Annotated in this window: 59 protein-coding genes and 1 riboswitch (1 of these 60 running past the window's edge); of the genes, 10 read left to right on the forward strand and 49 right to left on the reverse strand. The window is 40.5% G+C overall.

Annotated elements, in window-relative coordinates:
• Nucleotides 1-145: 145 nt before the first annotated feature.
• The 5 genes from rlmN to sda all read right to left on the reverse strand — a co-directional run bounded on the left by rlmN (nt 146) and on the right by sda (nt 4,624).
• Nucleotides 146-1,240: a dual-specificity RNA methyltransferase RlmN gene (gene rlmN / locus BMW59_RS00005; RefSeq protein WP_093046966.1), complete on the reverse strand. Its 1,095-nt coding sequence runs from the start codon at nt 1,238-1,240 to the stop codon at nt 146-148.
• Nucleotides 1,241-1,380: 140 nt separating this feature from the next.
• Nucleotides 1,381-2,622, reverse strand: coding sequence for an arginine deiminase (locus tag BMW59_RS00010; RefSeq protein WP_093046967.1), 1,242 nt, complete (start codon nt 2,620-2,622; stop codon nt 1,381-1,383).
• 278 nt (nt 2,623-2,900) lie between these two features.
• Nucleotides 2,901-3,074: a YozQ family protein gene (locus BMW59_RS00015; protein WP_093046968.1), complete on the reverse strand. Its 174-nt coding sequence runs from the start codon at nt 3,072-3,074 to the stop codon at nt 2,901-2,903.
• Nucleotides 3,075-3,166: 92 nt separating this feature from the next.
• Nucleotides 3,167-4,318 carry a thiolase family protein gene (locus BMW59_RS00020; RefSeq protein WP_093046969.1) on the reverse strand — a complete coding sequence of 384 codons (1,152 nt, stop codon included), beginning with the start codon at nt 4,316-4,318 and terminating at the stop codon, nt 3,167-3,169.
• 147 nt (nt 4,319-4,465) lie between these two features.
• Nucleotides 4,466-4,624 (reverse strand): sporulation histidine kinase inhibitor Sda, encoded by a 159-nt coding sequence (gene sda, locus BMW59_RS00025; RefSeq protein WP_093046970.1) that lies wholly within the window; start codon nt 4,622-4,624, stop codon nt 4,466-4,468.
• 17 nt (nt 4,625-4,641) lie between these two features.
• A riboswitch (cyclic di-GMP riboswitch) is annotated at nt 4,642-4,725 on the reverse strand.
• Between the two features lie 297 nt (nt 4,726-5,022).
• On the opposite strand from sda, the gene BMW59_RS00030 reads away from it, so the two are divergent.
• Together BMW59_RS00030 and rnz are read left to right on the forward strand one after the other, a co-directional pair.
• Entirely contained in the window at nt 5,023-5,649 is a 627-nt protein-coding gene (locus BMW59_RS00030) for a 3'-5' exonuclease (RefSeq protein ID WP_093046971.1), read from the forward strand.
• Nucleotides 5,650-5,758: 109 nt separating this feature from the next.
• Nucleotides 5,759-6,679: a ribonuclease Z gene (rnz, locus tag BMW59_RS00035; RefSeq protein WP_093046972.1), complete on the forward strand. Its 921-nt coding sequence runs from the start codon at nt 5,759-5,761 to the stop codon at nt 6,677-6,679.
• A 90-nt stretch (nt 6,680-6,769) separates the two neighbouring features.
• Here rnz and BMW59_RS00040 read toward each other — a convergent pair whose 3' ends face one another.
• From BMW59_RS00040 to BMW59_RS00125, 19 genes are all read right to left on the reverse strand, one after another.
• Nucleotides 6,770-7,675 carry a DMT family transporter gene (locus BMW59_RS00040; protein WP_093046973.1) on the reverse strand — a complete coding sequence of 302 codons (906 nt, stop codon included), beginning with the start codon at nt 7,673-7,675 and terminating at the stop codon, nt 6,770-6,772.
• Between the two features lie 522 nt (nt 7,676-8,197).
• A complete protein-coding gene (locus BMW59_RS00045; protein WP_093046974.1) occupies nt 8,198-8,590 on the reverse strand; it encodes a rhodanese-like domain-containing protein in 393 nt (130 codons plus the stop codon).
• A 244-nt stretch (nt 8,591-8,834) separates the two neighbouring features.
• Nucleotides 8,835-9,509, reverse strand: a complete 675-nt coding sequence (locus BMW59_RS00050; protein WP_093046975.1) for an HAD family hydrolase — start codon at nt 9,507-9,509, stop codon at nt 8,835-8,837.
• A 109-nt stretch (nt 9,510-9,618) separates the two neighbouring features.
• Nucleotides 9,619-11,205, reverse strand: a complete 1,587-nt coding sequence (locus BMW59_RS00055; protein WP_093046976.1) for a Na/Pi cotransporter family protein — start codon at nt 11,203-11,205, stop codon at nt 9,619-9,621.
• 508 nt (nt 11,206-11,713) lie between these two features.
• Complete coding sequence (locus BMW59_RS00060) at nt 11,714-12,796, reverse strand: hypothetical protein (RefSeq protein WP_093046977.1); 1,083 nt, start codon at nt 12,794-12,796, stop codon at nt 11,714-11,716.
• Nucleotides 12,797-13,148: 352 nt separating this feature from the next.
• A complete protein-coding gene (locus tag BMW59_RS00065) occupies nt 13,149-13,529 on the reverse strand; it encodes a hypothetical protein (RefSeq protein ID WP_093046978.1) in 381 nt (126 codons plus the stop codon).
• 393 nt (nt 13,530-13,922) lie between these two features.
• Entirely contained in the window at nt 13,923-15,371 is a 1,449-nt protein-coding gene (gene aldA / locus BMW59_RS00070) for an aldehyde dehydrogenase (RefSeq protein WP_093046979.1), read from the reverse strand.
• A 138-nt stretch (nt 15,372-15,509) separates the two neighbouring features.
• Complete coding sequence (locus BMW59_RS22335) at nt 15,510-16,256, reverse strand: MFS transporter (protein ID WP_425441241.1); 747 nt, start codon at nt 16,254-16,256, stop codon at nt 15,510-15,512.
• Between the two features lie 138 nt (nt 16,257-16,394).
• Nucleotides 16,395-16,928 (reverse strand): MFS transporter, encoded by a 534-nt coding sequence (locus BMW59_RS22340; RefSeq protein WP_342739367.1) that lies wholly within the window; start codon nt 16,926-16,928, stop codon nt 16,395-16,397.
• A gap of 206 nt (nt 16,929-17,134) precedes the next feature.
• On the reverse strand, nt 17,135-18,022 hold the full coding sequence (gene nikC / locus BMW59_RS00080; RefSeq protein WP_093047321.1) for a nickel transporter permease: 888 nt from the start codon (nt 18,020-18,022) through the stop codon (nt 17,135-17,137).
• Between the two features lie 52 nt (nt 18,023-18,074).
• The gene (locus BMW59_RS00085) at nt 18,075-19,076 is read right to left on the reverse strand and encodes an ABC transporter permease (RefSeq protein ID WP_093046980.1); all 1,002 of its coding nucleotides are present in this window, start codon (nt 19,074-19,076) and stop codon (nt 18,075-18,077) included.
• A gap of 201 nt (nt 19,077-19,277) precedes the next feature.
• Complete coding sequence (locus tag BMW59_RS00090) at nt 19,278-20,993, reverse strand: ABC transporter substrate-binding protein (RefSeq protein WP_093046981.1); 1,716 nt, start codon at nt 20,991-20,993, stop codon at nt 19,278-19,280.
• A gap of 49 nt (nt 20,994-21,042) precedes the next feature.
• Nucleotides 21,043-22,017 (reverse strand): ABC transporter ATP-binding protein, encoded by a 975-nt coding sequence (locus BMW59_RS00095; RefSeq protein ID WP_093046982.1) that lies wholly within the window; start codon nt 22,015-22,017, stop codon nt 21,043-21,045.
• Nucleotides 21,992-23,026, reverse strand: a complete 1,035-nt coding sequence (locus tag BMW59_RS00100) for an ABC transporter ATP-binding protein (RefSeq protein ID WP_093046983.1) — start codon at nt 23,024-23,026, stop codon at nt 21,992-21,994. The genes BMW59_RS00095 and BMW59_RS00100 overlap by 26 nt, the downstream gene beginning before the upstream one ends.
• 399 nt (nt 23,027-23,425) lie before the next feature.
• The gene (locus tag BMW59_RS00105) at nt 23,426-24,679 is read right to left on the reverse strand and encodes an ABC transporter permease (protein WP_093046984.1); all 1,254 of its coding nucleotides are present in this window, start codon (nt 24,677-24,679) and stop codon (nt 23,426-23,428) included.
• A complete protein-coding gene (locus tag BMW59_RS00110; protein ID WP_093046985.1) occupies nt 24,676-25,575 on the reverse strand; it encodes an ABC transporter ATP-binding protein in 900 nt (299 codons plus the stop codon). The genes BMW59_RS00105 and BMW59_RS00110 overlap by 4 nt, the downstream gene beginning before the upstream one ends.
• A 160-nt stretch (nt 25,576-25,735) precedes the next feature.
• Entirely contained in the window at nt 25,736-26,578 is an 843-nt protein-coding gene (gene proC, locus BMW59_RS00115) for a pyrroline-5-carboxylate reductase (RefSeq protein ID WP_093046986.1), read from the reverse strand.
• A gap of 246 nt (nt 26,579-26,824) precedes the next feature.
• Nucleotides 26,825-27,373, reverse strand: coding sequence for a GNAT family N-acetyltransferase (locus BMW59_RS00120; RefSeq protein ID WP_093046987.1), 549 nt, complete (start codon nt 27,371-27,373; stop codon nt 26,825-26,827).
• Between the two features lie 203 nt (nt 27,374-27,576).
• Entirely contained in the window at nt 27,577-28,674 is a 1,098-nt protein-coding gene (locus BMW59_RS00125) for an MGDG synthase family glycosyltransferase (protein WP_177174124.1), read from the reverse strand.
• Nucleotides 28,675-28,847: 173 nt separating this feature from the next.
• Between BMW59_RS00125 and BMW59_RS00130 the strand changes: the two genes are divergently transcribed.
• Both BMW59_RS00130 and BMW59_RS22130 read left to right on the forward strand, forming a co-directional pair.
• Nucleotides 28,848-30,338 carry an alkaline phosphatase family protein gene (locus BMW59_RS00130; RefSeq protein ID WP_093046989.1) on the forward strand — a complete coding sequence of 497 codons (1,491 nt, stop codon included), beginning with the start codon at nt 28,848-28,850 and terminating at the stop codon, nt 30,336-30,338.
• Nucleotides 30,339-30,362: 24 nt separating this feature from the next.
• Nucleotides 30,363-30,494, forward strand: coding sequence for a hypothetical protein (locus tag BMW59_RS22130; RefSeq protein ID WP_281244182.1), 132 nt, complete (start codon nt 30,363-30,365; stop codon nt 30,492-30,494).
• 38 nt (nt 30,495-30,532) lie between these two features.
• Here the strand turns inward: BMW59_RS22130 and BMW59_RS00135 are convergent, their stop codons facing one another.
• Nucleotides 30,533-31,411, reverse strand: coding sequence for a diacylglycerol/lipid kinase family protein (locus BMW59_RS00135; protein ID WP_093046990.1), 879 nt, complete (start codon nt 31,409-31,411; stop codon nt 30,533-30,535).
• Between the two features lie 54 nt (nt 31,412-31,465).
• A complete protein-coding gene (locus BMW59_RS00140) occupies nt 31,466-32,101 on the reverse strand; it encodes a lysophospholipid acyltransferase family protein (protein WP_093046991.1) in 636 nt (211 codons plus the stop codon).
• A gap of 124 nt (nt 32,102-32,225) precedes the next feature.
• Here BMW59_RS00140 and BMW59_RS00145 point away from each other — a divergent pair, with 124 nt between their 5' ends.
• The gene (locus BMW59_RS00145; protein WP_093046992.1) at nt 32,226-33,317 is read left to right on the forward strand and encodes a class II aldolase/adducin family protein; all 1,092 of its coding nucleotides are present in this window, start codon (nt 32,226-32,228) and stop codon (nt 33,315-33,317) included.
• 170 nt (nt 33,318-33,487) lie between these two features.
• Here the strand turns inward: BMW59_RS00145 and BMW59_RS00150 are convergent, their stop codons facing one another.
• Entirely contained in the window at nt 33,488-34,339 is an 852-nt protein-coding gene (locus BMW59_RS00150) for an STAS domain-containing protein (protein ID WP_093046993.1), read from the reverse strand.
• A gap of 330 nt (nt 34,340-34,669) precedes the next feature.
• Between BMW59_RS00150 and BMW59_RS00155 the strand changes: the two genes are divergently transcribed.
• From BMW59_RS00155 to BMW59_RS00165, 3 genes are all read left to right on the forward strand, one after another.
• On the forward strand, nt 34,670-35,623 hold the full coding sequence (locus tag BMW59_RS00155) for an NAD(P)H-dependent flavin oxidoreductase (protein WP_093046994.1): 954 nt from the start codon (nt 34,670-34,672) through the stop codon (nt 35,621-35,623).
• Between the two features lie 271 nt (nt 35,624-35,894).
• Nucleotides 35,895-36,092, forward strand: coding sequence for a cold-shock protein (locus BMW59_RS00160; RefSeq protein WP_093046995.1), 198 nt, complete (start codon nt 35,895-35,897; stop codon nt 36,090-36,092).
• A gap of 164 nt (nt 36,093-36,256) precedes the next feature.
• Entirely contained in the window at nt 36,257-37,447 is a 1,191-nt protein-coding gene (locus BMW59_RS00165; RefSeq protein ID WP_093046996.1) for a M14 family metallopeptidase, read from the forward strand.
• Nucleotides 37,448-37,735: 288 nt separating this feature from the next.
• On the opposite strand, the gene BMW59_RS00170 is transcribed toward BMW59_RS00165, so the two are convergent.
• From BMW59_RS00170 to BMW59_RS00245, 16 genes are all read right to left on the reverse strand, one after another.
• A complete protein-coding gene (locus tag BMW59_RS00170; protein ID WP_245732881.1) occupies nt 37,736-38,521 on the reverse strand; it encodes an ABC transporter permease in 786 nt (261 codons plus the stop codon).
• Nucleotides 38,518-39,462 (reverse strand): ABC transporter ATP-binding protein, encoded by a 945-nt coding sequence (locus tag BMW59_RS00175; protein WP_093046997.1) that lies wholly within the window; start codon nt 39,460-39,462, stop codon nt 38,518-38,520. The genes BMW59_RS00170 and BMW59_RS00175 overlap by 4 nt, the downstream gene beginning before the upstream one ends.
• A 496-nt stretch (nt 39,463-39,958) precedes the next feature.
• Entirely contained in the window at nt 39,959-40,144 is a 186-nt protein-coding gene (locus BMW59_RS00180) for a hypothetical protein (protein ID WP_093046998.1), read from the reverse strand.
• Between the two features lie 44 nt (nt 40,145-40,188).
• Complete coding sequence (locus tag BMW59_RS00185) at nt 40,189-40,515, reverse strand: gas vesicle protein (protein ID WP_093046999.1); 327 nt, start codon at nt 40,513-40,515, stop codon at nt 40,189-40,191.
• Nucleotides 40,516-40,568: 53 nt separating this feature from the next.
• Complete coding sequence (locus BMW59_RS00190) at nt 40,569-40,886, reverse strand: gas vesicle protein K (RefSeq protein ID WP_093047000.1); 318 nt, start codon at nt 40,884-40,886, stop codon at nt 40,569-40,571.
• Complete coding sequence (locus BMW59_RS00195; protein WP_093047001.1) at nt 40,887-41,126, reverse strand: gas vesicle protein; 240 nt, start codon at nt 41,124-41,126, stop codon at nt 40,887-40,889.
• 32 nt (nt 41,127-41,158) lie between these two features.
• Entirely contained in the window at nt 41,159-42,010 is an 852-nt protein-coding gene (locus BMW59_RS00200; protein WP_093047002.1) for a GvpL/GvpF family gas vesicle protein, read from the reverse strand.
• Between the two features lie 35 nt (nt 42,011-42,045).
• Complete coding sequence (locus BMW59_RS00205) at nt 42,046-42,303, reverse strand: gas vesicle protein GvpG (protein WP_093047003.1); 258 nt, start codon at nt 42,301-42,303, stop codon at nt 42,046-42,048.
• Nucleotides 42,300-43,061 (reverse strand): GvpL/GvpF family gas vesicle protein, encoded by a 762-nt coding sequence (locus BMW59_RS00210; RefSeq protein WP_093047004.1) that lies wholly within the window; start codon nt 43,059-43,061, stop codon nt 42,300-42,302. Before BMW59_RS00210 ends, BMW59_RS00205 begins: the two co-directional genes overlap by 4 nt.
• A gap of 26 nt (nt 43,062-43,087) precedes the next feature.
• Nucleotides 43,088-44,197, reverse strand: coding sequence for a gas vesicle protein GvpN (gene gvpN / locus BMW59_RS00215; protein WP_245732882.1), 1,110 nt, complete (start codon nt 44,195-44,197; stop codon nt 43,088-43,090).
• 5 nt (nt 44,198-44,202) lie between these two features.
• Nucleotides 44,203-44,478 carry a gas vesicle protein GvpO gene (gene gvpO, locus BMW59_RS00220; protein ID WP_093047005.1) on the reverse strand — a complete coding sequence of 92 codons (276 nt, stop codon included), beginning with the start codon at nt 44,476-44,478 and terminating at the stop codon, nt 44,203-44,205.
• Nucleotides 44,479-44,558: 80 nt separating this feature from the next.
• Nucleotides 44,559-44,828 (reverse strand): gas vesicle structural protein GvpA, encoded by a 270-nt coding sequence (gvpA, locus tag BMW59_RS00225; protein ID WP_093047006.1) that lies wholly within the window; start codon nt 44,826-44,828, stop codon nt 44,559-44,561.
• Nucleotides 44,829-44,843: 15 nt separating this feature from the next.
• Nucleotides 44,844-45,422 carry a YtxH domain-containing protein gene (locus tag BMW59_RS00230; protein WP_093047007.1) on the reverse strand — a complete coding sequence of 193 codons (579 nt, stop codon included), beginning with the start codon at nt 45,420-45,422 and terminating at the stop codon, nt 44,844-44,846.
• A 159-nt stretch (nt 45,423-45,581) separates the two neighbouring features.
• On the reverse strand, nt 45,582-45,974 hold the full coding sequence (gvpU, locus tag BMW59_RS00235; RefSeq protein ID WP_093047008.1) for a gas vesicle accessory protein GvpU: 393 nt from the start codon (nt 45,972-45,974) through the stop codon (nt 45,582-45,584).
• Between the two features lie 48 nt (nt 45,975-46,022).
• Nucleotides 46,023-47,087, reverse strand: a complete 1,065-nt coding sequence (gene gvpT, locus BMW59_RS00240; RefSeq protein WP_093047009.1) for a YtxH domain-containing protein — start codon at nt 47,085-47,087, stop codon at nt 46,023-46,025.
• 49 nt (nt 47,088-47,136) lie between these two features.
• Complete coding sequence (locus BMW59_RS00245; RefSeq protein WP_093047010.1) at nt 47,137-47,727, reverse strand: YtxH domain-containing protein; 591 nt, start codon at nt 47,725-47,727, stop codon at nt 47,137-47,139.
• Between the two features lie 793 nt (nt 47,728-48,520).
• Between BMW59_RS00245 and BMW59_RS00250 the strand changes: the two genes are divergently transcribed.
• Complete coding sequence (locus BMW59_RS00250) at nt 48,521-50,560, forward strand: bifunctional 2',3'-cyclic-nucleotide 2'-phosphodiesterase/3'-nucleotidase (protein WP_093047011.1); 2,040 nt, start codon at nt 48,521-48,523, stop codon at nt 50,558-50,560.
• A 62-nt stretch (nt 50,561-50,622) separates the two neighbouring features.
• Here BMW59_RS00250 and BMW59_RS00255 read toward each other — a convergent pair whose 3' ends face one another.
• The 5 genes from BMW59_RS00255 to BMW59_RS00270 form a co-directional block, all read right to left on the reverse strand.
• Nucleotides 50,623-51,762 carry a YibE/F family protein gene (locus BMW59_RS00255; protein ID WP_093047012.1) on the reverse strand — a complete coding sequence of 380 codons (1,140 nt, stop codon included), beginning with the start codon at nt 51,760-51,762 and terminating at the stop codon, nt 50,623-50,625.
• Nucleotides 51,763-52,019: 257 nt separating this feature from the next.
• Entirely contained in the window at nt 52,020-52,154 is a 135-nt protein-coding gene (locus BMW59_RS22135) for a hypothetical protein (protein ID WP_281244183.1), read from the reverse strand.
• A gap of 74 nt (nt 52,155-52,228) precedes the next feature.
• Entirely contained in the window at nt 52,229-53,452 is a 1,224-nt protein-coding gene (locus BMW59_RS00260) for a DUF418 domain-containing protein (protein ID WP_093047013.1), read from the reverse strand.
• A gap of 59 nt (nt 53,453-53,511) precedes the next feature.
• On the reverse strand, nt 53,512-54,246 hold the full coding sequence (locus BMW59_RS00265; RefSeq protein ID WP_093047014.1) for an HAD family hydrolase: 735 nt from the start codon (nt 54,244-54,246) through the stop codon (nt 53,512-53,514).
• Nucleotides 54,224-54,763: a GNAT family N-acetyltransferase gene (locus tag BMW59_RS00270; protein WP_245732883.1), complete on the reverse strand. Its 540-nt coding sequence runs from the start codon at nt 54,761-54,763 to the stop codon at nt 54,224-54,226. Before BMW59_RS00270 ends, BMW59_RS00265 begins: the two co-directional genes overlap by 23 nt.
• A gap of 226 nt (nt 54,764-54,989) precedes the next feature.
• On the opposite strand from BMW59_RS00270, the gene BMW59_RS00275 reads away from it, so the two are divergent.
• Entirely contained in the window at nt 54,990-55,793 is an 804-nt protein-coding gene (locus BMW59_RS00275; protein ID WP_093047015.1) for a LysM peptidoglycan-binding domain-containing protein, read from the forward strand.
• Between the two features lie 138 nt (nt 55,794-55,931).
• Here the strand turns inward: BMW59_RS00275 and BMW59_RS00280 are convergent, their stop codons facing one another.
• Nucleotides 55,932-57,383, reverse strand: the 3' portion of a protein-coding gene (locus BMW59_RS00280) for a phytoene desaturase family protein (protein WP_177174125.1). The gene runs 33 nt beyond the window's last position; only the last 1,452 of its 1,485 coding nucleotides appear in the window; its start codon lies off the right edge, out of view; it ends in the stop codon at nt 55,932-55,934.

The following is a 57,383-nucleotide window of genomic DNA, read 5'->3' on the forward strand; positions in this document are numbered from 1 at the left end:
TCGCCCCGGACACCCTTGCCATTCGCTAACGGTTCCCATTGCCAAGCCCGTAGTGGACTTCCACCACCTAGCTGTCAGACATGCCGGGCACACTATAAAAAAGCACCCGGAAAAAGTTCCGGGTGCAGTTTGTCTTGGATAGAGGTTAAGCTTTAGTTTTTGATTTCTTTTTCGCTTTCTCTTTATCTTTTTTCATTTGCTTACTTCGCAGCTGGCCGCAGGCGGCATCGATATCCGAACCTTGCTCATGCCTCACGCCGCATTGGATGCCGTTTTTCATCAGAATATCGTAAAAAGTGAGGATAGATCCTTTTTCACTCTGTTTGTACTGAATATATTCATCCACTGGATTGTAAGGAATCAGGTTGACGTAAGACAGTTTTTTCTTGTCTTTGATAAGCTCAACAAGTTCTCTTGCATGTTCCGGCTTATCGTTTACCCCATCAAGCAGAATATACTCAAATGTCAGCCTCCGGTTCTTTTTCTCCAGATAGTAATCTACGGCTTCCATCAACTTTTCAATAGGCTGGGCTTTATTTACTTTCATTATTTTTGTCCGCAGCTCATTGTTTGGAGCATGAAGGGAAACAGCCAGATTAACTTGGAGGTCTTCCTCTGCAAACTGGTATATCTTATTAATGATTCCGCTCGTGGATACTGTAATATGGCGCGCCCCTATAGCGAGGCCTTTATCACTGTTGACTACCCTCAGGAAGTTCATCAGGTTTTCATAATTATCAAATGGTTCGCCAATTCCCATTACCACAATATGACTGACGCGTTCACCTTCTCCCGCGTGATCCATGCTGTGCTGGACATTCATAATTTGCTGGACGATCTCACCGCTTGATAAATCCCTGTCCTTAGTCAGCAGGCCGCTGGCACAGAAACTGCAGCCGATATTACAGCCGACTTGAGTTGTTACACAAACAGACGACCCATAGTCAAATCTCATCAGAACAGTTTCAATTAAATTTCCATCTTTTAACCTGAACAGAAATTTTTCAGTTCCGTCCTGTGAGACTTGTTTAGAATGAAGCTCAAGCGACTGTATAACAAAGTTCTCTTCTAAAAGTTCTATACATTCTTTTTTTAAGTTCGTCATGTCAGAAAAACTTGTCACACGTTTAATATACAACCAGTCCCAAACCTGGGAAGCGCGGAACGCTTTTTCTCCCCGTTCTGTGAACCAGGTTTTTAATTGATCAAAAGTTAATCCATAAATGGATGGTTTCTCCATTGTAAACCCTCATTTCAGATGTTAATACTAAAAAAGAATTATACTTTACTAAACGCCGGTTTTCAAGCCATCTGACATTATCTCAATTTCACCTTGATTATTCAAGCATGACAGCTTTTTATCATTTCCATAAACAAGCTCTACAAACTGTTCTTCCTGCTTATCGGCATCGTCATACAACGGGGCCCTCCGCGTCCCCTGGCGAGCTCTGAACTCGGAACCTCTATGACATCAATGCCATAGGATTTAAGCGTATCGTTTGTAACATAATTCCGGTCATATGCAACCACTGTCCCCGGAGCCAATGCAAAGGTGTTGCTTCCATCATTCCATTGCTCTCTTGCTGCTTCAATAGCTTGACCGTCCCCTACCGGGATCAGCTCCAGTTCATTAAGGTGCAAACATGATTTTAAAGTTTCAATCAGGTTGGACTTTCTCTCCACTACCACCTGTCTATTACTATTCTCTCTTAAAATATACAGGTTCATGTCATCAGCAATTTTCATCACAGCAGGATGAACAGTAAATTTATTAGTATCAAGCTGGGTAAATACCGTATCTAAGTGCATAAAAGCACGTTTTTTCGGTATTTCAACCGCAATCACTTGTTTAATAGGAGAATTCAATGAACGAAGCTTTTTGAACAGTATTTCAATTGCTTCAGGACTCGTTCTTGCACTTAAGCCTATCGCCAGTGTATCTTGAGAAAGCACAAGTATATCTCCCCCTTCAATAGGAAAACGCGATTTATCATCGTTTACTTGAGGAATATCTGAATCGCTAAAAAGCGGGTGGTGCGCTGTAATATATTTCATAAATAACGTTTCATTTTTTCTGGCCGTATGATCCATACGGTTGTATGAGATACCATGACCGATAATGGATGCGGGGTCTCTCGTAAAATACATGTTTGGCAATGGATCGATATAAAAAGGTTTATTGCTGTCAATTAACCCCGGCAGGACAAGATCTGTTTCTACTTTAACCTCTTCTTTGCGTATCCCGCTTATGAGCATGTTTACAAGTTCCTCAGGCTCTCTATCGGCAAGATACTCGTACAAATAAGTGTACACCTTGTCCTCTTCCTGATGAGTTAATTGAGATAGTTTGATAAAGTCTTTAATAAATGCTTTTTTTGTCTCTTCAGCTTTAAGTGCCTCGGTTGCAAGATCCGTTAAATAAAGGACTTCCGCCCCTTTACTTTGGAGGGCTTTCGCAAATTGGTCATGCTCTTTTTGAGCCACCCGTAAATTAGGAATATCATCAAAAAGCAGTGCCTCCAGATAATCAGGGTATATATTTTCAATTTCTTTTCCCGGACGGTGAATAATTACTTTTTCAAGTGATCCAATTTCTGAATAAATATTAAAAGGTGATGTCATAGCGGATGTCTTCCTTTCGTATCTGTGTAATTTATAAAAATAGCGAGTTTAAATTATCTACCCTTAAAGAGACCCGATCAACCTGATTATTCTTAGTAAACTATATGTATGAATTCTTAAAACCGATTTGCCAGCGTTTCAACAGGCAGAGCTGTGTACTGAGACTGTTTACTATATTCCCGAATTCCTTTCTTAAAGCTAAGAAAGCTGCGAAAGCTTAATTCACATCAGACTCCCGGAAGCTTTTATTATTACTTTCATCACCAGACTAAGAAGGCCTAATCGTTTCTCTCCCTGTCTTTTTCCTGATCAATGGTGCCTTCGTTATAAACATCGGAAACTTGTTCATGGACGACGGCTAAACCTTCTAAAGCAGCACTTTGATTCTCCTCGCCTGCCTGGTAATTTTTCTCTAGCGCCTCATTTTGTGATTTATTATTTTTTCTTTTCATCAGCAAGGCCTCCTTTAAGGTCTTCTTTAGTATCCCGTTTTAAAGAAGAAACTATGCAAAATCGGCCTGCTAAAGAAGGGGTTATTTATGAGTTATGCCAGTCTTTCAATAATTGTTGCATTAGCCATTCCCATCCCTTCACAAATAGCAAGTAAACCATACCTCTCTTTCGACCTTTCCAGTTCATGGACTAAACTTGCCATCAGTTTCGTTCCTGTAGCTCCGAGCGGATGCCCCAAGGCAATAGCTCCTCCGTTTACATTTAATCTTTCCGGATCGGCCCCTGTTTCTCTCAGCCAGGCCAGAGGGACAGGAGCAAATGCTTCATTCACCTCATACCTTCCAATATCATCTATTTTCAGGCCTGCTTTCTCCAACACTTTCTTCGTTGCTTCAATAGGACCTGTAAGCATTAATGTAGGATCAGAGCCGATCACTGTTCGGGCAATAATACGCGCTTTAGGTTTTAATCCTGCTTTTTCTGCCATATCTCGGGACATTAGCAGAACGGCAGATGCTCCGTCACTTATTTGACTGGCATTACCTGCTGTAATGACTCCGCCTTCTTTAAATACCGGCTTTAAACTGGTTAAGGCTTTCAAAGTGGTATCTTCCCGTGGGCCTTCATCAGTATCAAAGATGCTCTTAGTGCCTGTCCCGTCATAAACTGAAACAGGGACTATTTCTCTGGAGAACTTTCCTGAGCGAATCGCCTCACAGGCTTTATGATGGCTTTCCAAGGCAAACTGATCCAGCTCTTCCCTTTTAAAACCCCATTTTTCCGCTATTCGTTCTGCTGACTCTCCCTGATTAATTATTTCGTATTTATCAGTCAGCCGGCTGCTTTGTTTTGTCTCTCCAATTGCAGAAAACATAGGCTCCCTTGTCATACTTTCTATTCCTCCTGCAATGGCAATATCCATGTCCCCGCTTATTATAGCCTGGGAGGCAAAGTGCAAAGCTTGCTGGCTTGATCCGCACTGCCGGTCAATCGTTACTCCCGGCACACTTTCAGGGAATCCGGCAATTAGTGCAGCTGTCCGTGCTATATTTCCTGCCTGTTCACCCGCCTGTGTCACACAGCCTAAAATGACATCCTCTATCATCCTGCTTTCTATACCTGCCCTTTTAACCACATGTTCCAGCAGTTCAGCAGCTAATTCATCAGCTCTTTTGTGAGCCAGACTTCCTTTTCTTTTCCCAGCAGCCGTTCTTACTGCTTCAATAATAACCGTTTCCCGCACTCCTATCCCTCCATTAATTACATAGTTTATACTTCACTTTTAAGTATAAACTGATTAAACCGCTGACAAAAGAATTTTCAGATTTATCGGGCAAAAAAAAGAGGCTTGCTGTAACTCAGTAGCAAGTCTCCACCAGTCTGTTAAAAGTTAAAGAGAATTCTCGGCAGATTTCTTAAATAAAATACTTCTTTTACCCATTTCTTCTTCTAAGATCCGGATAAATTCTTCATCAAGATTTAAATCTAACGCATTTTTGTATACTTCGTATAATTGTTCATCATTTAAATGTGTAATAGATGAAGACATCCACAACCCTCCCCTTTCTTAACCCGGGTCGGTTGCACTACCAGCTCCAAACTATTCAAGTGCCCACCTACGAATAGTTTTTCATAGCTCCCCAAAGTTTGTTATACGTAAAAATACTAAGCCGGCTCCTATAATCTAAAAAGTTAATACCCTATAATATTTTTCATAAACTACTTTTTAATATATCTATTACTATATTAGCATATTTCCCGCAAAAAGGAATAAACGTTCCCCTTATTTTTATTAAAAATGGAATATTTTAAATAATTTAATTTTTTTGTAATATTAAAACATTATATTTAATAAAAGCGACGTACTACAGAGCACTTATATCTTTCATTTTTTTATAATACCTGTTATTCTTACAGAAACATACGTTTGCTTTCAGGAGGGAAAATATGAACTTTTTGGCAATAGATTTTGAGACTGCCTCCCGTCAAAGAGGAAGCGCTTGTGCAATTGGACTTGTCCATGTTGTGGAAGATGAAATTGCAGAAGAAAGATATTCATTAATTCGTCCGAGAGATCCGTACTTTGACCCTTTCTGCGAAAAAGTGCACGGAATTACATGGGAAGATGTCAAAGACTCTCCGACTTTCGAAGATCTGTGGCCCGAATTATCCGGCTACTTTCAGAATAATCTCGTTATTGCTCATAATGCCAGCTTTGATATTAGTGTGTTAAGGCATGCTTTGGATCAATATAACATCGCGTATCCCGCTATGGAATATAATTGTACAGTAAGTATAGCGAAAAAAACGTGGCCTGAGTTTTATAACTTTAAACTGAATACGATCGCCCACCATCTGGATTTACAATTTGAGCATCATCATGCGTTAGAAGACGCCCGGGTGGCTGCCCGCATCTTAATGAAAGCGTCGGAGATCCACAATGCTTTTGAACAGGAAACTTTATTGAAAAAACTGAACATGTGGAACGGAACGCTGGAGCCTGGCGGATACCTCACTCCAGGTATGAATAAAAAGAAACAGCTTGCCGCAAAAAAAGCAGCACGCCAAAGGTAAAAGCTCTTTGTATTTTGCGTGTGGCAATCCTGTCAGCCTGTCTGAACTTATGGACTGGCAGACTAAATTACTTTTAAACAGCAATTACCAGACAATATGGAGGATAGTTATGAAGCTAACTTTTTTAGGCACAGGGGCAGGCATCCCCGCCAAACAACGCAACGTCTCTTCGTTAGCCCTTCATCTTATGGATAAAAACAACACTATTTGGCTGTTCGATTGCGGAGAGGCTACCCAGCATCAAATTCTTTATTCTCCCGTTAAGGCAACTAAGATTACAAAGATATTCATCACTCATTGCCATGGTGACCATATCTACGGTTTACCCGGCCTCTTATCCAGCAGAGCTTTCCACGGAGCGACCACCCCTCTGACTTTGTATGGTCCGAACGGGCTTAAAGATTACATTGACATATCTTTAAAAATAAGCGGGACCTTTCTTACTTATCCGCTAATTATAAAAGAAATTGATGGTCAGGGAATTTGCTACGAAGATGCAGAGATTACTGTTCATTCTGCCGAACTTAACCATGGCGTCACCTCTTTCGGCTACCGCATCTCCCAAAAAGACAAACCTGGCCCTCTGCTTATCTCCAAAGTTAAAGAAGCTGGCATTCCCGAGGGACCAGTTTTAAATAAATTAAAAAAGGGAGAAAAGGTAAAACTTAAAGACGGACGAACTTTTAAGGGGACAAATTTCACAGGGCCTCCCAAAAAAGGAAAATCTGTTGCTATTTTAGGAGACACAAGTCCTTCCGTCAACGCCGTTCGTCTGGCTGAAAGGGTGGATACATTAGTACATGAGGCGACATTTGCAAGAAACGAAAACGACCTCGCATTAAAGTACGGTCATTCCACCACGCTTCATGCTGCTGAAACAGCAAAAAAAGCTGGTGTCAAACAATTAGTTATGAATCACATCAGTTCAAGGTACCAGACAGCAGAGCAAAAGGAAAAATTAATTGCTGAGGCAAGAGCTATCTTTTCTGAAAGTGACATCGCTGAAGATCTTTCTTCCTTTAATATATAATTGATTTGATAAACATACTTTCTTTTCCGTCCAGTCAAAAAACGTAAAAGCTCCAGTTAAAAACTGAGACTTTTACGTTTTTTTATCTCATTAATTTGTTACTCCGGACTGTTTCTTTAGACGAAATCCCTGGGTCGTTATTAATACCCCTGATATGACAATAGCCGCTCCGGTAACCTGCATGATAGTAATTGCTTCGCCCAGCCACAAATAAGCACCGAGCATTGTGGCTACCGGGAGAAAATTAAGAAAGACCGAGGCCTTGGATGCCCCGAGTATACCGACTGCCCGGTTAAAAAATATTAACGCAATAAATGAAGGAAAAATTCCTAAATATAACAGACCTGTCACTATGTCAGTCTCCAATAGCTGCGGCACTCCTGTCCACATCCATTCGGCTGCTACAAAAGGCAGCAGGACGATAAGCGAAAGTCCTGTCATCACCAGAAGGGCTGCAAAGGCCGGGAACAAATGCATATATTTTTTTACGAAAATAGAGTAGGCAGACCAGCAAATAATTGCTCCTGTCATTATAAGATCTCCAGGGTTCCAGTCCATACGTACCAGCTGAAAAATACTGCCGTCGACCACTACCCATACTGCTCCAAGTAAAGACAGCATGACGCCTGCCCATTGAATACGGTAAAGCTTCTCTTTTAAAATATATGCACTTAATACGACCGTAAGAGCTGGAATAAGTGTCTCCAGTACTGCCACGTTAGTAGATGTAGTAAACTGCAATGAAGCATAAATAAATGTATTAAAGAAAGTCACCCCGGATAATGTCATCCAGAAAAAAGGCTTTTTATATCTTATAAATATCTCCCTGTGTTCCCACGTTTTTTTCCACGCAAAAGGCAATACAATGAGAAAAGCGATTAAAAGACGAAAGAACGCTATAGTAAAAGGAAGCAAATCATTAATTGCTTTTCCAACTAAAATATTACCAGCATAAAAAATGACTACGAGGATCATAAGGAAGTAGGCTGTCAGCATCCGGCCCTCTCCTCCTCACACTTTATAAAATAGAACATCTGAAAAGTCTACCACATCTTCCTGAAAACTGCATTAGATGCACATATAAAAAGAGGCTTGACAAAAACTAAAGACGGCTTTGTAAAAGACGAACATAATTCTATCAGTCAGGCGGGTCACCTTCACTTTTACCACTTATTTAATAGCCTCAGCTTTTTTAATTGAAGGACAGAAGGCGTCGACGCCACCGGGAGTATGCGCAGGCTGAAGTTCCAGTTTCCCGAAGCAGTTAGACTTCGGCGTTTTCACAGGACGTGAAGGGGTTAGCCGAAGATCCCTGCGACAATGTTGCACTTATGCCTGTGGTGTAAGCCTTCGCCGAGAGTGAACCCGCAGATTAAATAATTAGTGTACAAGCTCCTGGGCAAGCTTCCGCCTGACGGACTGAATCACTCCTTTTCTCAAAAAAAACAGCCGAACAAAATTCGAAAATTTTGTTCGGCTTTCTTTATGATTACTATTCTTTTGTCCCAACCTCAGAGACTACATTTCTTTACACACTTTCTTTACTGGTTGTCTTTTAGCTTCTGCAGTATTTGAGGGTATTCCCGTCTTAATTTCATACCCGTTAACTTTAAAACCTTTCTTTAGGAGAAACTTAGCTCCTATATTCAATTCTGTTTTATCAGCTGCTACTAAATAGATGGTATGTTTGTCAATCTTCGCGTAATGCCTTTTAATGTATGCAAGCGGCATATTAAGACTTCTGCTGACCGGATCATTATGAGCGGTATGAAATTGCCGGATATCCACAATAATACTGCCTGAATCTTTAAGCTGATCCGTCCTGATCTGACTCAGCCCCCTTACAGGAACATAGCGCCTGAAAACAAAGACAATCATAACTGCTATGATGAAACCAATAACTACATTCACCCATATCCCTCACTATCTGTTATTTACCTTTATACTTTTTTGCAACTGTTTTAAGCATATGTCCATTATATACCCTTACAGGTATAAACGTCAAAGATGTGATATGGGTAAGAGGTTGAGGCAATAGTAAACACAAGTCCTGCACAAAACGATTAAGATATTTATATGTGAACTTAAATAAGACCTTACTTTTTCAAAGCCTGTCAAATAAGTTTTAAAAGTCCTTCAGCGGTCTGAAAAACGATTAAAAAACAGGCCATTCTTTTTTTTCAGCGATCTGTTTCATACTTTTATCAGGATTTACAACTACAGGGTTATTAACAAACTCAAGCAGGGGGAGGTCGTTTTCACTGTCTGCGTAAGCCCATAGATCATCTGTATCCGCCTTTTTATTATTCGCACTGAGAGATTTATTGCCAAGCCAGTCAACTATTCTTCTGACTTTTTCTTCCCCATTTACAATCGGGCCGGTTTCTCCCGTACACTGGCCCTCACTGTCAAACTCCAGCTCAGTACTGATAACATGCACTTCAAGATCCAATTCTTTAATAAACGCGTGAAGAAAAGGCTCCAAGGCGCCAGATAAAATAATAATCTCATCTCCTTCAGACTGATGCTGGCGGATTTTTTTTACGAGGTCATAATGGATCTCATCGTATCCTTCCAGAACGAGTGTCTTAAAAAAAGCTTCCAGTTCTTTTGCAGTTTTTCCTTTAAAGGACCTTGCAAATGATTTGAAAAATGCCTGACGAAAAGCTTGTTTTCCTTTAAATACCCCCAGAACGCCAGCTTTAACAAGCCCTCCGCTGACAACCATCCATTCTTTCCATGTAAATTCTTTTTTTGCTACTAAAAACATCGCTTTGAAAGAGTTTCCCTGATATAGCGTCCCATCAAAATCAACTGTTACAACCGCCATAGTTATCACCTCTCCCACTATTCTAATCCAGCGTCTGAAAATTGTAAATTAATAGAAAAGACTTATTTTTATACATATTTTAAGAATTTTTTCCTAAGGGTTGAGAGAACTAGGAATTTCTGTTCCCGGAAGTATGGTATAAAGCGCGCCACGTATGATAAGCAAGACGATCAAGAAATTGAATAAACTGAACGGCGTTAATACCTTCATCTACAGTAAGGTTCTCTTTTACTGTTGCTTCTAAAAGTTCCTGGCGGCTGTACCTTCGTCGATTGGCAATTTTAATTGAATGTTCTTCTGCCATTTCGACTGTTTTGTCAGACAGTTCGTCACTATGGGTAATGACGTTATTAAAGAGTTCATCCACGTCTCTCATGAATTTATTTATTTTACTGTCTGGGAGCCCCTGTACATAATGGTCAGCTTCTTTAAGTGCTTTTAACAACCGTCCAATATGGTCAACAGCATGGACCATTGCCACCTGCTGTTTATATGCCTGAGCGGATACAGATGTCTCATTTGCTCTAATGGTAGATAGAAACTGTTGAATTTCTGACAAGCCAAAGGTCACTTGCTGAAATTTTACTCTATGTGAATCTTTAACTGTCCTGTCCTCCAGAATTTCCTTGCCTGCTGCGGCAAGATCATACAGCATTTTTCTTAAAGCCCTTCTCACCGCTTCAAGAGCTACAGGCCCCACTACTGCCACACTTTCATCCAGAAAAGTCATATAAGGTGTTTCCTTTTTCTCAGGTATAATCCATTTCACAGTTTTTTTGAACCATTTAAGGATTGGCAGTATAAGCAAAACACCAGAAACGTTGAAAAGTGTATGGAAAATCGCAAGCTGTACAGCCGGATCTTCCACTTGAAACGCTTCTGCAGTCATCATGACAGCATAAATGAGCAGCGGTAATGCTATTACAGCGATAAGACCTGTAAACAGATTAAACATAATGTGCGCTGTGGCCGTCCGTTTCGCTGCCACTGTACCGCCTATGGCTGCCAAAAAGGCTTTAGCAGTGGTTCCAACATTCTGTCCTATTACTAATAAAGCGGCCTGATTAAAATCTATGGCGCCAGTATGGAGAGCCGTTAAAGTGGTAACCACTGCTGCGCTCGATGACTGCAAAAGGATAGTCATCACCGCTCCTACTATGACTAAAACAGGGAGCCACCACCATTCATGTCCGTGGAATTGAGATAAATTAATAAACTCTGTAAAACCTCCCATACCGTTTTGCAAAATATCTATGCCTAAAAAAAGAAGCCCGAAACCTGTTAACGCCTGGCCTTGCGATGAAAATCTTTTTTTTGAGAGAAGTTTTAAAACAACGCCCGCTCCGATTAATGGAAGAGCCAGCATACTCATGTTTATTTGAAACCCGATAGCCGATACAATCCAGCCCGTGCTTGTACTTCCCACATTCGCCCCTATAATGACGCCTAGCGACTGACTGAATGAAAGCAAGCCGGCACTCACAAAACCTATAGTCATAAAAGTTGTTGCACTGGATGACTGAATTAAGGCTGTCAAAGCGGCACCGGAAAATATAGAACTGAATATCCCTCCTGTAAACTTTTTCAACCTGTCTTTCAATGTTTCCCCTGCCATTGATTTTAAGCCTTCAGTCATAAAATTCATTCCCAGCAGGAAAAGCCCTATACCTCCGAAAATTAAACCAAATGTTTCCAAATAATACTCAATCCTTCCCCTTGACCCCAGGTAAGTATTTTAAATTTAAAATACCATATTCCATTAAGAAAGTTAATAAATGTCTGAATTCAATGAATTCCCTACAGTAAATTCCATTTTCAGGCATAAAAATTTAAACGATCGTTTAAATTTTCCGTATAGAGGCTGGGACAAAACTAAAAATAAGTGTGTAAAAGACGAACAATCATTTTATCAGACATTTTGAAACGTGGGTCCCTTTTAGTTTTACCAATTATTAAATAGCCTCAGGCTCTTATTGAAGGAAAGAAGGCGGCGACGCCACAGGGCAGTAAGCGAAGTCAGAAGATCCAATTCAACGAAGCTCCAGGCTGAGTTGAATTTAGCTGAAGACAAGCCCCTGGGCAAGCGTTCGCCTGGCGGACTGAAATCACACCTTTTCTCTAAGAGAACAGCCGAACAAAATTCGAAAATTTTGTCCGGCTTTCTTTATGATTACTATTCTTTTGTCCAGCCCCAAAAGTAACCTTTAGTCGCGAACAAGTTTACGGATATAAATAACCGTCAAAGACAGAAGGATCACCGCTAAAGAACCTCCGCCTACTAAAGTTATGTCGTTCATATATGACTTACCTAATAAAAGAACTATCGCCAAATAACCCATAAGAGTCCCGGAAATGAATTTTAGTACTTTCCCAGTCTCTTCTGTCATAAACGTTTTTTTCATCGTTATAACCATACCAGATACAACGGCTATTTCTATTAGCATATACATGGCTATGTATATTATCAGATAAAAAACATACGTTTTCGTGCCCACGCTCTGATCCGACATTATACCATTCCATATAACTGGAAAACCTGCTGTGCACGGCAATTCAATTAAAGAAGCAAAAGTGCCGATTAAGATAGAAGCCATGATCAAAGGACCGATTTTACCTGAGAAAATCATTTTTTCTCTTATAAGTTTTATAAACTGTTTTTTATTACTGCCAGATATTGAGAAAGTAAACTGGGCAGGACCTTTCATAACTCCTTCTTTTATATTTACTGCAGCAAAAGCTGAAGCGATTATAAACAGTAAAACTCTTATCCAGAAATAATCAATTATATTCACAACGATGGCAAAAGTTCCTAATATAAACATACCGTAAATAAATGAAACCGTTCCTACAAAGGTTAGTCCTGCCGCTAAAATTATTTTCCTGGAATTCAGTCTCACAATCATACTGATTAAAAACATTAATGCCCATAATGAACAAGGATTAAATCCATCTATTGCTCCTATAAGTAGAGTGGTCATTAAAAGGGAATAATCGGTAATGTTCAAACCGAATAATTCCATCTCTTTATCATCAGTTTCTTTTATTGAAAAAGTACAATTGCTTTCTTCCTCCCCGGAGCATGTATCTCCCTCTGGAAATCCCGGCTTTTCATTTTCTTCCCCTTCCATCAGAAGGCCATTTAAAGAACTTTTCACCATATCATTGAATCCGGTTAATGTTTTGCCCTTATATATAAATAAAGGGACTGAATGTGCATCTATGTCATAACGGTTTATTACTTCTATAAATCTGTCTCTTTCCTCATTAATTTCTATACGCTCAATCAAAATGCCGGTATGACCCTCAATTTCATCCAGGTATTTGCTCGACTTTTCACAAACAGGGCACGTCTTGCTCCAAAGATAAAAGAGGATCTCTTCCTCTTCGTTTGCATACGAGCCCAGCGGCGATAAAAAATAAATATTGAGAAAAAATAAAATGCTGAAAATCAGGTTAATTTTCCTGACTATTCATCCCACCCCCTGCTTGATTTGCTCTCTGCACATCTCTTGTACAGTTTATCAGGCTTAAGCAGCATTCTGGCATATAACTCAAATAATTTGCATTAATTTCACAAAGGCCATTTAATAGGGATAAATAAAATAACGGTCTGTAAACTGGAAGACTGTTCATTACTTTTTACCACCAGCTTGTGTAATACAACTTTTCGTTACGGAAATCAAAAGTAGTGATAATATCCTTTAATTCATCTCTTGTCCGCTTAACTTCCTGGAAGAAATAAGTGTCATATTCTGTATTTCCAAAGAAAAACCCCTCCATAGTAGGGAGAATTTCGTGCGCTTTATGCTTCTGGCGCATAACTGAACGGCAGCAGCGGTAGAGGGTAACCAGATCCTCTCTGCTGACTTCATAAATATTACATTTATCTTCCCCATTTTGTATGTTTCTTACAAACCAGTTATGTATCTGGTTAGCCTTTCGCCAGTATAGAACCACATTTTCTTCAGGTTTACCTGAGTCCTTTTCATTTTTCTTAATAAGGTACATATCCAATCCCATGATCACCATCTCCTTTAAAAGATCAAACCGTCTCTAAAGACTCTTGAAAGTCCTTCAGCTATGATGTTCGAAAACACTTCAACAACCTTATTGGCTCATGCATTTCCGCAGGATATGTATATGATAGGTATGCACAATACTAACTTAATGAAAAAAAGGAGGCCCGGTAGATTTTAAGAGGTAAGTGTCTAATTAATGGAAAGCGCGGAGAAAGAGTCAAAAAATCAGAGGTTATTTATTTTATATTTAATAGTCTTAAGCGAGGTTCGTTAAATTAAATTATAGTCGATAATCCTCACAAAGGGAATACACGTTCGATATTTTTTATTAAGAATTTAGTGTATTAACTGATTTAAAAAAGGAGCTGTCGTACAGGACAGCTCCGCAATTAAATTAAATACTATTTTTAAATTCCATATAAACAGTCTGGGTGCTGAGAAAATCTTCAAGGCCGTGCTTTCCGTCAGCTCCTCCGATGCCTGATTTCCTGAATCCAGCATGGTAACCCTGGACAGCTTCAAAATTCTCCCGGTTTACAAATGTTTCCCCGAATCTTAGCCCGTTTGTCAATTTCATAGCTTCATGGTAATTCTCCGTATAAATAGACGATGACAGGCCATAGTCTGAGTCGTTTGCCATATCAATGGCTTCATTAATATCTTTATAAACCACAACAGGAAGTACAGGACCAAAAATCTCTTCCTGAATGACCTTCATATTGTGGGAGACATTCGTGAGCACTGTAGGTTTATAAAAATAGCCTCTCTCTCCTGAAGCCCGTTCTCCCCCAGTGGCTATTTCAGCACCTTCATTTACAGCCCCTTTAACCATTTCATCTACTTCTTCTAGACGATCCCCGCTTACAAGGGGGCCCATATCCAGACTGTCGTCTTGTTTAGGGTCTCCATAAGTCACTTCAGACATTTCCTTAGTAAGTCTGCTTATAAAATCGTCTGCCACATCCTCGTGGACGTAAACTCTCTCTGCATTAGTACAAGCCTGACCCGCATTAATGATCCGGCTTTTTGATATATTCTTAACCGCTAAGTCAAGGTCTGCGTATTTTGTCACAATTGCAGGCGCTTTTCCGCCTAACTCGAGATTTACTTTTGTAATATTCTGAGCCGCTGCTTCCATAACTTTTACGCCAGCCGGAATACTTCCAGTCATTGTTACCATGTCCACTTTTTCATGGGAAGCAAGGACATTGCCGATGGTAGAGCCTTTACCGGTAATGAAATTATATACCCCTTTAGGAAGTATATCCATGTCGTGAACCATCTTTGTAAAAGCTGCTGCCGTGTTAGGTGTCTGCTGGCTCGGTTTAATAACAATCGTACACCCGGCAACAAGTGATGTCGCTACTTTACGGGCCAAAATAAACACAGGGAAATTCCAAGGTATAATACCAGCGACTACACCTATTGGACGTTTGTGAATAAAAATGTTTTCATTAGGCCTGTCGCTTGGCAAGATCTCCCCTTCTATACGCCGGGCCCATTCAGACATGTACTGGAAATAATCAATTGCGAGATCCACCTCGCCACTAGCCATTTCATAGCTTTTCCCCTGCTCTTCTATTAGAATATCAATAAAATTTTCTCTGTTTTCTTTTAATTTCAAGCCAATGTCCCGGACAATTTCTCCTCTTTCCACAGAAGGCGTCTGCCCCCATTCTTTCTGAGCTCTAAAAGCAGCCTGTACTGCGTTGTCTGCATCTTCTTCCGAGCCTTCTGAAATTTGCGAAATCACTTGTTCAGTAGCAGGGTTTTCAATATCAATTGTCTTTGGTGATGTTGAATCCACATATTCGCCATTAATATAAATCTGATGTTTATGCATAAAAAAGCCTCCTTAAAATAATATTCCCAGTTGGCTTTTTCCTTTATTTTCTAAAGTCTAAACAATAGAAATGGCAATTTGTTTAAGTGCTCATCTTTAGTATTTTAACCTTCACTTGTTACAAATTTGTCTGCCAGTTTATAAGGCTTCTTTAGTTGACGATTTTTCACCAAATTCAAGTTGCTTTTGTGGAAGCAGCGAGGTGGTAATCACACAAAGCAAAGCAAGAATAAATAAAATCATAAATACGGACTGAAGACCAGCTGCAAGAATATCCGGTTCCACGTGCGTGCCGTTATTCGTCCGACCGCCTATATGCTGATTGAGTATGGCGCCTAAAACTGTTATACCCAGTGTTTGGCCTAAGGTCCGCAGAAAAGCATTTGTAGAAGCTGCTGTCCCACGGTTATCCCATGTTACAGATGATTGAACAATAACTGTAAAAACGGTCATTGCCAATCCAAACCCTAACCCGACAAAAAACATGATAATAATAAGCAGGACATTAGGCGTTCCGCTGGTGATAAAAGTAAGTGCCAGTGTACCCAAAGCTATTAGGGATACTCCGGCTAGAGAAATCGGTTTGGTTCCAAGCCTGACGATAAACTGGCCGCTTAAATAAGCACCTAAAGGCCATCCTAGAGACATAGGAATTAATGTAAGGCCAGATGAGGTTGCTGCTAACAGAAGGACCCCTTGGACCCATAATGGTAAATAAGCTGTCAGCCCTATTAAAATCCCGCCCATTAGCAAGCCGCAAATATTAGCTATAAGTAAATACCGGTTTTTAAATAATCGGAATGGGATCATGGGGTCGGGCGCATTTAATTGAATCACAACAAAGAGACTTAAAAACACAAAAGCGGTGCTAAACAAGTAAAACATCGCCTCGTCATTCCATGCTATGTCATTGCCTCCTGAAAGCAGAGCATATAATAAAGCGCCAGTTCCGATGATAAAAGTAAAAGCTCCGCCATAATCTACGGAACGCTTCCGTTTTTCTATCTTTTCCTCCAGATTTTTTCAAATGAGATACATTGCCAGAAGGCCGAATGGAATATTAATGTAGAAAATCCAGTGCCATGATAAAAAGTCGACAAAGAAACCGCCTACGAGCGGCCCGAAAATACCGGCAATGCCCCATATAGAGCCAATTACAGCTTGTGCTTTCGCCCGCTTCTCATAGGTAAATACATCCCCCACAATCGTAAAGGTCATGGGCATTAAGGCGCCGGCTCCGACTCCCTGTACAGCCCTGAACATAATCAGCTGTTCCATGGATTGAGACAAACCGCAAAGAGCTGATCCTGTTAAAAATAGCGCTGCTCCTATTATAAATATTTTTTTTCTTCCAAAAAGGTCGGCAAGTTTACCGAAAATAGGAGTCATAACCGCATAAGTTAACAGATAAATAGCGAAGACCCAGCTAATGAGATCAAGGCCACCCAAATCACGGGCAATTACAGGCATAGCAGTGCTAATAACGGTTACTTCAATGGCAGCCAGAAAAGTCGCAATAATAAGGGCTGTGACAATTTTCTTTTGATATGTATCCATAACTGTTCCTTCTCTCTATTTCAAACATATATCTATTTAACAATATACAGTATTAGTCTGCCAAACAAAAAAACAGCAGATTGACTATCATTTACATAAATTCTACTTTGTGGTGCCATTCCATAAAAAACATCTCTCCAGCAGGCAAAAGGCTAAATAAACTTTTTGCCGTAAAGAAGAGATGTGTAAAAAAGAATGATTTCAGGTTAATTTTTCATTTTTGGATCCAATGCATCCCTTAAACCGTCCCCTATCATATTAAAACCAAGAACAACAAGCATAATTGACAATCCTGGAAACAGAACTGTCCAAGGGGCGCTTTGGATGTATTGTCTGGAATCAGAAAGCATCCTTCCCCATTCCGGTGTCGGAGGCTGAGCCCCCAGACCGAGAAACCCTAAAGCTGCCGCCTCCAGGATAGCTGTGCCAAATCCTAATGTCGCCTGGACGATAATTGGTGCGAGGCTGTTTGGGAGGACGTGGTGAAAAAGTATACGTCCATTTTTCATTCCCTGGGCTTTGGCAGCCATTATATATTCTTCTTGCCTGATAGAAATAACTTTAGATCTCACAAGGCGTCCAAAAATTGGAACGTTTATAATAGCAATAGCTATAAGAGCATTTTGCAGAGAGGGGCCTAAAATAGCTACAATGGCTATAGCAAGCAAAATACTTGGAAAAGCGAGCATGATATCAAAAATACGGGAAATCAGCATATCTACCCATCTGCCGAAATAACCTGCCAAAATTCCAAGGAATGAACCAAAAATTAACGCGCCTGTGACTGCGAAAAACCCAACCATTAAAGATATTCTTGCTCCATATACAATACGGGTAAAAATGTCACGCCCTAAATCATCGGTGCCGAACCAGTATTGTGCAGAAGGGCCCTGTAACCTGTCTGCAGCATTTAAAGTCTGATAGGAATAGCTCGTTAAAAAGGGAGCGAAAATCGCTATCATTATAAAAAAAATAATAATGAAAAGGCCCACGAGCGCAAGTTTATTTTTTCTAAGCTGCCAAAAGGCTTCTTTCCAAGGTGAAATGGATTCAGTTTCTGTTAGATGGGGTTCCTGATTTTCAGGACCGGGCATTGGCTGCTTTTTTACAGGAGTAACGGATTCCATTATACACTCCCCCCTTTTATTAATATTTGATTCTAGGGTCAATATACGTATATAGAAGGTCGACGATCAGATTAATAAATACGAAAATAGTAGCTATGACAATAATACCGGATTGAATGACAGGATAATCCCTGTTTCCAATTGCTTCATACACATACCTTCCTACTCCGGGCCAACTGAAAATCGTTTCTGTTAAAATTGCTCCTCCCAGCAAAGTGCCTGTTTGCAGTCCTACAACGGTCAGCACTGGAATGACAGCATTTTTAAACCCATGCCGGTAAACGACTGATAAAGTATGAGATCCCTTTGCTTCAACCGTTCGGATGTAGTCTGAACGTAATACTTCAAGCATACTGGATCGAGTCATTCTGGCGATAATAGCCATTGGGATTGTTCCAAGCGCGACCCCCGGAAGAATTAAGTGTTTAAAAGAAGTCCAAAGCTGGTCAGGCCGTCCGTTAATAATCGAATCCAGCAAATAAAAGTTGGTTACTGTCTCAACTGGATCCCGTGGATTCCCCCGGCCAAACGCTGGGAGCCAGCCCAGATTTTGAGCAAAAATCCATTGTTCCAATAAACCGAGCCAGAAAATCGGCATTGAAACTCCTATAAGGGCGATGAGCATACTCGTATAATCAAACAGAGAGTTTTGTTTCCAGGCACTGATAATTCCCGCGTTCACTCCAACTATTACTGCAAAAACCATGGCAAAGATGGTTAATTCAATTGTTGCAGCAAGATACGGCCATATCTCGGATGATATACTTGCTTTTGTTCTGAGGGATGTGCCCAGGTCGCCTTGCAATAAACCCATCATATAATTCCCGTATTGAACAAAGTAAGGTTGATTTAAACCCAGCTGCTCTTCAAGCTGTTCAATTGCCTGGGGAGTCGCCTGTTCACCTAAAATGGTCTGAGCCGGATTACCGGGAATAAGGTGAATAATAGAAAATGTGATTAGTGACATGCCAATCAGCACAGGAATCAGCATAAGCAGCCGTCGTATTGTATAAGAAATCATATAACTCACCTCCAGCATCGGTTAACAGTATGTATTAAAAATAACTATCGGCATTACAAGCGTTTGTAGTAATTTAGAAGAAAATAGGCCGATAAAAAATATATTTATTTTGCAAATAAGCTAATTTATAAAAAAAGAGGACAGCAGAGAAGATGAACGGGAATACCCGACTATTAACTCTCTCAAGCTGCCCTCATGCTTTTACTCAGCTAACTCTACATTTGTTAAAGGTTCACTTGTCGACAAGTGAGGGACATAATTCTTCACTCGTTCACTGCCCGCTAAAACCGGTATGGAATGCACGAGAGGAATCATTGGGGCGTCTTCGTGTACAATTTCCTGAACTTCTCTGTACAGTTCTGCCCGCTCATCTTCATCTACACTGTTCTTAGCCTGGTTTAACAATGAATCAACCTCATCATTACCATAAAAACTTCTGTTTCCTCCAGGAATCGCATCTGAATGCAGGAGGTTACCGAAGAAATAATCCGGGTCTCCGTTTGTACCGGACCAGCCGAGCATAAATATGTCGTGCTCACCCTGTTCCGTACGCTCAAGATACGTTGCCCATTCCATAGATACGATATTGGCTGTCACTCCTACATCTGCCAGGTTTGCCTGCATAACCTCTGCTGCCCGCTCAGGATCAGGCATATACGGACGGGCAACCGGCATTGTCCATAAATCGAATTCCAGTCCATCCCCGAAACCTGCTTCATCAAGCAGCTCTCTGGCTAAATCAGGATCATAAGCATAAGGATCAATGCTGTCATTATATCCCATGTATGAAGGAGGAATAATGTTTTTAGCAGGTTCGGCAAGTCCTGCGTAAAGTACTGTAATCAGAGTTTCTTTATCAATTGCATGGTTTAATGCACGCCTTAAATCTGCATTATCAAATGGCTCTTTATCCAGGTTAAATCCAAGGTAACCGATGTTGTTTGTTTCCCTTTCAAAAATCGCAAGCCCCGGATCTGATTCAATTTGTTCCACATCATCCGGATTTAAGCCATCCATTATATCAATCTCTCCTGACCGTAATGCCGTCAGGCGGGCAGAGTTATCAGGGATAACCTGGAAAATGACGCCGTCCAGTTTCGGATAACCTTCCTGCCAGTAATCCTCATTTTTTTCAAGTACAATACTGTCATCTTTCGACCAGCTGACAAACTTGAACGGCCCTGTCCCGACCGGATTTTCATTAATTGCACTTCCATGCTCTTCGAAAGCAGCAGGTGATGTAATTGAGAAGTAGCTCATTCCCATATTTTGCAAAAAGGCGCCAAGGCTTTCATTTAATACAAACTCAATTTCATGCTCACCGAGTACATTAATCTCCTCAATAACATGTCCGTCGTCACCTTTAAAGCCTCCAAACTGAGTGCCGTAAACGCTGTAAGTGTACCCTTCATCAGCAAAATGGTACTCATGGTCAGGGTCTGCCCACCTCTCAAAGTTTATCTTTACAGCTTCAGCATTAAAATCAGTACCATCATGGAATGTGACTCCTTCTCTCAATTGAAAAACAAACCGGAGCCCATCATCAAAGACTTCCCACTCTTCCGCCAAACCTGGTCCGATTTCAAAAGAGTCTTCATCGAACTTTAATAGAGATTCATAAATTTGCTCTGTTACTCTGGAAGATTCCCCGTCTGTCACACTTGCATAATCAAGACTGACAGAGTCCCCTCCGCGGGCAAAGATAAGAGTCTGATCTTCAGCAAGCGAATAATCCCCCTCGCTGTTTTCACCGGATGATTCATCCGCCTCGTTATTAGTCTTGTCTGAGGTGTTATTCGTTCCTGCATCATTGTTATTTGTGTCCGCGTCAGCAGGCTCGTTGTTGCCGCCACATGCAGCCAGGACAACTACAAAAACCAATGAAAGAAACAGTAACCAGATTTTTCTTTCAGACATGCTTTTTCCCCCTTTTATTGTTTTAATTAATAAACTTGTAGTTTGCCAGTTATTTATCATTAAATAAATGGCAAGCTACAAAATGGTTATCGGAAAATTCTTTAAATTCAGGATCCACTTCTTTGCATATATCCATACATTCAGGGCAACGAGTATGAAAAGCGCACCCTGAAGGCGGGTTGGATGGGCTTGGGACATCCCCCTCTAAAATAACTCTGTCTGTCTTTAAGTCGGGATCGGGGTTCGGCACTGCAGATAAAAGCGATTTAGTATAAGGATGAAGCGGGTTACTGTATAAGTCCTCATTAGGTGCCAGTTCTGCCATTTTCCCCAAATACATGACACCGATCCGGTGACTTATATGTTTAACTACACTTAAATCATGGGCAATAAATAAATAAGTAAGTCCGAATTGTCCCTGTAAATCTTCCATTAAGTTTAATATTTGAGACTGTATCGAAACATCCAGAGCAGAAACCGGTTCATCACACACAATCAGTTTCGGATTTACAATCAGCGCTCTTGCAATCCCGATCCTCTGTCGCTGCCCTCCGCTGAACTGATGCGGGTACCTGGAGGCATGTTCGCCTGGAAGGCCGACTATTTCAAGGATTTCTCTGACTTTTCTCTTTCGCTCTTCTTTATCTCCAATTCCATGAATTAAAAGAGGCTCACTTAATATTTTTTCTACTTTATGCCTCGGATTGAGAGAGGCATAAGGATCCTGGAAAATAATCTGCATATCCCTTCTTTTTAATCTCATTGCTTCTCTATCCAATTTAGTTATATTTTCCCCATTAAAAATGACTTCTCCTTCAGTTGGTTCGATTAACCGGAGCAATGCTTTTCCTGTAGTGGATTTCCCACAGCCGGATTCCCCTACTATTCCAAGCACTTCCCCCTCATAGACCTCGAAGGATACATCGTTTACAGCTTTTACTTCTCCTACTTTTCTTGAAAAAATTCCTCCGGTAACCGGAAAGTATTTTTTAAGACCTTTAACTTCCAGCAAGGGCGTCGGCATTAACAAGATCACCTTCTTTCTCATAGAGGAAACATCGGCAAGTATGTCCATCTCTCAATTCCAGCAGGTCTGGATTTTCTTCATAGCACCGGTTAAAAGCCTCGGAACAACGCGGTGCAAACCGGCACCCGATTTTTATAGATCCAGGTTTTGGAACGTTTCCGGGAATGGAATACAGGCGTTCCTCTCTTTTATTCATTTTTGGGAGAGATCGTATTAACCCCTGTGTATAAGGATGTTTAGGATCTTTTAAAATCGTTCTGACGTCTCCCTCTTCAACTACCTTACCGGCGTACATAACTGCTACCCGGTCACACATTTCTGCCACCACACCTAAATCATGGGTGATCATCATTATGGCTGTTCCATTTTCTTTATTCAGCTTTTTCATAAGGTCCAGAATTTGCGCCTGGATCGTGACATCAAGAGCGGTCGTTGGTTCATCCGCTATTAGTACTTCAGGATCACAGGACATAGCAATCGCTATCATTACTCTTTGTCTCATGCCTCCTGATAACTGGTGCGGGTATTCATCTACTATTTCTTCAGCTCGCGGGATACCCACCAGTATAAGCTTATCAATAGCTATTTGCCGTGCTTCTTTTTTCGTTACTTTTTTGTGTTTTTTTACGGCTTCAATTATTTGATACCCAATGGTAAACAATGGATCCAATGAGGTCATAGGTTCCTGAAATATCATTGCGATCTGGTTTCCTCTAATTTGCCTTAACCTTTTTTTCTTAACTGTCACAAGATTTTCAGAGCGTTCCTGTCCTCCTTCCTGCTGCCTGAAAAGAATTTCTCCTCCTACTATTTTCCCTGGCGGGTCCGGAACCAGACCCATCACAGAGAGGGAGGTCACACTTTTCCCGCACCCTGATTCTCCCACAATACCCAGAACTTCTCCTTCATAGATCTTTACACTGACATCATCAACTGCCGGGATTTCTCCCCTGTCAGTAAAAAAGTGTGTCTTTAAATGGTTAATTTCCAGAACTGGTTTTTTCATCAGCGCCTCCTTAAACAGCTTAGCAGACTGAGACCGTATTCCTCAGTTAATAGCTGAAGAATATTATTGCAAAATATGTACTAAATTTTCTAAATATTATTTCTACTCTCTATGAAATAAAATACTATAGACTTATAGTAAAAGCAATTAAATTTTTTGAAAATTGTAAAATAAACTATTTCCATAATTTATTTCCACGCTTTCAAAGGGGGAGAATCATCATGTAATAATTTTAGACACACCAGGTCACCTTCAGAAAAAACATGCCATGCAGGAGCTTACTTAATTTAATCTCTATATTTAAAGACTAACGGACTGGTTCACTACAAATGATTCAACTTTTCCCCTGAATATTCAAAACCCCCCTTTATTTAAGGGGGGGGACGGTAAAGGTAATAGTTAGCTTTCTTTTTTAGACAGCTTTAAGGCCTGTTTTATTCCTTTTTTAAATGAAAATTTTCCATACATCAGTACACCGCCTTTATATATACGGGCGGCAATTACATTTATCAAAACAGCGCTAATTATTAATAAAGCCGAGATAACGGCTATTTCCCAGACAGGCACTGTGCCCATACCGATTCTGAGAAACAAAAGCTGTGGTGTGAAAAAAGGAACATAAGACAGAACTCTGATAAAAATGGCATCCGGAGCATTTAAACCGTAGAGTGACACAAAAAAAGCAATCATTGCTAGAAAAATAAGAGGCTGTATAGCCTGGTTCACTTCTTCCGCCCTGCTGACGAGAGCTCCAAGCATCGCGGCTACTCCCCCATAAACAAAATAACCAAGGATTATAAACAACAAAGCATAAATTATTAACGAATAGTCAATTACCTCGGTGAAAATGTTTCTAATAAAATCTTCTCCGCTGAGATAAGAACCAGCAAAGGCCGCTAACACTAAAACTGATAAGTTTACTAAACCAGCTAAACCAATTCCCATTATTTTACCCAGCATTTGAGTGACTGGGTTCACGCTTGAAACAATCAGTTCCATCACTCTGGACGATTTTTCTGTCGCTACTTCAGTCGCTATCATTGTCCCTAACGTGACCACTATCAGATAAATCACAAATACAAGTCCATATACCATCCAGTAAGTCTGCATATGAGTTTCTGCAGTCCGAACTTCCCCAGTTCCGCTTAATGGCTTCTCATTGAAGGAGACGGGATTAAATATTAATGCCAGTTCTTGTTCATTTAAGTCAAGTGCAGATGTAGCTAACGTTTCTTTAGTACGCTGGACGTCCTGCTGTACTTCCTGCCCGGTTCTGAAATCAGTCCCTTCTCCGTAAAATTCTGCCTGAAGAGCATCCAGCGTACCGGTTAATTCAAGAACATAAGTAAATTCATTTTCTTCTGCGTCACTAAGCGCTTCCTCAACATCTCCCCTGTAATAAATGTATTCAAAACTGCCTTCAGCAGCCAGTGACTCCAGCATTTCGGCGAACTGCCCTTCCTCTGAAGTCTGATCCACCACAGCAACAGCTGGCATATCTTCTGCTCCATCTCCTGAAAAGGTCTCCAGAATAGTGTTTAAATTGATGAGAGAAATGATAAACAGCGCCATAATAGAGGTTGTTATTATAAAAGTCTTTGATTTCAGCCGCCTTCCCGCCGTATGTGTAAACGTCGTCCAGAAATTATTCATGTGCCGCTCCCCCCTGCTTTGTCAATAAAAATGTCGTGCAGCGATGGCTCTTCCACTTCAAACTTCCTGACAAATCCTTTAGAAGCCAAGCGGCTAAAAATGGTTTCCGCGGCTTTTTCATTTTCTACTTTTACATCAGCGCCATCTTTTTTTGGTTCTATTTTTAAGACCCCTTTTACGTCTTCCAGGAAGGCTAAGTCATAATCAGCTTTAATACTGATATTCTTCATGTCATAAGACCGTTTAATTGTTCTTAGGTTTCCCTGAAGTACTGCTTTTCCTTTTTTTAGCATGATCAGATCTTCGCATAATTCCTCAACATTACTCATCTGATGACTCGAGAAAACAATTGTTGTACCTCTTTCCTGAAGGTCTTTCACTGCATTTTTCAGCATATCTGCATTAACCGGGTCCAATCCGCTGAAAGGTTCGTCAAGAATGAGCAGCTCAGGCTTATGTAAAACTGCGGCTATGAATTGAATTTTCTGCTGATTCCCTTTTGAGAGTTCCTCAATTACTTTGTTTTCATATTCCGGTACTCCAAAACGGTCAAGCCAGAACCGCATTTCTTTAATAATTGCCTGTTTGTTCATCCCTTTAAGTTTCATTAAATAAACGAGCTGGTCTTTTACAGTCAATTTAGGGAAAAGCCCTCTTTCCTCAGGTAAATAACCAACGAGCTTCGTTCGTTTATATGTAATCCGCTCTCCTTTCCACCTGACGTCCCCTTCTGTCGGGTCAAGGAGCCCGAGAATCATCCTGAAAGACGTAGTTTTACCTGCGCCGTTCGCCCCGAGCATTCCAAACATCTCGCCCTTATTTATAGTCAGGCTGATGCCGTCCACTGCTTTGTGTTTGTCGAAAGTTTTCTTTAAGTTATTAATTATTAAGGTCATCACTTACTCCTTTCTGGTGCGCCCCTGTTATTAAGTTTTGGTCTGCTGCCTTATTTATACGGCGTTACCCCCTAAAAGTTTCAAAAAAAAGCAGCTCTCCGGCTAAATCAAGCCTCAAGCTGCTTTATCTCAAGTATATCCGTTCTAAAGTTCCTTAGTTTTAAGAACTAACTGTTTTGTTCTCAAACTCATGACTTATTTCTTCTGATCTGTGCATAGCCTCTTTGACAGCTGCTTGTATTGCTTCTCCTGCTCCATGAAAGGACAGGGCTTTAAGCCCGCAAGCTGTCGTTCCGTTTTTTGACGTAATGTTTTCTCTTAATTGTGCTGGACTTTCTTCTCTTCCAAGAATCATTTTTGCTGCGCCCAGCAAAGTCTGGGCTCCAATTTCCCTTGCCTTGACAGCATCCATTCCATTTTCTTCAGCAATTTTTTCGATATTTTCCATTAAATAATAAAAATATGCCGGGCCGCTTCCAGCGATCCCTGTAAACAGATCCATCTCATCTTCTTCTATCACATAAACTTTACCAATAGCTTTCAAAAGGTTTTTAGCTATTTTAACGTTTTTCATTGTTACATTTTCGCCAGGTGAAATGGCTGTTGCAGATTCCTGTATCATACTGGACGTATTAGGCATGATACGGATCACTTGCTGCCCTGGCTGCAGATGGCGTTCCATAAATTGTGTAGATATGCCGGCCATCACGCTCATAACCACCTGCTCAGGTCTTAACCGGTTTTTAAGTGACAGGAGGCACTTCTCTGCATCTTTAGGCTTCATTGCCAAAACAATGATGTCAACTGACTCAATAGGGAGACGGTCTTGTACCATCCCTTGGACGCCGTACTTATTGTGAAGATCTAATAGACGCTGCTCATTACTCCGGTTTGTTACTATAATTTGCTGCGGCTCAAGTGTAGCAGTATTTATTACTCCAGACATAATCGCTTCTGCCATGTTGCCCGCACCTATGAATGCAATCCTTAAATTAGTTAACATATATATCAAACTCCTGTGTGTGGCTTTGTAATACAGTTACTAATGGTAACATTCTCTCACACGAGTTCAAGGGTGTAAGATGAAGTAACGAGAATAAAGAGGAGAAACTTCGTGAAAGCGCCCCCATTTGCAGGTTATCGCAGGTAAACGGTCAATTACAGCACCTTAACGGCTGAAAAAGACTAAATTGAAAATCAAATTCATAATAAAAGCAGTGGTTTTTTAAACCACCGCCTGCTTTTGCACTTAATTCAATCTGTTATCATTCTCTGTCTGCTCATCCAAACCCTGCCAGCCGAAAGCCAGCTCATTTAGTGTTTTTCCACCCACTGTTGTTTTTTTATGGTAAATTTGCTCGCCTCCCAGATGCGTATAAAACGTACAGGAATGAAGGTCTTCGAAAACCCAAAGTGCGACCGACGAATGCCGCAGAGAAGAAAGATGATGAATGACACTATCAAACAGTTTTCTCCCTATTCCACGTCCCTGGAATTCAGGGGAAACATAAAGAGCATAGAGCTCACCCGTATATTTTATCCTTAATCTCGGATCCCTCATTGTTCCCCCGAGAGCAAACCCGATAATTTCTCCGTTTTGATCTTCAGCGACAAATGTCATTGTCCCTCCGCTTGTAGAATCAGGAAGGTTTTTTTTCCACCGTTCTTCTCTATCGCTGTAAGTAAGCTTGTTTATTATGTGAGAGGGAAGCACATGTTTATAAGCTGATTTCCAGCAGTCCACATTAACTCGTGCAATCCCCTTAGCATCATCCACTGATGCTTTTCTTATCTGCATGTTATAACCCCTTTCTAAAAACCAGTTGTGACCTAGTGTTTATTCTACAGTCTTTCACAAGTCTGTAAAGGGATCTGAGCAGACTAATCAAATATATACACTTCCCCGCCTTTGGATTATCCGCCCCCCCCTTTTTTCGCCTTGAATGGCCGTAAAGGCGCAAAGATAAGCCCCTGCCACTGCATTGAAGGCGCCACCTTCGTTTACCGGGCCAGAATTTCCTCTATGATATGAGACGTGGCTTCCGGCTTTTTCAGCAGTCGAGCCCCGGATTTTAAAGTTTCGTGCACACTTGCTTCGTACAATACTTTTTCAATCATTTGTGGTAATTCTTCATAGCGCGTTGTTCGGATGGCTGCTCCCTCAGATGTTAAATAATCCGAATTATGTTCTTCGTGTCCCGGAACCGTGCTGAATATAACAATAGGAATTTCACAGGCAAGAGCTTCAGCCATCGTTACGCCTCCAGCCTTGGAAATTAAACCGTCACTTGCCCTCAGATACAATAGAAATTGATCTGTAAACCCAATGACCTTTACTTTATGCTTACTTTTCTGATTTATAATACGCTGTTTTACTCGCTGATTATGGCCGACCATACATAGAATCTGGACAGATTCAGGCAGAGTTTCCAAAGCTTTTAATATGTTCACGTAATTCGTTAAGCCCATCCCTCCCCCTGCAATTAGAAGAGTTTTAATATTTTTGTCGAGCCTTAATTGTTCCCGTGCAGCAGCTTTAGGAGTCTGTAAACAGTGATTCTTTAAGATAGGAATACCTGTTGAAAAAAAACTGCCCGGAGAGACTTGATGTTTCGCTGCAAATTCATCAACTTTATGAGAAGCTGTAAAATAACCGTCGATTTCCTGTCTAAGGTAAGCAGGATGCAGGACAAAGTCTGTAATCACTGTATATAAAGGGGCTTTAATTTGTTTTTTTTGTTTTAATTTTGATAAGAAAGCTGTCACAAATGGATGCGTTGAAATCATGAACGGACAGGCACTTTCTTCGACCATGCCGTAAAGCTGGTCAACAAACAGGGACCCAAATTGGTCCAGCAGCAGAAAAAGAGGGTAGTCTTCGGCATAAAAATACATTTTCCTCCACACGCCGGGGCTTATTTTGAGTAACCTTAAATAACTCTGCAATACAAAATGATGAAGATAAGGATGAATGGCATGAAAAGTGTCAACCACTTCAGCATGCACCCCCTTAATCAGTAACTCTTCTTGCAGAGCTTTCGCTGCCTGGTTATGTCCATTACCTATGGATGCAGAAAAAATTAACGGTTGACCTTTCATTTCCATCCCCCTCCCTTCTCTAATCATATTTTCCTGCCCGATTCCTTAGAGTCATTTGTAACTGGCAAGTCCTTCTTCTCTTACATATTCAGCACTTTTTATTTACATAATAATCGTAAGGAAATAAGGCAGAATAGTTATCCTTTACCTTCCACCCAATAAATGTAAAAAGGATGATAGAAGTGAATAAAACTGAAAAACGCGCGGTTATGCTCATGCTGGATACTTTAATGGATAAACCTCTGCAGCAGGCATTAAAAAATGAACATGTTCCTGCTATCAAGTATTTTATGGAATATGCCATTTATTATCCCGGAGTAGTAGCCCCTTTTCCTACCATGTCAGTAAATGTTGAGAGCACGCTGTTAACAGGGCATTACTCAGACCGTCACGGCGTGCCAGCTTTAGTCTGGTATAAAAAGAATGAAAACAGAGTGATTAATTACGGAACGCATGTATTTGAATTGGTCAAACTCGGTTTAACAAAAAGCCTTTATGATGTGATGTACCGGTTAAACAATAAACATTTGCGCAAAGATGTCAAAACGATACATGAAGAATTACAGGCGGCCGGGAAAATTTCAGCGTCCATTAACCCTCTTGTCCACAGAGGCCATACAGTGAACGAAATAACGGTTCCAGGGCTGATCCGTTATTTTATTAATATAAACAAAACAATTAAAACAAGGACCAGTGACAAATTTGTATATGGACGATCATCCAGTCTGAGTGCTCTAAACAAACACAGTTACATTTGGAACAAATACGGGTTTAATAACAATTTTTCTGTGCAGGAATTTTCTTATTTAATTAAAACGAATAATTTGCCGCATTTCTCACTTGTTTACTTCCCAGACCACGATAAAAATGTTCATAAAAAAGGACCTATGGATTTGGAAGGCATCAAAGAAATGGATAAGCAGCTTCAGACCATACTGGAATCCTTCCCTACATGGGAAGAGGCTTTGAAAAACAACATATGGATATTAATCGGCGATAACGGCCAGGCAAGAGTAGGAAAACATAAGCAGAGCGCATTAGTGGATATCCGGAGATTATTAAAACCGTTGAGAATTACAAAATTACGAAAAGGGGTGCAAAAAGACGACCAGATCGTACTGGCAAACAATTTGAGATCATGTTTTGTTTACACCTTAAACAATGAAGAAGTCCCTTTAACGGAAATTGCTGAAAGGCTGAAAAGAGACGATCGCATTGATATGATTGCTTGGAAATCCATCGATTGGATTTATGTCACATCTGGCGGAGATGGCGGAGAGTTTAAATTCAAACAGGGAAATGATATGAAAGATGAATATAACCAGTCATGGAAGATTGAAGGAGAAGCATCAATTCTTGATTTGAAGATTCAGGGGAAAGCGGTTACTTATGGAGATTATCCCGACGCTTTACAGAGGCTTTACAGTACACTTCACTCCCATGCAGGGGATTTTGTGGTGACCAGTGTGAAACCAGGACACGAATTTATTACCGAAAGCTCCCCGTCCCATCCCAAGGGGGCAAGTCACGGGGGATTTCATAAAGATGACTCCCTTATTCCGATGATTGTCGCCGGAACAGATTGTTCACCGGACTTTTTGCGTATTGTAGATCTAAAACGCTGGATTTTAAACCTGCTTATTCCAAAAGAACGGGGTAATTGACTATTAAAAAGGAGAGTAAGGCAAATGAAAACTAAAATTGAAAAACTTCAGCATGTTCTGTGTGATTTTGTTCATTCGCTCTTTTTCCTGGAATACGAGCATCTTTTAACAAAAGAGGAGAAAAGCAAGCTTTCATGGAAGAAACAAAAACAGTAATCAGTAAAGCAGGCCCTAATATACTCGGAAAGGGCCTGTTAAACAACTCTTATAGCGTTTTTTTCGACACGTATATAAACCGGGCTTTCCATAAACTGTTCGCCATCGCTTTGCACAAGAACAGGAGGATTGGAAGAAATGTACACTTCCTCTCCCTGCAATAAAGTAACCTTATTAACATGCCTCCCTTTATAGGCCTGGGGAAATAACCATAACAGCTCCCATTTTTTTATTCCATGGACTATACAGAGGTTTAAGAGCCCATCATTATAACTGGCCTCAGGGCAAATATGAATTCCCCCTCCATAATTTGGTGAATTAGCCACTGCTACTAACCATACATCTTCATATATTTTTTCAACTCCGTCAACTGTCACATGGACTCTCGTCGGTTCATAAGTCGTTAATGTTTCCAGCATACTTACGACGTATGAGAGGCCCCCGAGACGGAATTGATTAAGAGGTTTCTTATAAGGTGCTTCATTAACTGTTTTTGCAACTTGGCCATCAAATCCCACTCCCGTCACCGTCAAACAATACCGGCTGCCAAGATCCAGAAGATCAACCTGCTTAGGGTCATTTACTAGAATCCTTTCCAGGGCCTGGAGAGAATCCATCGGGATACCTAAACACCTCGCAAAATCATTCCCTGACCCTGCAGGAATAACACCGAGAGGAATATTACAGTAAACAAGCCCGTTAGCTACTTCATTAATTGTTCCATCCCCACCCAAAACAACCAGTGCCTTAATATTTTCTCTTAAAAGGCCGGGTACAAGTTCCACAGCATGCTTCGGCCCTTCCGTAAATCTTGCTGAATAAGACAAATTTTTTTCTTTAAGGGCTTTTTCCACGCGTGCCCACACTTTTTCTCCCCTTCCATTTCCGGAAGTTTTATTTATTATAAATCCATGCATATTCACTTTTCCTCCTGAAAGTTCAAAAATTGATTTAATATCATTCTGGTACCATTAGATTTTTTCAAGCGGGGGCAGGGAACCTTGCTGTGGCAGGATGGCTTCCCCGCTGTCCTTTTTTGCTAATTCTCTGGATTTCTGCATTAGCCGGTTTGCAATAGCCTGGTAATCCGGATTTTCAGATTCAGCGATTTTGATAAATTCTCCAATACTAACCATTACTTTTCGGCGGAAACTCATTTTTGTCCTGCTGAAAGTAATAGAAACCGGTAAAACAGGAACGCCGCTTTTTACAGCAAAAAAAGCTACTCCTTTTTTAGGTTCTTGTATCTTGCCCTCTTTTACTCTTGTCCCTTCAGGAAAAATTCCTATGACCTTACCTTCTCTTAGCAATCTCAGTGTTTGTCTGACCGGTCTGATCACTGAACCGGAATACCTGTTAACCCGTATCATCTCCAGCTCGTTAAAAAAACAGCTGCTCACTGCCGTTTGAAACAATTCCTGTTTGGCTAAGAAATGAATGTGTCTTTCGAATAGGGATGCAATAATAACAGGGTCAGCACAGCTTAAATGATTGGCTGAGATTATAAAAGACCCGGAACAATGTAATTTCTCTTCCCCTTTTATTTCAATTTTATATATTAGCAGCAAAATAATTTTAGCAATTCTGCGCAGGAAAGTGTAGACCACTTTTCGTCCCCCCCTTTACTTATCTCTGAATAATTTTTGTTAATTCGAAAATAATATTCCTTAAAGCTTGGTAATTTTTTCTCAGTTCCTATATCTTTTAATTATGTAAGTGGAGGGATCGTAAATGAGCACATTTACTTGCACAGGAGAACCAGTGGACCCGTACTCGGAATGGATAGTGGACGGTATCAGGAGAACTTTCTCGAATCAAGGATATGAGTATTTGCCAAATCCGAAAGATGACATTAAACTTGCCTTTCACTTTGTAGATCGCGACTCTCCAAGACCTTACCGGAGAAAAGCCCAAGGCACTTTTGTCGTTTCCATCGTAGAATCCCGCAGCACCCCCCGTGAAGTGAGGAAAGAGGCTTACCCGTATTTAATAAGAAGCCTCGCCAACCATCTCATGTATGTTTGCCATGGGGAGGAAGAAACACAACTGTATTTTTTAACACCGGAACAAGGGAACTACAGTATCACGTTTGATCCTAAGAAAAAAGATGATAAGATTTTTGATAAGATTTACGAACGGCTTGAGCCTCTCGCTTCCTCCCAACTCGTGATTAACAATGATTTTTATGAAAATTTACCTGAATCTCTCTGGTACGGCGATGAGATAACGAAGTCTTTAAGTGTTTCTGGAAAAAAATTAGATGAAATGAATCTTCTGCCAGCGCCTTTCCCTCTTAAAGAAGTACTGCCGGAACGGGATATACGCCACCTTAATAAGTTATACGGAATCGGCGGTTTAAGTTACGGGAACCTCAGCGCCCGGAAGAATAAAGATCATTTCTGGATGAGTGCCAGCGGTATCGACAAATCCAAAATGTCTGAGGTTGGAAAAGATTTTCTTTATATAACCGGGTATGATGTTGGGAAAAATGCGATGAAAGTAAATATTCCTCCAGGTATCAAGCCTAAACGAGCCTCTGTTGACGCTATTGAACATTGGATGATTTATCAGGAACACCCTGAGGTTGGGGCAATCGTCCATATTCACGCCTGGATGGACGGCATTGAAGCTACCGTAATTAATTATCCTTGCGGAACAGTGCAATTAGCAGAATCAGTGGCTAATCTTGTAAAACGAGCCCCTGATCCGGCCCGGGCCGTTATTGGGTTAAAGAATCACGGGCTGACTATCACCGGCACCAGCCTGGATGATATTTTTGAACGAATTGAGGGAAAAATAATTCCTGAAGTCCCTATGCAATAACCTTGAATAAGATTAGCAGGCTATTCCATAAACCTGTCCCTCCGTATTTTAAGCTTATATTCAAACTGAGTAAGGCAGCACGAAAGAGGCATGAATCCAGTAAAATACTGGTTTCATGCCTCTTTAGAATGCCCGCTTTACTTTGCAGGCTCCTTTAAAGTTTTTATACTTTAAATATCTTTACAAACTCCATAATCTATTAAAGCTTGTCTTAAATTGCTGACTATTTTAAAATGCTTTATTTCAATACCTAATGACACGATCGTTTGTGCCGTTTCCGGTCTTAAACCGCTCAGAATAGGACTCACCCCAAGAATTTTTAAAGTTTTCATCAGATCAGACAGCCTGCTGGCAACAAAAGTATCCATGACAAGTACTCCGGATAGATCTATAAAAATAAGTTCAAGTTTGTGGCTCATCGCATCCCTGACAACTGTATCCATCAAAACAGCCGATCTGTCTTCATCGAGATGTCCGATAAGCGGAAGTACAGCAATCCCTTTAGAAATGGGCACAACGGGAGCTGACAATTCTTTAATAAAATCGTGGGAGGCTTTTATTTTTTCCTCATGATCTTCGATAAATGCGGCTGTAAAAGCATACGCTGCCTCATCCAGAAAGTCATTCAGAATAAGAGAAGATTTAAAAACCGTATCAGAGGCTACCTTTCTCTTTTTCGAGAAATCTTCTATAAATTCCCATAAAATTTTCCGGTAAACTTTAGTCACTGGTAAAAGATCAGTCAGACTTGCCCCTTTGGAGACGCCATATTTACCGAGTTTTTTAGCCCACTCTTCAACCAAATAACTGCTTCCATTATCAGAGAAAGCCTTTCCGCAAATTTCGATTACTTCAAGCCTTCTTTCATACAGCTCTTCCTCCAAGGGGGCATATGAGGCCTTTTCTGAACCGGAATGAGAAAAAAGTGAATCGACGATCCATTCTTTATTTCCTCTAATCTCCTTTCCAATCTGCTCCAGATCTTTTATGACTTGAGCGTTTTCTATATTGTATTTTTTCATAACAGCTCCAACTCCTAAAATTAAACACACGTTCTTTAATTTCAAGTAAGTTATTTTTTGTAAAAACTTCTTTCTGATCCCCTTCTGTACTCTTTTCACAGAGCTAATTCTACTAGTAATCTAAAGCCTGCGCAACTTCTTTCACACATTTGTTTCTTATAAAATGCCTAATTGTTTAACCCACTGACATATTTCGTTTAAATTTTATGAAACTTTTGTGAATAATTATCTAATATTAATACCTGATACTAATTTTCCCGGTAATTATGCCCCTTTATATGGTACACTTTAGTGGTTCTTCTGATTAATTAACAGCAAAGGGTGAGTTAAATGAAGTTACCAGAACTTAAAATTGCACACATGAGACCGAAACTGCCAATTCTTCAAGGCGGAATGGGAGTACGGGTTTCTCTAAGCAATTTAGCTTCAGCGGTCTCTAATGCAGGGGGAATAGGGATCATTTCAGGCACAGGCATTTCTGCTGATGAACTGAAATCACATATTCGTAAAGCAAGGGAAAAAACAAAAGGGGCCGGCTATATTGGAGTCAATGTCCTCTACGCGATGACTGATTTTGCAGAAACTATGAAAGCCGCTATGGAAGAGAAAGTGGATTTTATTATTTCAGGGGCTGGGATTTCAAGGGATATGTATAATTGGGGAAAACAATCTAATACTCCTGTGGTATCAATCGTTTCATCGGCTAAATTAGCTAAAATGTCCCAACGTCTCGGGGCTGCAGCTGTAGTAGTGGAAGGAACAGAAGCAGGCGGCCACCTTGGAACGGATCGGCCTCTGTTTGACGTTTTACCTGAGGTCGTAAAAGCAGTGGACATTCCTGTCATCGCTGCAGGAGGGATAATAGACGGTAAAGATGTCCGGCGGGCTATCGAAGCCGGGGCTTCAGGTGTGCAAATGGGTACACGCTTCGTAGCCAGTGAAGAGTGTGATGCCCCTCTTTCATTTAAAGAAAAATATCTAAAAAGTAAAGACACTGTATTAATTGATTCAGTTGTCGGTCTAAAAGGCCGTGCTGTACCAAATAATTTCACTGAAAAAATCAGCAATCAACAACGTTTGAAAATCGATAAATGCGTTTCTTGTTTAAAAAAATGCTCGCACCGTTTTTGTATTTATGATTCGCTGCTTAAATCTGTTGGCGGTGATTCAGAGGAAGGCCTTATCTTCAGCGGCGCCCGGGTTGGCGAAATTAAAGACATCCTACCTGTCGAGAAGATTTTAAATAATATCCAAAAGGAATATTATCAGGCTCAAACTGTTTAAATGCTAAGAAAACACAGTTGCTGATCCCATTGGAAGCTCTTGAAACGACCAAGGCCCTCTTTGGCGAAGACCTTAAAAAAAGATTTTTTTGGAAAAAAACTCATTTACAGCTATCTTTATAGCTGAAGGCATGCTATACTAGGAATCACTGGTTGACGTTCGGATATGACTGATAGAGAAATACTTTAACGAGTGATTTTCCTCTTGAACGAATAAATGAAGAGCTCAATAGTAATAATTCGCGGGAAAATCCGCACAGGAGGAATTTCTAATGACACAAGGTACAGTAAAATGGTTTAACGCAGAAAAAGGTTTCGGTTTCATCGAAGTTGAAGGACAAGACGACGTATTCGTTCACTTTTCCGCTATTCAAGGTGAAGGTTTCAAATCTCTTGAAGAAGGTCAAGCTGTAACTTTCGATATCGAACAAGGACAACGTGGCCCACAAGCTGCTAACGTTCAAAAGTAATAATATAAAAGGCCCTCAGCAGGGCCTTTTTATTTTGGTTATTTATTTTCCTCTTTTCATACCCCCTTCATCCTGTATCTTCCTATATTTATATCCTGCTGATTATAATATCGCTCTGCTTTTCATACATTTTAAAATAATCCTACAGCAAGGGAGATTAATGTATGAATATAAGAGTACGCCGCGGCGATAGTTTTTGGTATTACAGCCAGCTTTTCGATATCCCGTTAAATTTAATTGCCGATTCTAATCCGGGTGTCTCCCCCACCGCTTTGCAACTAGGTCAAATAGTCAGAATACCAGGCTATTATGTTACTTTTTACACGATACGGCCTGGTGATACTTTTTGGAGACTAGCTAATCGGCTGGGTTTGAACATGGATATGCTTTATCTTTTAAATCCAGCGGTTAACCCGCTTGCTCTTCAGGTCGGCCAGGTCCTTAACGTGCCTGTCAGAGTAGTAAATCCGGTTGTAAGAGGCAGAAGGCCCTATACTTCTGCTGCTTTAACTGCTGATATCAGCCAGCTTATTGAGATTTATCCTTTTTTAAGATCGCGTAAGATAGGCAATTCCGTTATGGGGAAAAACCTGATTGAACTTCAAGTGGGGAGAGGTGCAAAAAGAGTTCATATGAACGGTTCGTTTCATGCAAACGAGTGGATTACGTCTCCTGTTTTAATGCAAACTTTAAACACATATTTATTAGCACTGACTAATAGAAGCGACATACGAGGACTCTTTGTGTCTCCATTCTATGAATCTGTCCTGTTGTCAATCGTACCTATGGTGAACCCCGACGGCGTTGACTTAGTTATAGAGGGACCACCTTCTCAGGAACCCTATCGGACAAATGTGTTGGCAATAAATCAAGGTAATCCTGACTTTTCAGGATGGACTGCGAATATTCGCGGAGTGGACTTAAATAATCAATATCCTGCTCTATGGGAGGAAGAAGCAGCAAGAAAACCAGACCAGCCATCTCCAAGGGAATTTCCCGGTGAAGCTCCTTTAACTGAGCCGGAAGCTATTGCATTAGCTGATTTAACAGCTGAATCTGATTTTGACCGGGCACTTGCCTACCACACACAAGGGAAAGTTATTTATTGGGGTTTTCAAGGGCTTGAGCCGCCTGAATCACAGACACTTGTCAACGAATATGCCCGGGTAAGCGGATACCGCCCAATCCGTTATGTTGACAGTTTTGCAGGATATAAGGACTGGTTTATCCAGGAATGGAGACGGCCCGGGTTTACCGTAGAATTAGGCAGGGGAGTCAATCCTTTGCCCCTCAATCAGTTTGATCAAATATATGAAGAAAATCTGGGGATATTTCTCGTTAACTTAATCAGGTAATTTAATAAGGAATAAAGACTTCGTGGCCCACTCCATGGAGTCTTTATTTATGGATACTATAAAAATAAGGGATTGGACAGGATAGCCGCTGACTTAATTACCCCTCTTCAATCAGCTGAACTGATTAAAGAAAAAGCCAGAAAGTCGGTCAAAAGAATTCATGCCTTTTGATAAATTAAGTTGCTCATATAAATATTATGTTAACTTATAGCGAGAGCAGTGAACTCATGCATAATTCTCCACTCAATACAAGTTTTAAAATATATAAAATTTATAATCCATCCTTTATTACTCTCTTTTGAATGCACGGGTGGCACTTCTTACTGAAAACGCAACTGTCACTATACACACAGCACCTATCACTGCAAATCCGGAAATAACCGGACCCATTACCCATCCATCGATTAATACGGCCCTCATACTTTCAAATAAATAGGTTGTCGGATTAATTATTGCCGCTGCTCTTAGCCAAGGTGCCTCAATAAGTTCAAGAGGAACGAATGTTGTGCTTAAAAAGATCAGTGGGAAAAAAATCAAGGTCCCGGCCTGTGCTGCTTGGGCGTTTTTTGTTTTAAGAGCAATCGCAACAGAATAACCAGCAAATGCCAGGCCCCAGCCGACTGTCAGTAACAAAATGACAAGCACTCCTCCTGGCCCGGCCTCTACTTTTAAACCTAGTAAAAATGCTATTCCAAGTATAATTAGTGTCTGTACTATTAACTGGAGCATTCCTGCAATAGTAGGTCCGAGGACAATTGCGAGCCTCGTCACAGGTGTTTGAAGCAGCCTGGCAAAATAACCCGATTCCAGATCACGAACAAGGGACTGACCGGCCCCGCCGGCTCCTCCGACTGCTGCCGAGACAATTGAAACTGGCAGAATAAAAGATAAGTAATCAGCTCCTCCAAACTGTGGAAGCTGGGCTATCCCGCTTAAACCGCCTGTATAAACGAGAAGGAAAAATAAACTGATAAACAAGTTTGGGATGAAAGTAAACGGGTTTCGAATCAAAACGATTAAACTTCGCTTTGTTAAAATCCAAGTATGAATCATAAATGCCTGTATGCGATTCATTCTTTTTCCTCCTCTGCAGTTACCCGTATGAACACATCATCCAACGTCGGTGAAGAAACATCCAATCTGGCAACTTCAATTTGCTCTCCTGACAGGTCTTTTAACAGTTGAACCACTTGCCGGTCAGCTTCCTGTATTGAAACGGTCACTATATTTCCTTTCTGATAGTCTATTTTACCTGACTTGCCAAGTAACCAGGCTGCTTTTCCAGCCGCTTCTTCATCTTTAAATTCAAATGTAATTAAATCGGCCCCGATCGAATCTTTTAATTCTTCAGGGGTTCCTGAGGCGACAATTTTTCCCTCATTTATAATACTGATATAATCCGCCAGCTGGTCCGCTTCTTCCAGATATTGTGTAGTTAAAAAGACTGTCACACCTTCTTTTTTATTCAGCCTTCGAATTTCGTTCCACATCGCTTTCCTGTTTAGAGGATCCAGTCCGGTTGTAGGTTCGTCCAGAAACAGGATTGCCGGTTCATGTACGAGAGTAACAGCAAGATCGAGCCGTCTGCGCATGCCCCCGGAATATTTCTTTATTTGCCGCTCCCCCTCATTTTCCAGTCCGACCATTTCAAGTAAATGAGTTGCTCTTTCTTTCGCCATCCTCCTGGTCATATGGAAAAGCCTGGCTTGATATTCAAGTATTTCTCTGCCTGTTAATTCTTTATCTAACCCTGTTTCCTGTAACACGACACCAATTTCCCAGCGCACCTTATCAGGTTCCGTTTTCACATCAAACCCGCCCACCTGAACAATACCTGATGTAGGCTCACTAAGAGTCGTGAGAATTTTTACAGCTGTAGATTTACCGGCTCCATTAGGCCCTAAAAAGGCGTAACATTCCCCTTTGTTTACTTTAAGAGAGACACCATTTACTGCAGTGAATCCATCTTTATATACTTTTACAAGGTCTTTTATTTGAATCGTTCCTTCCCCCATCCGTCTCCCCCTCTAATGTCAGATTAATATCATTACACTTGAGCACGCTTCTAATCATATTACAAGGAAATTCTGCTCTTACAACAAGTATTCACTCATGCTCGTATAAATACAATATAATTTACAAATTATAGGAATTTAACTAGTGACAAATCCAATTAAAAACATTAAAAATAAAAAATGTACCTTTTTATTTTGCCAGCTCTCCCCCAGCGAAGGCATGCACCATAGGCATAATGAGTTAGCAGGCAACAGGCTGCCTGACTGAAGTCACTTATTTTATTTTTTGTCGAGTTTCCTTCTTTAAGTACAAAAGCGAAAATCCGAAGAAATATCTTAATGATATTCCTTCGGATTTTCTTTATGGTTACTATTTTTCTCTCAGCCTTAATGTCTATTATTAAATCTCCAGTCAGCCTGGCCTGGTTTAATTAATAAAAAAATACTGAATACACAAACACACAATTCTTCACAAGAATTGTGTTAACCGGTATTATTACTGATCATGATCCTCTTTGTCCTTATTTGTCAGCCCTGTTCTTCCTCTCAGCGCGTAATCCGTCTTAATCGGGAACCCGGATTTAGTTCGGCTTTCTTCACTCCGGATTACTGTTGAACGATCCTGCGTTTCTAAATCGCTCAACAGTCTTTTAATATCTTTTAATAAATCCTTTTTCTTCATTCAGATCACCCGGCTTTCTGCAGAAAGTCTAAGAAAATTTTATATTAGCTTTCTGTTTCAGTTTCCGCACCTAAATGCTCTTCAAGCTGCTGAATACGGTTGTGCAGCTGATCGTTTTCTTCCTTAATCTCTTCAATTCTTTGTCCTTTTGAAGAATAATGAGGATCTGTTTCCCACCAGTCCATTCCAATTTCTTTCGCCTTATCTACTGAAGCAACTAATAAACGTATTTTAATGGTTAATAATTCCACATCTGCTATATTAATCTGGATATCTCCAGCTATCACCACACCTTTGTCAAGAACTGTCTCCAGCACGTCGACAAGACTGTTAGACACTGTTGATTGTTTAATAGGTTCATTATTATTCATTCTTTTCCTCCTTCTGAAATCAGCTCACTCACAAGCTCTCTTCTGAAAAACAATTAGAGTAAGTTTCCAAGTGGTCCAAGATCTATATTCAAATCGTCATCATCGAGACCGAAAACCTCTTTTAATTCTTCCATTTTTTCCTCCAGGTTCATCAAGGCCACTCCTAATTGTTCTTCTTCTTCGTCAGTAAGTGTGCCTCCTTCTACACGGCGCATAGCCTGACGTTCAACAAGTTGTCTGAGAAGTTCTATGACGGTCATGACAAGTTGCGCGAGACCTTCTTCAGCCTTCTCGGGATCAAGAGCTACTTTTCCGGTTGGACGGTGTCCTTCAGATCCTGTCGTGGTCACTAGTTCCTGTTTCGGTTGCATCTATAATACTCTCCTTTCGGATTTATCCATTTGCCGTTCGAGCTCATCCACACTCGGTTTTTCTCTCGCCTCCATCAACGTTTCAACAGAAGATAAAAGAATGCGCAAATCAAGATAAACAAGGTCTATGCCGGCGATGGAAATAGTAATATCTCCCTGTAGAACTACACCTTTATCCAGAACGGCATCCAGTATATCAAGCAGTGAGACGTCTCTGTTTTCTAATGTTTCTGTCTGCAATTGATTTCCCTCCAGATTAAAAAATGTACACCTCAGCTTTTAACTTTTGCCGATTTTGATTTGAAATTGGCAAAGTGATATGCCGGCCAAGGCCCGGTGGACTCAAACCGTAACCCTTCATTCTCTTTATCAGATTTCTCCTGATAAGTTCTTAAAATTTTCTTGAAGGAATCTACGTCATCACCAGTTTCAAGAAGATAGACACAGTTCCATGCCATATCATCCTCTCTGCCAGTGATTTTCTGGTCCCAATTTTTCTTCACTTCCGCATTCTTGCTTAGCTTTTTTAGTTCTTCATGAATCGTTTCGGTTTTTCTTTTTATATGAGCCTGAATTTCATCATTAATAAACTGATCAAGTTTCTTTCTCGCAAAGAATTGTTTTCCTTTTGAAAGATTGGAAATCTCTCTCTTTTTTTCTTCAATAGTCTGATTATTTTCCAGGACACTCTTAGAAAAAACGTCTCTGTCGGCAAATACTTTAAGATTCCACTCTTCTTTTCCTTTCACTTCTTCAAGGATGACCTTCATTTGGCCGTTATACGTTTTCATCACTTCAGAAAGCCGCCCGTTGTGCTCATAAATAGTTCCAAATTTTAATGGTAAGACAGTAAACGCCTGATGCAATCTGTTCATAAGCTCGTGATGATGGTAAGCACGCTCCTGCAGCCACTTCATATCCTCTACATTACGTTTAAAATTATCTTCTGAAAAATCATCGGCAGATACCTTGCAAATAACCGCGGCGAGTCCTTCTGTAATATAAAAATCTATGTCATGTTGGGGATCAATGCCTTTTAACTGGCTAAGCTTCTCTTTTGAAGCTTCATCTGCTGGTACAAAAGCATAAACATATATTAGTTCATTGGTTTCTGGTGTGTTCAATTTTTATTCACTCCTTCGGCTATACCTTAAGGCGGTTAACGTTCATCTTCAAGAGACTGCCTTAATTGTTCCTGTTCTATTTCTTTGGCGGTTCGGTATCTTGCCATTAATTCGTCATATTGGTTTTCATAAGCTTCCTCTGAAATTTCGTCCATTTCGAACATCATTTCTAAATGAACGAGTTTCTGCTGGATGTGGTCCACGTCATACAATTCTTTATCCACTTCTTCTTTAACTTTTTCACCAACAAAGCGGACTGTATCAAGTGGCCATGTAAATAATTTATGAATCATGAGGCATCTTCCGCTTTAATCTTTATATCTATGAAATTATAAGCGGGCCACGGGCCAGTGTACTTGAACTCAGTACGATCCTTCCATTTTTCATAAAATTCATTTACTTTTTCATCGAATTCTTTTTCTTTAGAAAGATCAACCAGAAATGACGCATTTAACACCATCCGCTCTCCGATCACTTCATTGCTTTTAGCTGCATCGGCTATTTTAGCCAGTGGGCGGAAGACTTCACGCTCAAAGTCCAGGTGAATACCCTGGACAAATTTTTGAGCGGCTTCACCGGCACGCATTTTGTCGTAATGAGTGGCCGACTGTTTTGTATCTTGCAGAGCCTGCTTCATTTTAGCTAAGTCTTCCTGATTACCCGCTTGTTCTTTCATCCAATCTTTGTTTCCGATAATTTTTAATCCAACTTCTATTTTATTTTCTATCGTTGGAAAGATTTTCTTAAATTTATCGTAAAGTCGTTTAATAAGGATTTCTGCATCTTCCTCGGATTCTAAAACATTTCCGAAACTCATAGGGATAACAGTTGTATAGGTCATTAATTCCGCTACCACCTGCTGATGGGTTTTTAAGTTCTCCCGGGTCGGATCGTAAATTTTTACAGGTGCTTGAGCAACTACCATCGCCTGGTCCTTATAAGGCACTGTGTACGTCTTAGTTGTATTGCCATCCAGTTTAACCTTTTCCTGTTTAAAATCTGCATCAGCTTTAATTACCCCGAATAAATAAACTCCCTGATCCATACTCATCTCACTTCTCTCCTTTGCCTTTCTTATTAACTTATTTCCTCTTGAAGCCACTCTTCAGCTTCTTTGGCTGAGTTTACATCTGCACACTTTATAACATGCGGGGAAAGCACATCCATACAGACTCTTATAAATTGTTCATTATCTTTTGAAATAGGTATGTCAGACTTCTGACATACCGTCGCAATCATTAAAGAAGCACGTAAACTTGGCCCGTGCTTACCCTCATTTTCACATGCTTTTCTCACTTTCGCGACGTTTCTTAATATGAGGTCTGCTTCTTTTGCCAGAACTCCTGTTTTTTCCCTGAGTATAGACCTCTCAGTTTCCCGGTCCTGGTCCATCTCTATGGTAATAAGGCGGTCCATAAGGGCATCCTGAGTATCAAACACGCCTGCATATTCTTCAGGGTTGGATGTAAATATAATTCTGAAATCCTTATGAACTCTCATAAATGACTGTTTCTGTTTTGTACCGTAAAGAGGAAGCACCCCTTCTTCAAGAACGGATAAAAACAAATTGTTTGTTTCCGGCGACGAACGCGAAAATTCATCGTATATAACTGTATAGCCTTTTTGCACGGCTTCTACAAGACGGCCGGGATGCCATTTTTCTTTTACTTCAACTTGTTTTTTATAGACTTGGCGTACAAAGTTATCAATTAGTTTATCACTTGTAAACCCTGATATGCCGCCAAGTAAATCAACGTTGTTCATCTCATGGTTTCCATGTAAAAGAGTAACCGGTCTGTCAAATTGAGCGGCAAGATGGAGAGCCATGGCTGTTTTCCCAACTCCGGTAGGCCCGGTTAAATGAAGGGGATAACCCGCCTGCAAATAAGGTTTCATGCGGCTAACCAATTTCTTTACTTTTTCAGTTTCCACAAAACCGGAACGGTCAAGGGGATCACTGGCTGTTCTTTTCTTTTTTGCCGGAACCTCTTTTTCTTCCGGTTCTTTAGCCGGCGCTTTAGTATCAGACCTTTTTTTCAATCTGTCCCCACGAGTACTAAGCGTTGATTTATTCGGACGGCTGGATGGCGCCTTTTTCCGTGATGTTCGTGCGGGCTTTTTATTGTTATCAGATCCCGCCCGGCTTCTGTTTTGTTTTTGCTGTGACTGAGCTGCTGTGTTAGCCAACCGCCTTACCTCCCTTCTTCTTCCTCACTCTTAACAGAGGTGCGTTGCCTTAATCGTATACGTTCAAAAGAGATAACATCCTTGTCTTCATCCAATTTGGCTATATACTCACCTATCAGCTGATCTCTTCCGTACCTTTTCATATATTCTTTTTCTTCTATTACTTCAACCCCTACTTCCCACTGCTCTTCTTTTTCCTGGACTGAAGTAATGCGGTGAACCGGTCTGACATGCTTTTCAAAAAAAGAACTTACTGTATCCATAATTTCTTCTAGTTTCATATATTTTCCCGCCTTTATCATAGAAATAGAAGCGGACATATGCGTGACACATATGCCGCTTTTCTGCTATTTAACTCTTACTATGCGAAATTCAACTGTTCCTGTCCTCTTCCTTCTTCAGAGGTCTCTAAATCTATTTCTCCTTGAACTTCATCTCTTAACAGGCCTACAGCTTCTGCATAGCGTAACCAAGTATCCACACTTGCAATAACTACACGCGCTTCAATTGTAATTAATTCAATCCCTACTAATGATATCCGTGCATATAAATCAATTACAATGCCTTTATCTAAAATACGGTCAATTACTTCTGCCAAGCTGGATGAATCTGTACTTTTCTGAATAGCCATTTTTACATCGCTCCTTTAAGGTTTTTTGATTTGGTCAACACCTTTAATGTCACTCGCACCTTTAATACTTGAATAACCTTTTACTTCCGAGTAACCTTTTATATCACTGGCTTTTTTAATGCCATCGTCAGAATTCCCTGATCCTCCGCTCGGATTTGTCAGTTCATTATCCTTGACTTCTTCTTTGGCATTTTCCGCCTGATCTTTAAGAGTGCCTTTTATTTCCTGGCCTCTTTCTTTTGCTTCTTCAGCTTTTTCTTTCAGCTGTTCTCCGGCTTCTCCAAAGTTTTCTTTAATTTCCTCTTTGGCATCGCTCATTTTTTCAAACGTATCATAAAATTTTTTGCCTATTGCTCCGGCCGCTGCTGCATTTTTTGTTTTTGGCATATCATCAACGACATCTTCAGCTTCCTCTTTAGCTTCATCTTTCACTTCCTCTTTAACTGCTTTGAAAGATTTTTTGACTTTTTTCCGAATATCGTTGTTTACCATTAATGCGGCACTGCCGGCAAGTCCTGCCCCTCCCGCGACTAATGCTTTTTTTGCTGTATCGCCGGAAATAACAGAATCCTGATTATTTTCTTCCTCTGCCATTTATAAGAACCACCTCTCTTTTAAAATGCAGGTCACTCACCTGATATTATGATGAATGATATTGGTGACGGGTGGTATCTATAATGCACCTCTACCCTTAAGAGAGGCGCACTTAAACATCCGAATCATTCAAGATATAATTATTCATCCTTAAAACTGCTATTCGGCAGTTACTTTTCCTAAAAAGAAACCGTCAATTTCTGTTAATTTCCCTCTCCATAAGACAGCTCCTTTTGAAGGTAGGGATTTACCTGACTCACTGAATAACTTTGCATTTTTTAAATGAACGTAATTTGTGGCAGGTGATTCCTCTTCTTTCAAAGAGTCTGCTGCTTCTTCCAGTTGTTCCCTTATGGCTTTTTCTCCGTCATCTTCCTCTGAAAATTGACCAGACATTTCTTCCAGATATTCTGCAGCCGAAATAACTGTTCCTGTTACAACAGACCCTTTAACATTCAGGGTAATTCCTGCACTGTATTCCTCGGTATTTGCTTTTTCGGTAAGCAGCTGCAGAATAGGATCAACTTCCTGCTTTTTGGATTTCTCACTCATCTTTTCACCTCTTCTGTGGCAAATTTGCTAGCCTCATTTAACTGCGGCTTATTTGTTAGATTTAGAATTACTGTTCTGTTTACGTCCTGAACCTGATTTCTTTTTCGGTCTGCCTGGACCTTTTTTAGAACCTGAGGAAGACTTATTATTCGATGAAGACTTACTTTCTTCTTCATCTTCATCATCATTGTTGTCTTCATTTTCCTCTTCATTATCTTCATCTTTTTGTTTTTCATCATCTTTTTCTTCGTTACTCTTGCTGTCATCTTCTTTTTCTTGATCTTCTTTTTCTTCTTTGTCTTCTTTGTCTTCTTTCTCTGCATCTTTTTTGTCATCTTCCTCATCTTGTGAGCCAGATGAGTTACCGGAAGTACCCGTTTCTACTTTAGTCTCATTGTCTTCTTCCTCTTCTTTCTCTTCACTGCTCTCTTCAGAAGACTCCTCTTTCTTATCCTCATCAGATTGTTCCTCTTGCTGATCTTTCTCTTCTTTTTCTTCTTTTTCGGAACTTTCCTCAGATGAGTCTTTATCTTGCTCCTCTTCTTTTTCCTGGTTCTTCTCAGAGTCCTGGTCTTTCTGATCTCCCTGGTCTTTCTCGCTTTCCTCTGATTTCTGCGAGTTTTCAGCGAGTTTACTGATCATGTCTTCGATTCTGCTTAGTCTGTCACCCAGAGCTTTATTTTCTTCTTTTAATTTTTCATAGTCCTCAGAAGATTGCTGATCTGACTGTTCATCTTGTGAAGATACTTGTGTTTCAGTTTCTTCCTGTTCAGCCTCTTCTCCAGATTCTTCATTTCCGGATTTTGACCCAAACAAACTTCCACTCTTAGTCTTAATTGTTTCGGCTGTCGATAAAGCTTTTTCTTTTGCAGACTGACCGAAGCTTTTTCCTTTCGTTTTCCATTGTTCAGTATCGAAGTTTTTGACGCTTTCTTTAATTTTATCTCGGTTTTCTGGTGTAATTGCATATCCAACCGCGGCTCCAACGATAGAACCTGTTACTGCGCGCTTCATTGGTCCAAAGCCGCCATTTTCGCTTCCATTCTCTTGCTCGTTACCGTTATTACCGCTTTCCTGCTGATCAACTTGGGTGTCTTTTTCTTCTTGTGCCATTAATGATCCCTCCATATAAGCCTGAATTTAATAGTTTTTTATAAGCTTATTATTTTGATTCTGCCAATTCTGATAACATTTTCTCGATTCTATCAAGACGTTCATTCATACTTTCGTTTTCTTCTTTAAGCTCATCGTATCCGCTTGATTCCTCTTCATTTGACTCCTCTTCATCTGTTTCTTCAGAAGAGGCTGCTGCTTCTTCCTCACCGGTATACTCTTCTTCTTCTTCTTCCGGATCCTCACTGTGTTCTTCAGCCTGAGGTGATTCTTCTCCTGATTCCTGTTCAGACTCTCCCTCTGACTCTTGCTGGTCAAGACCTAATTCTTCCTCGATTTTACCTGTCACTTTCTGACCACCAGGTACTTTATCTTCAACTTTATTGAGATAACTTGAAATCTGCTTTTTCACACTTCCTACAGCTTGTTCTGTAACCATATCCTGTACGGATTTTGTTAATTCCTGGCCAACAATTTTCATAACTTGGGAGCCGCCTACTGATTTTAAAACTTTTCTTCCTTTTTCAGAGCTGGATAGCAGCCCTGCTCCTGCTCCAACAGCACTTCCTATAAGTACATAACCTAAGGTTGATTGCCCGTTTTCTGATTGTTCATTGTTTGATTGTTCATTTTTAGCCATTAAAAATCACTCCTTAAATTAATATCTTGCCTATACAAAAGCGTATAATTGGCTATACCACAACATAAAACGTTCAAACACTGAGTGTATTTTTCTTTTAATAACTTTTAATTGGAAAGTGAATAAAACGTCGCACCAAATAATGAAATTAATGTAATTAAGAACCATTTAATGACAAAATAACTAAACAAAAAGGCCTCGGAAGAATGTTATTCTTTCCAAGACCTTTCCACAACTAGGTATTATATCCTTTTATAAACTGAGAAACTATTTGCTCATTAACATAGCACTTAATTAAAAAACCAGTCCTGTTTGCATATCTAAGCTCGTTTAATAAAGGATATGTTTATAACAATTGCGTTATAAGAATATAGGCTCCTGCCAGGAGCCAAAGCCAGACAGCCGGTCACAACCCTGGAAGTTTAAACTTCTTTTGGCGTGGCTCAGAGCCTGCTTGATTTGTAATTCCTCAATTGCCACTCTGCCTGCACTGTTTGTTCTTCGGTTCCATCGTATCCCTCCTCCCTATTACTATACCCTAAAAGGTATTTAAAACTCAAATATCCAATTCTGATTTACTTTATTAGTCTGCGACTATTATCTACACGAAGCAGCAACTTTCGAATGATTTTTATTTGTCATTGTGATGATTCTTTGGAAGTTGTTAAAAAATTTAAAAAATTATGGTAGGGTGTCACTAAGTGAGCAACTGATAGACGTCAGACAACTCACTTTCTATTTTTTTTAAAGGAGGCCAGCCGAACTATCACTTAAAACATAATGGAGGGATTTGATGAGAGAAAAAGCATTTTTCCGGACAGTTAAACGTGCAGCTATTATTGGGAGCGCTTTTATACTGTTTTCTCCCGTAACATCATTCGCTGAAAATAATGACCAGGAGTCCCATGAGCTCACAATTATGACTACAACGGATATCCATTCCTATCTTATGCCTTATGACTACATGAATGACGAAGCCGTAGATGATTACGGGTTTGTAAAAGCAGCTACACTCATTGACCAAGTCAGGGCGGAAAATGATAATACTATTCTTTTTGATAATGGTGATATTTTTGAAGGAAGTATGCTTGGAGAACTTGAGACCTTCATCGATCCTTTAGAAGAAGGGGAAACGCAGGCAGTCATTAAAGCTCTGAACGAACTCGATTATGCAGCAGCATCGATTGGCAACCATGAGTTTAATTTCGGTTTAGATTATTTGGATGAGGCAATAGAGTCTGCTGATTTTCCCTGGTTAAGCGCTAACGTCTACAAAGCTGGCACGGACAGGGAAGAACATTATTATGAACCTTATACAGTAATTGAGCATGAAGTTGATGGTAAGAGTATTGATATTGGTGTTATTGGATTTGTGCCGCCTCAAATAATGAACTGGGATAACCTCCACCTTGAAGGAAATGTAGAAGTGCGTGAAATAGTTGATTCGGCACAGCGTTATATACCCGAACTGAAAGAACAATCTGATATTGTTGTGGCTCTTGCCCATACAGGGGTTAACACAGGCGACCGTGAAACAGAGCACGCAGCTGTCACTCTCGCTGAAGAAGTGGAGGGGATAGACGCGCTGGTTATGGGACATGCCCATCAGACTTTTCCTGGTAACTCCGGTTATGATGAAGTTGATGGTGTAGATGATGAGAATGGGACTATTCACGGGATCCCTGCCGTTATGGCTGGAAACTGGGGAAGCCATTTAGGAACAATCACTCTGGAAATGACTGAAGAGGATGGAGCCTGGAATATAGTAAGTTCTTCTTCAGAAGTTACCGGGGTTGAAGGTGTTGAACAAAATGAAGATATTGTTAATTTAATTTCAGATGTGCATGAACGAACCATTGAATATATTTCGACTGTGGTAGGTTCTATATCAGAAGGTATTAATACCTTCTTCTCACTCGTTATGGATAATGAAGTGACTCAACTCGTTAATGATGCCCAGCTATGGTTTGCAGAAGATTTCTTTAGCGGGACTGAGTATGAAGAGAGAAAACTTTTGTCTGCTGCAGCCCCATTTAGAGCCGGTTATAGAGGCGGATATACAGAAGTGGATGCCGGAGACGTGACTATCGGAAATCTTGCTGATATTTATGTATACTCCAACACCCTTCAAGTGGTCGATGTAAACGGTAATGAACTGACAGAATGGCTGGAACGGTCTGCAGAAAACTTTGAACAGATTGACCCTGGCGCCGAAGAAGAACAATCTCTTCTGGCCAGCTTCTCAGCTTTCAACTTCGATGTCATTGAAGGTGTTGACTACTATCTCGATGTGACACAGCCTGTAGGCGAACGTGTAACCGATCTTACGTATGAAGGTGAACCTGTCACTTCTGACATGGAATTCCTTGTTGTAACAAACAACTACCGTGCAGGCGGAGGCGGAGACCATCTGGAGGATGCAGACCTTGTCGAAGAGCTGATTGATTTAAACATTCAAAACCGGGAAGTGATCGCGGATTTCTTCAGGGAGCATGAAGGCGATTATCATCCTCACAGTTCTATGAACTGGGCGTTGCTCCCAGCTGAAATTGACAGCGAAGTAACCTTTACCAGTTCTATTGATGGAGCTGACCATATTGACAGACTAGGACTCGAACTGGTCAGTTTTACAGGAAATCTGACTGATGACGACGATGGTGCTTACTATCAATATCATTTTGATGACTCAGCATTGGAAAGTGAAAGAGAACGGACTGATGGTGGCGAGCTGCCTGCTACAGCTTCGACTGCCCCTCTTTATACATTGATAGGAATAGCAGTCTTTATTGGAGCTTCTGCGTTACTCTTCTTCCGCAGACGCCAAACAGCCTAACGGCTAAAACCTAAAAGAAGCTGCCTCGGGGCAGCTTCTTTTATCTTTGCTAATGAATTCCTTTATGAAGTCTTTCGAGTAAGACGTTTCCAAAGAGACGGCTTGTCAGCTTCTTTCTGCAGCTTTTCTGAGTCAGCATTTTTATAGAGCAAGCCAGCTATTACGGCTGTTAATGGAATAGCATAAATTAAACCTATGCTTCCGGCCATAATTCTTATAAGTTCAGTCGCAATAGCTTCCATATTAATAACCCGGTTAAATGATACATTATGGGCGTTTAAAACGAGCAGCAAGGACATGGAAGCCCCAGTGTAAGCCAGAATAAGTGTGTTGGCCATTGTTCCCATTATGTCACGGCCGAGATTCATTCCTGATTTAATCAGCTGCCTTGCCGTCATAGCCGGATTACTTCGCTTTAATTCGTCTACAGCTGAAGCAATCGACACACCAACATCCAGCACTGCCCCTATTGCCCCAATAATCATACCTGCGAGAAGCAGACCTTGAAAATCAAAGTTGGCATTTGGCACATACATGAGCATTTGAGCTTCTTCCCCGCTGAAGCCTGTTAACCTGGTCAGCCTGGTCATCACCGTTGCAAGTAAACCGGCTAATATGACTCCTCCAATTGTTCCTAAAATAGCTGCTGTCGACTTCCGGTTAAAACCGCTTATTAACAGGACGGAAACAACTGTTATTATCGAGGCGATAACGATAGTTATAAACACCGGCGGCAGTCCGCCTAATATGAGGGGGATCAATACTTGCAGAATCAGAAAGATGGTAAAAGCCAATGATATCACTGTTTTTATGCCTTTTAAACCACCTATTAAGATTATTGATAAAGCGAAAAAGATCCCTAAATATGTAAGATAGTGATCCCGGGCCAGTTCTCTGACAAGAGCCCTAGAGATTGAACCGTTTTCACTTTCAATCCAAACCAGTACCCTGTCGCTTTCGTTAAAATAAAAATCATGCGCCTGATTCCCTGACAATGAGTGCTCAACCGTCACGGTCTCCCCTCTGAATTCCCCCTGTTCAATTCTAATTTCCATTCTTTGCAGGCCTGGTGTATCCTCTTTCATTTCGACAATTTGGCCACGCACTGTTTCCCGATGAGGGCTGCTTTCAGCATTAGAAGCAATAGGCAGTAAAATAGAACTTAAAAAAATAAAAATAAGAAAACTAATAATATATTTCATTTCAGACTCCTTTTATAAGTCGGTCTCTCTGTTATTGTAACATACAGAAAGTCTGCTTTGAGCCAACTGTTCCATGGGTTTTGAAGTATTTTTTTAAAGAGCTTACTCTTTTTTACGCAGCAGGAAATGAGTTAATAAAAGAGGGTGAACAAAAAGACATCCGCACAACATTCCTAAGATGTTGTGCGGATGTCTTTAAGTCACTATACTTTATTTCAGCCTCTTTGCCACATATAAAAGAACCTCCATTTTCATTATTACCGTTTAGCTTTTGTTTTTTCAATCTCTTTATTGTGGGAAACAGGGTGAACTTCCTGACGGTTAGGCAGACTCTCATCAGGTGTCTTGTTATTGGTCTCAGCCGCGTTTTTATTAGGCTGGCGCTTTTTCATCGTTACTTCCTCCTTCGCACTTTTATTAGCTTAGTTTGAAAAAGAAAGTCTGATATTATTCACCACATTAATGGTTACATTTTGAACGGCTGCCGTTTTCCGTAGGTTAAACTGCGCCAGATCCATTCCGCAGGTCCAAAACGGTATTTCTTTATCCATTTATTACTCACCCATATTTGGCCTGCAAATAACACCGCTGCCATCACAAGCCATATAAGAGGGCCGACTTCTCCATAAAGCCCCAGGCCGTAGTTATAAAAAAGCGAAGTCGCTATAATAGATTGAAGAAGATAGTTGCTTAAGGCTGTGCGTCCCACAGCACGCAAGGGATTGAATAATTTTATCCATTTTTCTTTCCGCATAAGTAATATGATTGAAGTCATATAAAAGAAGCAAAGTGCAGGCCCTCCTATGGCCGACCCGATAAAATAAGTCATCATATGGACAGAAACTTCAGCACCCTGCTCAAAATAACTGTAAACAAACATCACATTAAAGGGCAGGCCGACAGCCAGGCTCCACTTCCAAACTCTCTTAAAGAACGGTATATGAGAAGGTATATCTTTATATTTTTCAGTTTTCGCAATATAAACTCCAAACAAAAACATTCCCAGAATGACAGGCATCATGAAGACATAATTACTGAACATAAAAGAATAATCAGCCGCCCTCTGGCTGAATATATCAGCTGTATTCCCTGATCCGTATGCAGTAATGGACTGTTCAAGCATTTGCATGCCTATAGCCATACTTTCTGCATCAGAAGGGATTAAATCTCCTGCCATAAAGATGAGGATAGCCATTAAAGAAATGAATGAGACAGGAATAAGGATTAATAAGAACGCCCAAACAAGCACAGTTTTTGGCGTACTTTTATAAAACAACAGTAAAAAGAAACCTGTAAGAGCGTAAATAACCAGGATATCCCCATACCATATTCCAAAAGCGTGGATGATACCTATTACAAGCAGAATAACCAGACGCCTTATAAACAGGCCTTGAGGCTTTGCTGCCTTCTGTTCTGCCCTTTGAAGAAAAATTATAAAACCGAGGCCGAATAAAAAAGAAAACATAGTAAAAAACTTGGATGACGCAAAAAAATGAATGATAAATTCAGCAAACACATTCCAGCTTTCAGTCCACCAAACCACATTAGTCATTGTTAAGTAAACTTCGGGAGACGCAAAATAAGGCATATTGGCAAATAAAATACCAAGCAATGCAAAACCCCGGATGATATCAAGTTCATGTACCCGTTCTTTTGCCGGCAGTGGGGCTGAAAAAACGTTTTTTGACATACTACCTCTCCTTATTTCTGTTTAGACGAGAAAGTTTTAACCACTCTCCTTAGAATCGTTTAATCGGCTGATGAAGAGCGGAAAAGCCCTTGCTGTTCGGATATTTTTGTATACAGATCTTGAAGCGTCCCTTCGTCGTCCACCCTGTAATCCGTTGTCCCACGATCAATTACACAACCTTTTACAAGGAATGTCTTCATGCCTGCTTTTTCGGCTGCCATGTCTTCCTGCTTATCATTACCTGCCATGACACACTCTTCCGGCTGTACTCCCAACTTTTCGCTAATATGCCTGTAATACTGGGGATGCGGTTTAGTGAAATGGCTTTCTTCATATACAGTAACCAGTTCAAAAGGAATATTATTCAAACCGGCCCAGGACAAGCGGTGATAGATGGCTGACTTAGGAAAAACCGGGTTAGTTGCAACCGCTACCCGGTACCCTTGTTTAATTGCTTCTTCCACTACCTTTCTCCCTAATGGAGTAGGCTGGCACAAATACGAAAAAGTAGGAAAGACGGTTTCATAAAAGTCATCTAAAACCGGCCAGATTTTATCTTTATCCAGATCCGCCATTTTTAAAAAGTTCTCCTCAAACACCTGCTCGTTCGTTTTCTCCGGATCAATATTTGTCATCATGGATTTTGTACCGCCCCATAACGCTTCTACAAATGTATCAGGATGTACAATATGTGATACTCTTCCTGCAAGCTCTTTTATGTATGTTTCCACAAACTTATCAGTATCCATTGGGAGCAATGTCCCGTCCAGATCAAATAATATTACTTTCGCCATCAGTCATTCCTCCGTTATTTAACAGTTTCCCCATATAGTATTCATCTACAGCCCGGCCTTTAATAAAAAAAGAATGCCGCTTTAAGCCTTCTACCTCAAAACCAAACTTCTTATATAACTTTAAAGCCGCCTCATTATGAACCATTGTAGTGAGTTCGAGTCTTCTTAACCCGTGATTAACAGCCCATTTTTCAATTGCTTCCAATAAAAGGGTGCCAGCCCCTTTTTTTCTGCTGTCTTTACGCACACCCAATACCAGGTATGCGGAGTGTTTATTTTTATCTGCTTTTCCCCCAACTGCCATGAGGTACCCTGTCAGTCTACGGTTTTCTTCGGTTATTAAAATCGATGAATTCTCTGATTCCCTGAAATTTATTATCATTTTTTCTGACTGATTGGCAGTCATTTTTCTCTCCCCGGCACCGAATAGCATAAAGTCTGATTCACCGTCTATCAATTTAATGAGGGTGCTTAGCTCACCTTTATCACTCAGCTGTACTTCTCTGACTCTCATCATCTCTCTCTTCCTTTCCATACTCCCTTTAAACTTTCCTGCTATTGGCAGGTTCGATGAAATGAAGGTACATACACAACTAAAATTTTAACATAAAAAGGTAATTTATTTTATGATAAATACTCACCGCATCTGTTGAGTCATACAGACAGCCTGCTAATACATACATTTAACTGATATACCAAATTCAATGACTAATTAGAAGTTAAAAATAAAAGGGGAGATTAAATTGGCTATCCAGCGTGGAACCCACATCATCCATACAGTTAAACCGGGAGATACAGTTTACAGCCTGGCTGTAAGATATGAGAGTGATATAGATGCTATCGCTCGCGTAAACGGTATTTATCCCCCGTTTACAGACCCGTTTGTTATTTTTCCCGGGCAAGTGCTTGTCATACCAAGACTGACTGTTGATCCTACCGAGACATTTTATGTGATCCAGCCGGGAGACAACTTAACAAGAGTAGCAGACAGGTTTTCCTCTCCTGTGCCAGTCTTGGCTGGAACGAACCCGACGATCCAAAATCCGGATTTCGTTTTCCCGAACCAGCAGATTCGGGTGCCCGTTTTTATTTATGATGTAGAGGCCGGCGACTCTTTATTTTCAATCTCCCAAAAAACAGGAGTGCCAACAGGACAAATTCTGAATGCTAATATGTTTCGGCCTGCCATTTCTCCAGACTTAATTTTTGAGGGGATTAAGTTAATCATTCCCATACTTGTTTCACAAAATATATTTGTTACAGAGCCTCTGCCCGGAAGTACGATCCAAAACAACAGTCGGATAGAAGGGTATGCAAGAGCTTTTGAAGCAAATGTACTGTACAGGGTGGTTGATACGAATAACATGGAAGTAGCCTCTGAATCATTTACAACAGCTGACTTTGCAGGTCCTAATTTCGGCAAATTCCGTGACACCATCACTTTTAATAATCCGCCATCTGCCCAGGAAGGAGAATTACAAGTATATACGAGAAGTGCCGAAGATGGATCAATTCAGGACCTGGTCCAGATTAAGGTTAATTTTTAAATTGGCTCCCCTTGAATAATTTCCATAGAGAAATCTATTAAGAAGCTTGGAAGTTCTCCAAGCTTTTTCCCATCTATTAATATATTCAATATTTGTACAGGTTTATCATTTTTCCGAAGGTGACGTAAGTAAAATCTGCTAGACAAGTCTTTTCCCTGTGATTGACCTGGCAACATGAACACCCGAACTGGCGGCTCCGATAGAACCTGCTCCTGGAAAGATATTATCCCCGCAAAGCCATAAGCCATCGATTCCTGGCCGGTGACGAACAGAACGCCATAGTGCATTTTGCTTAGTCTGCGGGAAGCCCCCTACGCCACCGCTTTTTCTTTTAACAAATCTTTCCCAGGCTCTCGGTCCTCCGCTCAATACATACACGAGAGCATGTTCAGATCCAGGAGCGAGTTCTTCCAGCTTTTTCAGCACATTGTTTTTTATTTGCGTTGATTTATAATCATACGCTTCTTTTGTCTGCCATTCTTTTAAGGGAACATGTGCAGAGACTGTAATCGTCCTGTAGCCTGCAGGCGCTCTAAGAAGGTCGCCCTTTTTTGAAATAGACATAAAAAAGTGATTTCCTTCACTTGGAGGACCATCAGGGTCAAGCATAAATTGATGAAATAAGTTTATATCGTCCGGTAAGCAGTATTCTTTCACTGCCATATATACTGTATAAGTCCCCCATTGTTTTAAAGGGTCTTCTTTTGCTTTTATTTTGGGATGGATTTTACTCATTACTTCTTTCTCTAAAAGATCTCGCAAGTTTGAAAGGGGAACATTCAACACGACATGTTCAGTCTCATAAATATGCCCCCGATGATCTTCCACCCTCCACTTATCTTTCTTGTTTACGGAAACAACGTTTCTCGGCTTTTTAACGGTGCCTCCATTTTCACGTATTGACTTTATAAGTTCCTCAGCTAAACGAAATAAACCGCCTTCTACATAAAAAGCACCTTGGTGATAAATATCCAGCGCTGCACACCCCATTAATAATTCACATTCTTTATATGTCGTTTGCATACTATCCATTAAAACGCCATTGATAAAATGAATAAACGTCATGCAATTCTGAAGCCTGTGCTTTTTAATGAGTGAAGTGAGTGACTGGTTCACATAAGGTATAAGGGTTATGGAATCTAAAGAAAATCCCCTTAAAAGCGCACGGTATTCATGAAAGGATCCTGGCGGAAGAACAGGATAATGCTGCATATGATTTCTTAAAACATTACCAATCCTCCAAACTTCATTAAAAAAATTCATAATTCTAAGTGAATCCTCAGGCTCTTCTTTTTCCCACATCGTTAAAAAACGGGCTCGTTCCGTGTAATAGGGAAGAATACGGGATCCGATGCGCACGTCCATAACAGTTGAAAGTGGAACAGCATTGATTGTGATTCCTAAATATTCGTTCAATTTTGTATGAAGACCGTACGGTTCGAAACCCATGCCTAATGTGGCACCAACCGGGAAAGTGAAGTCTTTTCTTTGAAATTTGCCTGCACAGCCGCCCCACTCCGCTGCTGCTTCCAATAATGTCACTTGATACCCATTCTTTTGCAGTAACGCTCCTGCGGTCAAACCGGCAAT

This window comes from Salipaludibacillus aurantiacus, assembly GCF_900111295.1.
Classification (GTDB): Bacteria; Bacillota; Bacilli; order Bacillales; family Salisediminibacteriaceae; genus Salipaludibacillus; species Salipaludibacillus aurantiacus.

What these genes read in the sequence shown, in the direction of transcription:
- rlmN (WP_093046966.1), bottom strand. Translation starts at nt 1,240, where the DNA reads ATGGAGAAACCATCCATTTATGGATTAACTTTTGATCAATTAAAAACC.
- BMW59_RS00010 (WP_093046967.1), bottom strand. Translation starts at nt 2,622, where the DNA reads ATGACATCACCTTTTAATATTTATTCAGAAATTGGATCACTTGAAAAA.
- BMW59_RS00015 (WP_093046968.1), bottom strand. Translation starts at nt 3,074, where the DNA reads ATGAAAAGAAAAAATAATAAATCACAAAATGAGGCGCTAGAGAAAAAT.
- sda (WP_093046970.1), bottom strand. Translation starts at nt 4,624, where the DNA reads ATGTCTTCATCTATTACACATTTAAATGATGAACAATTATACGAAGTA.
- BMW59_RS00030 (WP_093046971.1), top strand. Translation starts at nt 5,023, where the DNA reads ATGAACTTTTTGGCAATAGATTTTGAGACTGCCTCCCGTCAAAGAGGA.
- rnz (WP_093046972.1), top strand. Translation starts at nt 5,759, where the DNA reads ATGAAGCTAACTTTTTTAGGCACAGGGGCAGGCATCCCCGCCAAACAA.
- BMW59_RS00040 (WP_093046973.1), bottom strand. Translation starts at nt 7,675, where the DNA reads ATGCTGACAGCCTACTTCCTTATGATCCTCGTAGTCATTTTTTATGCT.
- BMW59_RS00050 (WP_093046975.1), bottom strand. Translation starts at nt 9,509, where the DNA reads ATGGCGGTTGTAACAGTTGATTTTGATGGGACGCTATATCAGGGAAAC.
- BMW59_RS00065 (WP_093046978.1), bottom strand. Translation starts at nt 13,529, where the DNA reads ATGGGATTGGATATGTACCTTATTAAGAAAAATGAAAAGGACTCAGGT.
- aldA (WP_093046979.1), bottom strand. Translation starts at nt 15,371, where the DNA reads ATGCATAAACATCAGATTTATATTAATGGCGAATATGTGGATTCAACA.
- BMW59_RS22335 (WP_425441241.1), bottom strand. Translation starts at nt 16,256, where the DNA reads ATGTTTTACTTGTTTAGCACCGCTTTTGTGTTTTTAAGTCTCTTTGTT.
- BMW59_RS22340 (WP_342739367.1), bottom strand. Translation starts at nt 16,928, where the DNA reads ATGGATACATATCAAAAGAAAATTGTCACAGCCCTTATTATTGCGACT.
- nikC (WP_093047321.1), bottom strand. Translation starts at nt 18,022, where the DNA reads ATGCCCGGTCCTGAAAATCAGGAACCCCATCTAACAGAAACTGAATCC.
- BMW59_RS00085 (WP_093046980.1), bottom strand. Translation starts at nt 19,076, where the DNA reads ATGATTTCTTATACAATACGACGGCTGCTTATGCTGATTCCTGTGCTG.
- BMW59_RS00090 (WP_093046981.1), bottom strand. Translation starts at nt 20,993, where the DNA reads ATGTCTGAAAGAAAAATCTGGTTACTGTTTCTTTCATTGGTTTTTGTA.
- BMW59_RS00095 (WP_093046982.1), bottom strand. Translation starts at nt 22,017, where the DNA reads ATGCCGACGCCCTTGCTGGAAGTTAAAGGTCTTAAAAAATACTTTCCG.
- BMW59_RS00100 (WP_093046983.1), bottom strand. Translation starts at nt 23,026, where the DNA reads ATGAAAAAACCAGTTCTGGAAATTAACCATTTAAAGACACACTTTTTT.
- BMW59_RS00105 (WP_093046984.1), bottom strand. Translation starts at nt 24,679, where the DNA reads ATGAATAATTTCTGGACGACGTTTACACATACGGCGGGAAGGCGGCTG.
- BMW59_RS00110 (WP_093046985.1), bottom strand. Translation starts at nt 25,575, where the DNA reads ATGACCTTAATAATTAATAACTTAAAGAAAACTTTCGACAAACACAAA.
- proC (WP_093046986.1), bottom strand. Translation starts at nt 26,578, where the DNA reads ATGTTAACTAATTTAAGGATTGCATTCATAGGTGCGGGCAACATGGCA.
- BMW59_RS00120 (WP_093046987.1), bottom strand. Translation starts at nt 27,373, where the DNA reads ATGCAGATAAGAAAAGCATCAGTGGATGATGCTAAGGGGATTGCACGA.
- BMW59_RS00125 (WP_177174124.1), bottom strand. Translation starts at nt 28,674, where the DNA reads ATGAAAGGTCAACCGTTAATTTTTTCTGCATCCATAGGTAATGGACAT.
- BMW59_RS00130 (WP_093046989.1), top strand. Translation starts at nt 28,848, where the DNA reads ATGATAGAAGTGAATAAAACTGAAAAACGCGCGGTTATGCTCATGCTG.
- BMW59_RS22130 (WP_281244182.1), top strand. Translation starts at nt 30,363, where the DNA reads ATGAAAACTAAAATTGAAAAACTTCAGCATGTTCTGTGTGATTTTGTT.
- BMW59_RS00135 (WP_093046990.1), bottom strand. Translation starts at nt 31,411, where the DNA reads ATGCATGGATTTATAATAAATAAAACTTCCGGAAATGGAAGGGGAGAA.
- BMW59_RS00145 (WP_093046992.1), top strand. Translation starts at nt 32,226, where the DNA reads ATGAGCACATTTACTTGCACAGGAGAACCAGTGGACCCGTACTCGGAA.
- BMW59_RS00150 (WP_093046993.1), bottom strand. Translation starts at nt 34,339, where the DNA reads ATGAAAAAATACAATATAGAAAACGCTCAAGTCATAAAAGATCTGGAG.
- BMW59_RS00155 (WP_093046994.1), top strand. Translation starts at nt 34,670, where the DNA reads ATGAAGTTACCAGAACTTAAAATTGCACACATGAGACCGAAACTGCCA.
- BMW59_RS00160 (WP_093046995.1), top strand. Translation starts at nt 35,895, where the DNA reads ATGACACAAGGTACAGTAAAATGGTTTAACGCAGAAAAAGGTTTCGGT.
- BMW59_RS00165 (WP_093046996.1), top strand. Translation starts at nt 36,257, where the DNA reads ATGAATATAAGAGTACGCCGCGGCGATAGTTTTTGGTATTACAGCCAG.
- BMW59_RS00170 (WP_245732881.1), bottom strand. Translation starts at nt 38,521, where the DNA reads ATGAATCGCATACAGGCATTTATGATTCATACTTGGATTTTAACAAAG.
- BMW59_RS00175 (WP_093046997.1), bottom strand. Translation starts at nt 39,462, where the DNA reads ATGGGGGAAGGAACGATTCAAATAAAAGACCTTGTAAAAGTATATAAA.
- BMW59_RS00180 (WP_093046998.1), bottom strand. Translation starts at nt 40,144, where the DNA reads ATGAAGAAAAAGGATTTATTAAAAGATATTAAAAGACTGTTGAGCGAT.
- BMW59_RS00185 (WP_093046999.1), bottom strand. Translation starts at nt 40,515, where the DNA reads ATGAATAATAATGAACCTATTAAACAATCAACAGTGTCTAACAGTCTT.
- BMW59_RS00190 (WP_093047000.1), bottom strand. Translation starts at nt 40,886, where the DNA reads ATGCAACCGAAACAGGAACTAGTGACCACGACAGGATCTGAAGGACAC.
- BMW59_RS00205 (WP_093047003.1), bottom strand. Translation starts at nt 42,303, where the DNA reads ATGATTCATAAATTATTTACATGGCCACTTGATACAGTCCGCTTTGTT.
- BMW59_RS00210 (WP_093047004.1), bottom strand. Translation starts at nt 43,061, where the DNA reads ATGAGTATGGATCAGGGAGTTTATTTATTCGGGGTAATTAAAGCTGAT.
- gvpO (WP_093047005.1), bottom strand. Translation starts at nt 44,478, where the DNA reads ATGAAACTAGAAGAAATTATGGATACAGTAAGTTCTTTTTTTGAAAAG.
- gvpA (WP_093047006.1), bottom strand. Translation starts at nt 44,828, where the DNA reads ATGGCTATTCAGAAAAGTACAGATTCATCCAGCTTGGCAGAAGTAATT.
- BMW59_RS00230 (WP_093047007.1), bottom strand. Translation starts at nt 45,422, where the DNA reads ATGGCAGAGGAAGAAAATAATCAGGATTCTGTTATTTCCGGCGATACA.
- gvpU (WP_093047008.1), bottom strand. Translation starts at nt 45,974, where the DNA reads ATGAGTGAGAAATCCAAAAAGCAGGAAGTTGATCCTATTCTGCAGCTG.
- gvpT (WP_093047009.1), bottom strand. Translation starts at nt 47,087, where the DNA reads ATGGCACAAGAAGAAAAAGACACCCAAGTTGATCAGCAGGAAAGCGGT.
- BMW59_RS00245 (WP_093047010.1), bottom strand. Translation starts at nt 47,727, where the DNA reads ATGGCTAAAAATGAACAATCAAACAATGAACAATCAGAAAACGGGCAA.
- BMW59_RS00250 (WP_093047011.1), top strand. Translation starts at nt 48,521, where the DNA reads ATGAGAGAAAAAGCATTTTTCCGGACAGTTAAACGTGCAGCTATTATT.
- BMW59_RS00255 (WP_093047012.1), bottom strand. Translation starts at nt 51,762, where the DNA reads ATGAAATATATTATTAGTTTTCTTATTTTTATTTTTTTAAGTTCTATT.
- BMW59_RS22135 (WP_281244183.1), bottom strand. Translation starts at nt 52,154, where the DNA reads ATGAAAAAGCGCCAGCCTAATAAAAACGCGGCTGAGACCAATAACAAG.
- BMW59_RS00260 (WP_093047013.1), bottom strand. Translation starts at nt 53,452, where the DNA reads ATGTCAAAAAACGTTTTTTCAGCCCCACTGCCGGCAAAAGAACGGGTA.
- BMW59_RS00265 (WP_093047014.1), bottom strand. Translation starts at nt 54,246, where the DNA reads ATGGCGAAAGTAATATTATTTGATCTGGACGGGACATTGCTCCCAATG.
- BMW59_RS00270 (WP_245732883.1), bottom strand. Translation starts at nt 54,763, where the DNA reads ATGATGAGAGTCAGAGAAGTACAGCTGAGTGATAAAGGTGAGCTAAGC.